The 55,778-nt window shown below is 61.1% G+C and carries 60 protein-coding genes (2 of these 60 running past the window's edge); 20 read left to right on the forward strand and 40 right to left on the reverse strand.

The genetic code is table 11. The annotated features are described in order from the left end of the window. From CFB39_RS37850 to CFB39_RS37925, 16 genes are all read right to left on the reverse strand, one after another. A protein-coding gene (locus CFB39_RS37850) for an ATP-binding protein (RefSeq protein ID WP_089476885.1) crosses the window boundary here: on the reverse strand, positions 1-661 show its 5' portion. It extends 365 nt beyond the left edge of the window; only the first 661 of its 1,026 coding nucleotides appear in the window; it begins with the start codon at positions 659-661; its stop codon lies off the left edge, out of view. Between the two features lie 118 nt (positions 662-779). Then, a complete protein-coding gene (locus CFB39_RS37855; RefSeq protein WP_089476886.1) occupies positions 780-1,031 on the reverse strand; it encodes a DUF3717 domain-containing protein in 252 nt (83 codons plus the stop codon). 256 nt (positions 1,032-1,287) lie between these two features. Continuing rightward, positions 1,288-1,752, reverse strand: a complete 465-nt coding sequence (locus CFB39_RS37860) for a hypothetical protein (RefSeq protein ID WP_060321686.1) — start codon at positions 1,750-1,752, stop codon at positions 1,288-1,290. A gap of 14 nt (positions 1,753-1,766) precedes the next feature. Beyond that, positions 1,767-3,287, reverse strand: a complete 1,521-nt coding sequence (locus CFB39_RS37865; RefSeq protein WP_089476887.1) for a hypothetical protein — start codon at positions 3,285-3,287, stop codon at positions 1,767-1,769. Between the two features lie 79 nt (positions 3,288-3,366). Continuing rightward, entirely contained in the window at positions 3,367-3,777 is a 411-nt protein-coding gene (locus CFB39_RS37870; RefSeq protein ID WP_089476888.1) for a hypothetical protein, read from the reverse strand. Between the two features lie 216 nt (positions 3,778-3,993). After that, on the reverse strand, positions 3,994-4,467 hold the full coding sequence (locus CFB39_RS37875) for a hypothetical protein (protein WP_089476889.1): 474 nt from the start codon (positions 4,465-4,467) through the stop codon (positions 3,994-3,996). Positions 4,468-4,475: 8 nt separating this feature from the next. Then, positions 4,476-4,868: a hypothetical protein gene (locus CFB39_RS37880; RefSeq protein WP_089476890.1), complete on the reverse strand. Its 393-nt coding sequence runs from the start codon at positions 4,866-4,868 to the stop codon at positions 4,476-4,478. A gap of 86 nt (positions 4,869-4,954) precedes the next feature. Then, positions 4,955-5,416, reverse strand: coding sequence for a hypothetical protein (locus CFB39_RS37885; protein WP_089476891.1), 462 nt, complete (start codon positions 5,414-5,416; stop codon positions 4,955-4,957). A 269-nt stretch (positions 5,417-5,685) separates the two neighbouring features. Further along, positions 5,686-6,513, reverse strand: a complete 828-nt coding sequence (locus tag CFB39_RS37890; RefSeq protein WP_089476892.1) for a PRTRC system ThiF family protein — start codon at positions 6,511-6,513, stop codon at positions 5,686-5,688. After that, positions 6,513-7,148, reverse strand: coding sequence for a PRTRC system protein A (locus CFB39_RS37895; RefSeq protein ID WP_089476893.1), 636 nt, complete (start codon positions 7,146-7,148; stop codon positions 6,513-6,515). Before CFB39_RS37895 ends, CFB39_RS37890 begins: the two co-directional genes overlap by 1 nt. Beyond that, positions 7,145-7,870 (reverse strand): PRTRC system protein B, encoded by a 726-nt coding sequence (locus tag CFB39_RS37900; RefSeq protein ID WP_089476894.1) that lies wholly within the window; start codon positions 7,868-7,870, stop codon positions 7,145-7,147. The genes CFB39_RS37895 and CFB39_RS37900 overlap by 4 nt, the downstream gene beginning before the upstream one ends. Positions 7,871-7,886: 16 nt before the next feature. After that, on the reverse strand, positions 7,887-9,026 hold the full coding sequence (locus CFB39_RS37905) for a PRTRC system protein F (RefSeq protein ID WP_089476895.1): 1,140 nt from the start codon (positions 9,024-9,026) through the stop codon (positions 7,887-7,889). Positions 9,027-9,125: 99 nt separating this feature from the next. Further along, positions 9,126-9,344 carry a PRTRC system protein C gene (locus CFB39_RS37910; RefSeq protein ID WP_089476896.1) on the reverse strand — a complete coding sequence of 73 codons (219 nt, stop codon included), beginning with the start codon at positions 9,342-9,344 and terminating at the stop codon, positions 9,126-9,128. A gap of 8 nt (positions 9,345-9,352) precedes the next feature. Then, positions 9,353-9,787, reverse strand: coding sequence for a PRTRC system protein E (locus CFB39_RS37915; RefSeq protein ID WP_089476897.1), 435 nt, complete (start codon positions 9,785-9,787; stop codon positions 9,353-9,355). Between the two features lie 76 nt (positions 9,788-9,863). After that, positions 9,864-11,543 carry a PRTRC system ParB family protein gene (locus tag CFB39_RS37920; RefSeq protein WP_089476898.1) on the reverse strand — a complete coding sequence of 560 codons (1,680 nt, stop codon included), beginning with the start codon at positions 11,541-11,543 and terminating at the stop codon, positions 9,864-9,866. 275 nt (positions 11,544-11,818) lie between these two features. Then, positions 11,819-12,820: an N-6 DNA methylase gene (locus CFB39_RS37925; RefSeq protein WP_089476899.1), complete on the reverse strand. Its 1,002-nt coding sequence runs from the start codon at positions 12,818-12,820 to the stop codon at positions 11,819-11,821. 495 nt (positions 12,821-13,315) lie between these two features. Here CFB39_RS37925 and CFB39_RS37930 point away from each other — a divergent pair, with 495 nt between their 5' ends. The 9 genes from CFB39_RS37930 to CFB39_RS37970 all read left to right on the forward strand — a co-directional run bounded on the left by CFB39_RS37930 (position 13,316) and on the right by CFB39_RS37970 (position 19,435). Continuing rightward, positions 13,316-13,756, forward strand: a complete 441-nt coding sequence (locus CFB39_RS37930) for a hypothetical protein (protein ID WP_256991562.1) — start codon at positions 13,316-13,318, stop codon at positions 13,754-13,756. A 24-nt stretch (positions 13,757-13,780) separates the two neighbouring features. Next, entirely contained in the window at positions 13,781-14,101 is a 321-nt protein-coding gene (locus CFB39_RS37935; protein WP_089476900.1) for a hypothetical protein, read from the forward strand. A 7-nt stretch (positions 14,102-14,108) separates the two neighbouring features. Next, positions 14,109-14,618 carry a hypothetical protein gene (locus tag CFB39_RS37940; protein ID WP_089476901.1) on the forward strand — a complete coding sequence of 170 codons (510 nt, stop codon included), beginning with the start codon at positions 14,109-14,111 and terminating at the stop codon, positions 14,616-14,618. Beyond that, entirely contained in the window at positions 14,618-15,865 is a 1,248-nt protein-coding gene (locus CFB39_RS37945; RefSeq protein ID WP_089476902.1) for a DUF1173 family protein, read from the forward strand. Before CFB39_RS37940 ends, CFB39_RS37945 begins: the two co-directional genes overlap by 1 nt. 53 nt (positions 15,866-15,918) lie before the next feature. Then, on the forward strand, positions 15,919-16,338 hold the full coding sequence (locus tag CFB39_RS37950) for a hypothetical protein (RefSeq protein WP_089476903.1): 420 nt from the start codon (positions 15,919-15,921) through the stop codon (positions 16,336-16,338). A gap of 110 nt (positions 16,339-16,448) precedes the next feature. Next, complete coding sequence (locus tag CFB39_RS37955) at positions 16,449-17,120, forward strand: Lar family restriction alleviation protein (protein WP_089476904.1); 672 nt, start codon at positions 16,449-16,451, stop codon at positions 17,118-17,120. A 547-nt stretch (positions 17,121-17,667) separates the two neighbouring features. Beyond that, positions 17,668-18,615 carry a hypothetical protein gene (locus CFB39_RS41090; protein WP_256991563.1) on the forward strand — a complete coding sequence of 316 codons (948 nt, stop codon included), beginning with the start codon at positions 17,668-17,670 and terminating at the stop codon, positions 18,613-18,615. Between the two features lie 24 nt (positions 18,616-18,639). Next, the gene (locus tag CFB39_RS41095) at positions 18,640-19,005 is read left to right on the forward strand and encodes a hypothetical protein (protein ID WP_244114779.1); all 366 of its coding nucleotides are present in this window, start codon (positions 18,640-18,642) and stop codon (positions 19,003-19,005) included. After that, entirely contained in the window at positions 18,989-19,435 is a 447-nt protein-coding gene (locus tag CFB39_RS37970; RefSeq protein WP_089476905.1) for a hypothetical protein, read from the forward strand. The genes CFB39_RS41095 and CFB39_RS37970 overlap by 17 nt, the downstream gene beginning before the upstream one ends. A gap of 452 nt (positions 19,436-19,887) precedes the next feature. On the opposite strand, the gene CFB39_RS37980 is transcribed toward CFB39_RS37970, so the two are convergent. After that, the gene (locus CFB39_RS37980) at positions 19,888-21,030 is read right to left on the reverse strand and encodes an integrase domain-containing protein (RefSeq protein WP_089476907.1); all 1,143 of its coding nucleotides are present in this window, start codon (positions 21,028-21,030) and stop codon (positions 19,888-19,890) included. Between the two features lie 1,476 nt (positions 21,031-22,506). Between CFB39_RS37980 and CFB39_RS37990 the strand changes: the two genes are divergently transcribed. The 4 genes from CFB39_RS37990 to CFB39_RS38000 all read left to right on the forward strand — a co-directional run bounded on the left by CFB39_RS37990 (position 22,507) and on the right by CFB39_RS38000 (position 24,383). Then, the gene (locus CFB39_RS37990) at positions 22,507-23,511 is read left to right on the forward strand and encodes a PRTRC system protein D (RefSeq protein ID WP_089476908.1); all 1,005 of its coding nucleotides are present in this window, start codon (positions 22,507-22,509) and stop codon (positions 23,509-23,511) included. A gap of 9 nt (positions 23,512-23,520) precedes the next feature. Continuing rightward, positions 23,521-23,859 carry a hypothetical protein gene (locus CFB39_RS37995; RefSeq protein ID WP_060321731.1) on the forward strand — a complete coding sequence of 113 codons (339 nt, stop codon included), beginning with the start codon at positions 23,521-23,523 and terminating at the stop codon, positions 23,857-23,859. Between the two features lie 117 nt (positions 23,860-23,976). Continuing rightward, the gene (locus tag CFB39_RS40490) at positions 23,977-24,132 is read left to right on the forward strand and encodes a hypothetical protein (RefSeq protein ID WP_179257806.1); all 156 of its coding nucleotides are present in this window, start codon (positions 23,977-23,979) and stop codon (positions 24,130-24,132) included. Further along, positions 24,129-24,383, forward strand: a complete 255-nt coding sequence (locus CFB39_RS38000; RefSeq protein WP_060349351.1) for a hypothetical protein — start codon at positions 24,129-24,131, stop codon at positions 24,381-24,383. Before CFB39_RS40490 ends, CFB39_RS38000 begins: the two co-directional genes overlap by 4 nt. 45 nt (positions 24,384-24,428) lie before the next feature. Here CFB39_RS38000 and CFB39_RS38005 read toward each other — a convergent pair whose 3' ends face one another. The 6 genes from CFB39_RS38005 to CFB39_RS38035 form a co-directional block, all read right to left on the reverse strand. After that, positions 24,429-24,656, reverse strand: coding sequence for a hypothetical protein (locus CFB39_RS38005; protein ID WP_244111630.1), 228 nt, complete (start codon positions 24,654-24,656; stop codon positions 24,429-24,431). Between the two features lie 94 nt (positions 24,657-24,750). After that, entirely contained in the window at positions 24,751-25,893 is a 1,143-nt protein-coding gene (locus CFB39_RS38010; protein ID WP_089476910.1) for a toprim domain-containing protein, read from the reverse strand. Positions 25,894-26,328: 435 nt separating this feature from the next. Beyond that, on the reverse strand, positions 26,329-26,883 hold the full coding sequence (locus CFB39_RS38020) for a single-stranded DNA-binding protein (RefSeq protein ID WP_089476911.1): 555 nt from the start codon (positions 26,881-26,883) through the stop codon (positions 26,329-26,331). 11 nt (positions 26,884-26,894) lie between these two features. After that, positions 26,895-27,734: a hypothetical protein gene (locus CFB39_RS38025; RefSeq protein ID WP_089476912.1), complete on the reverse strand. Its 840-nt coding sequence runs from the start codon at positions 27,732-27,734 to the stop codon at positions 26,895-26,897. Beyond that, entirely contained in the window at positions 27,725-28,171 is a 447-nt protein-coding gene (locus CFB39_RS38030) for a hypothetical protein (RefSeq protein ID WP_060349431.1), read from the reverse strand. Before CFB39_RS38030 ends, CFB39_RS38025 begins: the two co-directional genes overlap by 10 nt. A gap of 113 nt (positions 28,172-28,284) precedes the next feature. Beyond that, positions 28,285-28,644, reverse strand: a complete 360-nt coding sequence (locus CFB39_RS38035) for a hypothetical protein (RefSeq protein WP_089476913.1) — start codon at positions 28,642-28,644, stop codon at positions 28,285-28,287. Between the two features lie 424 nt (positions 28,645-29,068). On the opposite strand from CFB39_RS38035, the gene CFB39_RS38040 reads away from it, so the two are divergent. The 6 genes from CFB39_RS38040 to CFB39_RS38065 all read left to right on the forward strand — a co-directional run bounded on the left by CFB39_RS38040 (position 29,069) and on the right by CFB39_RS38065 (position 34,287). Beyond that, on the forward strand, positions 29,069-29,770 hold the full coding sequence (locus tag CFB39_RS38040) for a nuclease-related domain-containing protein (protein ID WP_089476914.1): 702 nt from the start codon (positions 29,069-29,071) through the stop codon (positions 29,768-29,770). Between the two features lie 230 nt (positions 29,771-30,000). Next, positions 30,001-31,236, forward strand: coding sequence for a hypothetical protein (locus CFB39_RS38045; RefSeq protein WP_060321755.1), 1,236 nt, complete (start codon positions 30,001-30,003; stop codon positions 31,234-31,236). Between the two features lie 53 nt (positions 31,237-31,289). Next, positions 31,290-32,489, forward strand: a complete 1,200-nt coding sequence (locus tag CFB39_RS38050; protein WP_060321758.1) for a FlhC family transcriptional regulator — start codon at positions 31,290-31,292, stop codon at positions 32,487-32,489. Next, the gene (locus CFB39_RS38055; RefSeq protein WP_089476915.1) at positions 32,479-32,673 is read left to right on the forward strand and encodes a hypothetical protein; all 195 of its coding nucleotides are present in this window, start codon (positions 32,479-32,481) and stop codon (positions 32,671-32,673) included. Before CFB39_RS38050 ends, CFB39_RS38055 begins: the two co-directional genes overlap by 11 nt. A 7-nt stretch (positions 32,674-32,680) precedes the next feature. Continuing rightward, on the forward strand, positions 32,681-33,046 hold the full coding sequence (locus tag CFB39_RS38060) for a hypothetical protein (RefSeq protein ID WP_089476916.1): 366 nt from the start codon (positions 32,681-32,683) through the stop codon (positions 33,044-33,046). Positions 33,047-33,267: 221 nt separating this feature from the next. Next, positions 33,268-34,287 (forward strand): CAP domain-containing protein, encoded by a 1,020-nt coding sequence (locus CFB39_RS38065; protein ID WP_089476917.1) that lies wholly within the window; start codon positions 33,268-33,270, stop codon positions 34,285-34,287. Positions 34,288-35,138: 851 nt separating this feature from the next. Here CFB39_RS38065 and CFB39_RS38075 read toward each other — a convergent pair. Genes CFB39_RS38075 through CFB39_RS38140 form a run of 14 tightly spaced genes read right to left on the reverse strand, consistent with a single transcriptional unit; the run spans position 35,139 to position 49,808 of the window. After that, complete coding sequence (locus CFB39_RS38075; RefSeq protein ID WP_089476919.1) at positions 35,139-36,341, reverse strand: hypothetical protein; 1,203 nt, start codon at positions 36,339-36,341, stop codon at positions 35,139-35,141. Positions 36,342-36,350: 9 nt separating this feature from the next. Then, positions 36,351-36,941, reverse strand: coding sequence for a type 4 pilus major pilin (locus tag CFB39_RS38080; RefSeq protein ID WP_060321776.1), 591 nt, complete (start codon positions 36,939-36,941; stop codon positions 36,351-36,353). A gap of 19 nt (positions 36,942-36,960) precedes the next feature. Then, the gene (locus CFB39_RS38085; RefSeq protein WP_060321779.1) at positions 36,961-38,085 is read right to left on the reverse strand and encodes a hypothetical protein; all 1,125 of its coding nucleotides are present in this window, start codon (positions 38,083-38,085) and stop codon (positions 36,961-36,963) included. After that, positions 38,082-40,394: an ATPase, T2SS/T4P/T4SS family gene (locus tag CFB39_RS38090; protein ID WP_089476920.1), complete on the reverse strand. Its 2,313-nt coding sequence runs from the start codon at positions 40,392-40,394 to the stop codon at positions 38,082-38,084. Before CFB39_RS38090 ends, CFB39_RS38085 begins: the two co-directional genes overlap by 4 nt. After that, the gene (locus tag CFB39_RS38095; RefSeq protein ID WP_089476921.1) at positions 40,391-40,969 is read right to left on the reverse strand and encodes a hypothetical protein; all 579 of its coding nucleotides are present in this window, start codon (positions 40,967-40,969) and stop codon (positions 40,391-40,393) included. The genes CFB39_RS38090 and CFB39_RS38095 overlap by 4 nt, the downstream gene beginning before the upstream one ends. Beyond that, positions 40,956-42,284 carry a type 4b pilus protein PilO2 gene (locus CFB39_RS38100; RefSeq protein WP_089476939.1) on the reverse strand — a complete coding sequence of 443 codons (1,329 nt, stop codon included), beginning with the start codon at positions 42,282-42,284 and terminating at the stop codon, positions 40,956-40,958. The genes CFB39_RS38095 and CFB39_RS38100 overlap by 14 nt, the downstream gene beginning before the upstream one ends. A gap of 5 nt (positions 42,285-42,289) precedes the next feature. Continuing rightward, entirely contained in the window at positions 42,290-43,894 is a 1,605-nt protein-coding gene (locus tag CFB39_RS38105) for a type II secretory pathway protein (protein WP_089476922.1), read from the reverse strand. 5 nt (positions 43,895-43,899) lie between these two features. Continuing rightward, on the reverse strand, positions 43,900-44,448 hold the full coding sequence (locus CFB39_RS38110) for a toxin co-regulated pilus biosynthesis Q family protein (protein WP_089476923.1): 549 nt from the start codon (positions 44,446-44,448) through the stop codon (positions 43,900-43,902). Positions 44,449-44,450: 2 nt separating this feature from the next. Continuing rightward, positions 44,451-44,876: a lytic transglycosylase domain-containing protein gene (locus tag CFB39_RS38115; RefSeq protein ID WP_060321798.1), complete on the reverse strand. Its 426-nt coding sequence runs from the start codon at positions 44,874-44,876 to the stop codon at positions 44,451-44,453. Further along, a complete protein-coding gene (locus tag CFB39_RS38120) occupies positions 44,873-46,138 on the reverse strand; it encodes a hypothetical protein (protein ID WP_089476924.1) in 1,266 nt (421 codons plus the stop codon). Before CFB39_RS38120 ends, CFB39_RS38115 begins: the two co-directional genes overlap by 4 nt. Beyond that, the gene (locus CFB39_RS38125) at positions 46,135-46,941 is read right to left on the reverse strand and encodes a transglycosylase SLT domain-containing protein (RefSeq protein ID WP_060349367.1); all 807 of its coding nucleotides are present in this window, start codon (positions 46,939-46,941) and stop codon (positions 46,135-46,137) included. Before CFB39_RS38125 ends, CFB39_RS38120 begins: the two co-directional genes overlap by 4 nt. Continuing rightward, entirely contained in the window at positions 46,938-48,212 is a 1,275-nt protein-coding gene (locus tag CFB39_RS38130) for a TrbI/VirB10 family protein (RefSeq protein WP_027791985.1), read from the reverse strand. The genes CFB39_RS38125 and CFB39_RS38130 overlap by 4 nt, the downstream gene beginning before the upstream one ends. A gap of 7 nt (positions 48,213-48,219) precedes the next feature. Further along, the gene (locus CFB39_RS38135) at positions 48,220-49,095 is read right to left on the reverse strand and encodes a TrbG/VirB9 family P-type conjugative transfer protein (protein WP_089476925.1); all 876 of its coding nucleotides are present in this window, start codon (positions 49,093-49,095) and stop codon (positions 48,220-48,222) included. Continuing rightward, a complete protein-coding gene (locus tag CFB39_RS38140; RefSeq protein ID WP_060321812.1) occupies positions 49,092-49,808 on the reverse strand; it encodes a type IV secretion system protein in 717 nt (238 codons plus the stop codon). The genes CFB39_RS38135 and CFB39_RS38140 overlap by 4 nt, the downstream gene beginning before the upstream one ends. A 2,060-nt stretch (positions 49,809-51,868) precedes the next feature. On the opposite strand from CFB39_RS38140, the gene CFB39_RS38150 reads away from it, so the two are divergent. Continuing rightward, positions 51,869-52,750 carry a replication initiation protein gene (locus CFB39_RS38150; protein WP_060320189.1) on the forward strand — a complete coding sequence of 294 codons (882 nt, stop codon included), beginning with the start codon at positions 51,869-51,871 and terminating at the stop codon, positions 52,748-52,750. A 116-nt stretch (positions 52,751-52,866) separates the two neighbouring features. On the opposite strand, the gene CFB39_RS38155 is transcribed toward CFB39_RS38150, so the two are convergent. From CFB39_RS38155 to CFB39_RS38165, 3 genes are all read right to left on the reverse strand, one after another. Further along, positions 52,867-53,898: a ParB/RepB/Spo0J family partition protein gene (locus CFB39_RS38155; protein ID WP_060320187.1), complete on the reverse strand. Its 1,032-nt coding sequence runs from the start codon at positions 53,896-53,898 to the stop codon at positions 52,867-52,869. Beyond that, positions 53,895-54,554, reverse strand: a complete 660-nt coding sequence (locus CFB39_RS38160) for an AAA family ATPase (protein ID WP_027791981.1) — start codon at positions 54,552-54,554, stop codon at positions 53,895-53,897. Before CFB39_RS38160 ends, CFB39_RS38155 begins: the two co-directional genes overlap by 4 nt. Positions 54,555-55,732: 1,178 nt before the next feature. After that, on the reverse strand, positions 55,733-55,778 hold the 3' portion of the coding sequence (locus CFB39_RS38165; protein WP_089476927.1) for a phage integrase family protein. It continues 2,090 nt past the right edge of the window; 46 of the gene's 2,136 nt are visible here — the last part of the coding sequence; its start codon lies off the right edge, out of view; the stop codon is at positions 55,733-55,735.

Below are 55,778 nucleotides of genomic sequence, written 5' to 3' on the forward strand. Positions count from 1 at the left end.
CGGCTGGAACGGCTGGCATCGTCTTCGCGAGAAAGCCCCATTTCCGGGGACTTGCCGACGCGACGATATCGCGGCTGCTGCGGGCCTCCCAGAGCAAGTCCGGTCGGAAGCGCAGAAACGCGATCAGCTCGGGCGGAACGTTCTGCCGTACCGCCCAGGCCGTCCAGTCTTCGACCGTGGCTTCGAGCTCGACGACCGCTGCAAAACGCGAGATCAGCGGATCGAGGATCCCGGTGACACCCGCGTTGTCGCTGCGCCGATTCGTGGCTGCGATGAACGTGACGCAGTCGGGCAACTGGTGCTCACCGATGCGGCGTGCGAGCAGCAGTTGCATCTTGGCCGCCTGCACCGCCGGCGACGCCTGCCCGAGGTCGTCGAGAAACCAGACCAGCGGCCGCGTCGCCGAAAGCGCGCGTTCGAGGTCGCCGAAAGGCAAGAATCGAGCATGCCTGCCGTCGGCCGACGGAAACGGCAAACCCTTCGAGTCGGTCGGATCTTCGACAACCGGGTGGCTGATGAGAAGGTCGTGCTCCGCCTCCGCGGTGGCAGCTTCGACGATGTCGGATTTGCCAATCCCAGGCCGACCAGTAATCAGCACCGGAAGGCGCTTCGGGATGTAGGTGGCGAGCAGCTGGGTGAGGCGTGCGGGAGAGAGTTTCATGGGGGCCTTGAATGAAAGAGCCCCACGGGAATCGCGCCCGGCAGGGACGTGACCCTGCGGGGCGATTGAAGATGCCGCGACGCGGCGATACCATGCGTCCTGAGACGCGAGTTGATGCCTACGAATGTGCGCCGATGAGCGCTGCGGCCTGCGTCGACGTCAGCGATGATCGCGGGACGCACGTGGCGCGGTTCACGATCATGACACCGTAGACGTCAGCGAGAACCCGGGCATCGGCACAGAGAACGATGAGCTCGTCGGGCCCGGTCGGCGCCGGCGAGCAGTTGCGCCACACTTTGATTGCCGCCTCGATCTCGACGATCGACACGGCATCAGGAGGCGATGGATTGGAAGTTTCAGATTGGTTCACGGGTGACCTCAGAAGTGTCGCCCCGTGAAAGACGCCCGGCGGGACGTGATTCCCTGGGGCTGGAAGTGGCCGCATTGCGGCGGATTCGATGCGTCGGTGACGCGGTGAGTAAAGCCAGTGTAGGAGCCGCGATCCTGCGAGCAGGCCGGAAAGATCGAGAAATTCACGGGGCTTAGAGACCCTCACGTTCCGAATGGACGAAAAAAAACCGGCGCACGAGGCGCCGGTTGTTCAATGGCGAGTGGCGAACCACCTCTTACGTCCCAAGCAGGTCGCCCTGAACGTTCACCATCGGAAGGACTGCATCACGGATCTCAGCGTCGCGCTCACGCATCCGTCGGGTTCGCTCCTCGCCGACACCGTTGTGCTTTTCGACCACATAGATGAAGTACAGTGGCGTTGCCGGTCCGCGCCACGCACTCCATTCGGCCATGATTCGCGCTCGGATCTCCGGCTCGCACGCGAAGTAGGACGCACGACCGGCCCGCCAATGTCTCGCGTCGAGATCGCGCATCACCTGCTCACTCTGGCGCGCCCTATCGATTCTCAGCGCCTTCTCCGCGTCGACGTCGGTCTCGGGTGCCGGCGCGAGCTGATCTGCGAACAGCGGGCAGTCACGCTCGAGCTTCCGAGCAACACGTTTGTGCCGATTGAGAAACGCCTGTTCCTTTCGGCGGGTCCAGACATAGTCTCCGTACCGCACGGTTCGATCGAATCGCATGTTTCGCTCCTCGATCAAGCCGCGAGCAACGTGAGCCGCGACCGCGCATAGTCCAGCGTGCCGTTTTTCGCGTGGAGTGTCCGCTCTTCAGTCGAGCCCGGCTTCGCCAACGCGTATCGCGTCGCCGCACCATGGCGAAACCTCCGGATCTCCGAGTAGCCGTCGGCGATCGCCTGGTCAACGTGCTCGACGCCCGTGATCAGCACGTTGTCGTGTGTGCGGTACCGGGCGAGGCCTGCCTGTTTCTTCGCGTCCTTGGCGGTCTCTTCGGCGCGACGGTGCGCGCGGGCGGCGTCCTGCGTTGCCTCCCACTCGGCTTGTGCCGCCTCGTCATAGCCGCAGAACGCGAAGATCGCACGCCGCCGGCGCGTCGAGTTCAGGCCGCGCAATGAAACACCGAATTGCTCGCGCAATACACGCTTGCTCTGGTCGTTCCAGCCGGCCGCGTGGTCCAGAACTGACAGCAAAGCGCCAACGTTACGCGCCTCAACATCGGCGGCGAACCGGTTGGCCCCTTCGAACGTCATGCGGCCTCGCTCCAGCTTCGCCATCTCGACCTGCAGGTTGTACTGCCGCAGCGAGATCCGCCCTTTCTGTCGGTCGGCTCCAAGCCTGTCCAGCGACTTTTTCAGGACGGCGTCCCCGATCAGATCACGCAGGCGCTCGGCTACGGGCGACAACGCGGAGCCGACGTCCACCGGACGCTGGTACTGTTCGGGTAGATCCGGCTTGTCGACGAGGCCAGCGGCGAACAGCCGGTCGTCAACCTCCACGTAGGAGATACCGGCCGGCGCGGACTGCAGCGCGGCGACGATACCGACACCGAGCTCGGCGTCGATCTGCCTTTTCTCGTGACGGTAGATCGCCACCGCGGACTGCATGACGTCGTACGGGAGCGTGTTGCGCAGAACTGGCACGTCCAGGAGAACGGGGAACCACCGCAGGTCGTACTCGAAACGCTTAGCGTCGCCACGATAGTCCGCCAGCACCGAATCAGGAATCGGGTGATCCAGAAACAGCGCATAGGCGACATGAACCTCGTGCCGGCCGTTTACCCCGCCTGAGAGCGAGAGACGCGGCCCTTGCGACGTGAAGCCGAACAGCGCGTTTGCAACGTGGTCACAGACATCCGGCAGGTGGAAGCGCCGACCGGCGCCACGCGCGGCCTCGACTTCAGCCTGGAGCTGCTCGCCGGACAGCATCCATGCCGGCTTCGTCGCCAGCTCGAACACGAACTGGAAGACCTCCCAGCGCTTGCGCGTGACTTGCCAAGGTTGCAGTTGCCGTCCGTCCCGACTAAACCAGCGGTTGCGGATTTCTTCGAAAAGCGAGGTGATGATCGCTTCGGCCGTGCCAGGCTGTCGTACGGTCAAGATTCCGTTGTAGCGGAGGATCGGCATTTCGACGCCACCGCGCGTGAGCGAAATCTCGGTCGTTTCGTAGGCGGATAACGTTGCGTCGTGAAAAAACACGTGGAATACGTGTGCGAGGGTGTCGACGTGGATCGAGGCGTCCGGAGTTTTGATCGTGTACATCAGTGGTTGTCCGTGCAAAAAGGGGCAACCACCCCATCCGGGCAGTTGCCCCGGATTGGGAAAAATTGAAGGCGACTCGTTAGTCGATGTTGAGCAGGTTCGATACCACCGCGGCAACCGCCCAGCCATGGGAACGCGTCAGCGTCTTGATGCGAATGAGCGGTTGAGTTCGCCAGTGGTCGACGCCCAACGCTGCATCGAGCCAAACTGTGTCGAGACTGACGATCCACCCTTCCGACTGACCCCGCTCGATCGACAAGCAGCATCGCCGCTTATTCTCGCCAGCAGCCGGCCATTTGGACCATGGCTTTCGACCAAACACCGCCTCGTTTGCATACATAGACCGATTGGCGACGAACACCCATTCCGGCTCGAGCTCGGTAGCACGAAGTGAGTCCTCGATGTATCGAGCAACCTCCTCGACCGTCTTACCTTCGAGTTCAAACGCGTCCTGCGACCGCGATACCGGCCGCTCCAATACTTCAGACATGGAAACCCTGGAAATAAAAAGGGCCGCACCGAAAGGTGCAGCCCTTGATTGGCAGGCGGCCGCCCAGATGGGCGACCGTCAGTTCGATCTAATGCGTGTGGTGCCGCAGAGAACGACGTTGGTCGCGCTCCGCCTTACGACCGCGTTCGCATGCGACGATGCCGTAGCCGCAAAACACCAGCGTCAGAAGCAGTGCAACAGGACCGAAGTACATATTCATTCTCCGTTCATGGAATCCATGCCTACGATGTAGGTTATCACACCGATCACGACCAGAGCAGCGACGTTCATCGCCGCCCAGATCGAGAACTCCGAGATGGCGTGCACGTAGCCGACCACACCGACGATCGACGAGACCGTCAGCGTATGGCAGAAGCGTCCGAACTGCTGCCGCTGGTCCTTCGACCAGGATGCACGGACCAGTCGCGCGCCCAGTCTAGAGCGCGGCTTTGCCACAAGCTCGGTCACCGACACTACATCGAAGCTATCGGCCGTCGCCTGAATCAGCATTGCCTCAAACCCGTCCCACGTAGCCGTGACCGCCGGAGGCGGCTCCATTTCCTTGACCGCGACCAGCAACTCACGCATCGGGACGGAAATGAAAATGATCTGTTCATCCGGATCGTAGGAACCGCGATCGACCACCGTCAAGCCTGAAGGAAATTCGACGCGAACATCAACGAATTCCATCACGCCTCCTATCGCCGGTCACTATCGAGCCCGTCCACGAGCCTCAGACCGCCAAGCAACGCCTGGTAGCCCTCGTCCGTGTCGAGCTGCGTGAGCGGCACGACGTTGTCACCGCCGCCCGACAAGTCGCGGTGACCGCGCCGGGTGCGGAACGACACCGCGACATGCTGGCGCGACGTCGAATCCGCAACCTCGAGCATCATCCGGCTGGTGCGCAGCGTCACGCGGCACCCGCGGCCGCCCTTCGCCGGCTCGGCCACCACCTCGTGCTCACCCGCCCGCAACCGCAGGTCGCGCGCAACACGATGCAGCATCCGCGTCGCGTGGTGGGTCAGCGCAGCGTCGGACGCAACGCCACCAGCGCGCCGGTCCGCGTACAGAACTTTCGGTACCTTGAACATCTTGCCCTCGGAATAAAAAAAGCGAGGCCCCAAATGGGAACCTCGCTATGCAGGAAGAAGCCGGCGGCTGCCGGCGAATGAACGGCTCAGCGCGTGATGCGCATGCCGGAAGAGCTGCTGACGAGCATCACGCGATCGCCAGGGGCGAAGCGCTGCTCATCGGACTGAACAACCACCAACGTGCGGCCGGACACCGTGCGCACGACGACCTCGAGGCCGGCGTGACGCGCGAGCGATTCCGACAGACGCTGCGACACGAAGGCCGCACCGGCACCAGCGAGCGCGCCAGCGATGTACCGGCCGTTGCCGCCACCGATCGTGCGGGAGCCGAGAAATGCGCTGACACCCGCGCTCAACAGCGAAGCCAGACCGGAACGGTCCGACTCGTTGCTGATCGTGACGCCGCGCACGCTGACGACCGTGGCCGCCTCGATTTCTCCCGCGCGCTGAACGTCGTAGCGCTGGTAGACATCGGGCGAACCGAAGTCATACGAAGCGCACGCGGTCAACGAAGCGAGGAGCAGAACAGAGATGAGAAGCTTGAACATGACGATTGCCTCAAAAAAAGAGGGCAATCGCCCGTCAGGGAAATTGCCCTGACAGGGGAGCCGACGGATGGTCGGTTAGAGAATTACGCACGGGCGGAGCCGGTGCAGCTGGGTCGATGCGCAGAAGCGCGAGAAACAGATTCAGTGTAGGGCCGCGCGCCGCCGCCGCGCGCCGAAATCATCGAGAAAACCAACCCGCTTTCCTCTGGGCGAAAAAAAAGCGCCTGCCCGATTGCTCGGGAGGCGCTGGTTGGTATTGTATTGGCAAGTTACCACGGGATATGCGGATCCATCGGGTCCACGCCCTTGCGAGGCCTCGACTTCTTCGGTTTCGGCGCGTCATACCCGAAGCGCGCCCACGCCACCGGATCGATGGGTACCGGGTTCGTTCTTCCCGTTGCCAGGTTCACGAACACTGCCGAGTACGACAGCGACCCCGTCCGATAGAGCGTCCAGAGCAAATTGAACGCCTGGACCGAAATCGCCTGGTTGATGACCAGCGACTGCTTACGCAGCGCGTCGGCCATCGAGCAAGAAGGTGTGTCGTCGTCCTTGTCGTTCTTGGCATTCAGCAGATCCGGGAACAGATCGCCCACGTGGGGCAATCTGTCGTGCCGGGCCCGGCCGAGCTCACCAAGAATGACCTGGCCGCGATCCGTCTCATTGCCGCAGTCGAGGTAGTAACGACAACTCCCGCGCTTCGCCGCTTGGACAATCGCATGACGCGCCCGCCGCGTATCCACGCAACCCACCACGAGGTCGGCAACGAGCCGCACCCGCGAATCAACCCGACGCGGCTCTGCCTTCCACCGCGTGCCCATCAGGTTGTTGAGCCGATTCACCATGAGAAGCGCTTTGTGCTGGCCGACGTCGTTCGGATAGAACCCCTGTCTACCGACGTTCGTCTCGCTTACCGTGTCGTCGTCGAACACCGTGCATTCGATCCCGCCCGGATGGCCCAGCTCGATCATCGCGTGATGAAGCCGCGCGAGGCTTGGCAGAAAAGCGCTTCCCGTTCCGCCGGCACCGACAACCACTACTTTCCACGGCGCCCGCACCATGTCCTCGGGAATGCGATGCTGAATAGGCTCACTCATCACGCAACCTCCCGGGCCATTGCTTCCGCCCAAGGTTCCGGTACGTCCGGTAGGTTCTCGAAGATCCCTTTCACGCAGAGCCGAAGCACGCGGGATGGCTGCCGATCGCAGTTGCCCAGCACGAACGCGAACTTCACGTCATGACGGTCGTCCTTGTTGTCGGTGATCGAGAAGTACGCCGGCCACTGTCCATGCGAATGACAGTCGACGACCAGCGATTCCCCATCGGCGAGATTAGGCCGCTCATACTCGAGGTGTGACGGCCCGTGAGACAACGCATGCAACGGAATCAACCGGAACCCGCACGTATTCTGGTTCCAGACGATCCAGGCGCCGATCTCGTTCGGAAACGCCTCTCGCGTCATCGTATGAAACTCTGCGATAAGCGCCGGCGGCACGGGCCCGCAATGCAGCTCCGTCGCCTCCGAGACTTCACCGTATGGAACCGGGGTGAACTCGTGGTACATCGCGATGCGCCGCACCGTTCGGATCCAAGGGCGCACGACTTCAAGGAACACCCCGTTCCCACCGATCAGCAAACGCTCCCCCAGCCGCGTCATCGGCTCGACAGGTTCTCGCGACGGCACCATGACGGTCGGAAACGACTGCTGCAGCACGGTATCGATCGGATTCATACACCACCTCCGTTTTCACCACGCACAAGCTTCCCGGCCGTATGCGACGTTGGCACCAGCACCTTCAGCGGAAACGCCTCGCCGAACTTGCCATCCAGCATGTCTCGCCAGAACGCAAATACACCGCGCTTGTACTTCACCCGGTCGGACCCTTGGTTCGGATGGGTGAAGGCCGAATCAAAAAATGCCGATTCCAACCCGCCAATCGACTTGACCTCAACGCGAGTCGGGACCTGCGCAGTGCCGATACAGATCCGCCCGCCGTCCCACGTGTTGAAGTACGGCGGCTCGAATAGCGGCGTGTCGGCCGATGGCCGATCGGCAGTTTTCACGGAGAAGACGCGAAAGCCGCTGACCGATGCTTGGAACACCAGCCCTGGATGCGGAACGACCGCCGAACGAACACCCAACTCACTGCAGTCGAAGAACACACGGCGCATCGCCGGCGGACTCCACCACGTGACACCGGTACTGGACGAGCCGAGGACGTTCGACGGCAGAAACTCCGACTTCGGTGCGGCGTTCCGGTCGAGCTGGAACAACGCATTGAGCAACGCGTTGTGATTCACTGGTCGACCTGCCCCAATCAGCGGCCGACCGCCGCGATCATGGGTGATTTCATGGACGGTCGCATACTGATTGCCGGATCGCCCCGAATAAAAGAGGATTGCGGAATCGAGCATGACACCTCGCTGGGCCTCTGCGGTAGCAAGTTCAGACATTTGAAGACTCCTTGAGTTAAAAGGTGCACAACGCCTGAAGCAGGCGATCAACGTGATTGAGCATTCGGAAACCGAGTGCAATATCGCGGTACTGCTGCGCGATAGCCTCGCTGCTGGTGGAAAAGGGGATGAAGGTGTTGAAGTAGGTCTCTTCGCTACCTTGATGAGCGTAGTTAAAGTGATCGTCGAGAAGCCCGCCAATTAGAGCGTTCTCATCAAGGACGACCGTGGCCATCGAATAGATCGGCTGTCCGTCGACACCCTCTCCAAGGAGGTATCGTTTGCCCGCAGTACGCAGAAGACGCGTCAGCGTGGCGAGCTCCGCACAGACAGTCGCCATTTCGCCGTCCGTCGACGCATGCAGCTCTAACAACTCGCGCTCAAGCAGATAACGCGATTTCGACCGCCGGCCCATCACCTTCGGCGGTATCCGGACGGCGTCGGGGTAGATCTGCGGACGCACGACACTGGGAAGACGCCGAGCGATCGACTCTTCGTCGTCCTCGTACATCTCGCGGAGCCACTCGATCGCGGCCTCGTCGGTCGCCGATTCGTTGTACTCCCAGTAATGGCGAGAAAACTCACAGAGGAACCACCCAGGCGTACGGATCAGCCCCGTTCGGCACGAAACCCGATCGAGAATGGATAGCACCGACGGGATCAACAAGGGGTGAACCCGCTCGGCCGCCGGGCGGAACTTTGCGAGCGAATACACCTCCTCGTCTGCCATCTCCAACGCGAGATACAGTGGCGACACCAAGTCCGACTCGTCCCCGTTGCAGCGGCATTGGACCATCTCCGCTACCGACGCTCGGTCCAGGAGCACCGGAGTGTAGGAAATGTTCCTCGTCTCCATCCCGATACGTCCCAACCACGCCTTGAACGCTTGCTTGAACGCATCCATGGCGCCGGATGGCTTCTCGACATCGGCCGCGCGAAGCGGGCCATCGACGAAGTGCCTCTTCACCATCTCCGCCAGATCGATCTCAGTGCGCCACCGGTACATCCCAGCGACGGGCACACGATCCGATAGCGCCGGCAGCGTCAGAAAATCATGGGCAGATCCACGTCGGGCAACTGAACCGCGCGTCGATTCCCACTGCGGGCCGTCGACGTCAACGAGACGTGAATCAAGTCCCGGAGGACCGTACAGCATTTGGAAACCTCGTCGTCATGAAAAAAAACCGCCCATCCGGGCGGTTCTTGTTGGTTGAAGCCGTTGTCCGGATCGGACAAGGCCTTGAGCAGATCGTCCTCACGCATGGGAGCCTTTGGCACCCGCCGCGCGGACGAATTTGTAGTGCGCCACCTGGCCCTTGATCTCGGGGCCGTCGACCGCAGCGGTCGTCAACTCCGGATACTGAGCGGTGTACAGGTCACGAACCTGGTCCGCCGAGAAAGCCGGCCCGGGATCCATGAGCGCCATACCGTTGTAGGTGAACTCGCGTACCAGTGCAGAAATGCTGATCGACATGATTCACCTCACAGAATCAGCAAAGACAGATCCGTGCCGGTCGGCTTCTCGGCGGCAGCGGGCTCGACATTCGGCGATGCGGCAGCCGCACCGTCTTCGTCGTCAGCGTCGTCTGCGCCCGCGTCTGCGGCCGTCGGCGTCGATGCTTTCGACAATGCCTTCTGCGCCTTCGTCGCCTGAGACTGCTGCTGGGACTCGAGAATGGCATTGGTGACCGCCACCTGTTCACCGAGTGACCGGTGCGCAGCGGTAAAGCTACCGATCGCCGCCGCGAAGCCTTCGTCGAGCTCTGCGGCCGTCGCGTTCAGGATCAAGGGCTGTCGCAGCATCGAGTCCTTGCCACCTGCCGGCGTCAAAAACACGACGATGTTGTCGCCATCCATCGTCAGCGACAAGACGAGCTTTTCCGCGGAACGAAGTAACGGTTCGAGTGCTTGAAACATATGAATCTCCAAAAAATACACGCCGCTCGAGGCGGCGCAGAATGTCGATGCGACTCGGCCAGGGGCCGCCCGCTGCTTAGAACTTGAGAACCTTCAGGAGCTTGCCCTCGTAGATGAAGCCTTCAACGGCGAGCAACGCCGTGATGACATCCGCCTTCGACTTCGAGAACACCTTCTTGAAGTTGTCGCCCATCGCCGCGCGCAGCCCGAGCTCGTCCGCGATCACCATCATCTCGGCCTTGGTGACGAGATCCAGAAACTCCTTGTCGAGCTTCCAGTACTGCGTCAGATCGAGGTTGTGGTGCTTGCAGAGTTGCTTGAGATACGAGACGTCGAGACCTTCGATCGCCGCGACAAACATGCCGGTGACCAGCATCGCAGCTTGCTCATCCGACGTCGCGCAGGCGAGAAGCAGAGCCTTCGGGAGATCGGCCGCAGGAGCCTTCTCGTCCGTCACCTTTTCGTAGACGGATCGGAAAACGTCTTCCTTGATCTGACGCGCATAGCCCGCGATGACGATTGCGATCAGGTACTGTCGAGCGAGCGCCGCGTTCTTGCCGACGTCGCGACGCAGAGCCTTCCGCCACAGCGCCTCACGGTATTGCTTCACCCGGTCAGATTCCGCGACGACGGATACCGCCGCCGGAGCAGACGTATCGGAACCCGATCCGCTCTTGCCAGCTGCTTTGGTCGAAACCGCCGAACCCTTGGCGTCAGAGGTCGCGGCTTTCGCCGCTGCCTTCTCAGCCGTGATCCGGTCTGCAACCTTGCGCATATTGCACACAGTGTCGAAGCACTGGCCGCGGAAGGTCTTGCCGAGAGAATCCGGCAACCCGCTGACCGCGACGCCGTAGTTCTGGCAGCCGTGGCACGCCTTCGCCTGCTCGGCGCCAACGCCGTTCGCCCCGTCGACTGCAAGTTGAACCCGTGTGTGATTGTCGCCAGCACGCACGATGCGCACGGTCGGGAACTCGTCACGCAAACCCGCGGCCGTGACCTCGAGCTGCTTGTCCGTCTTCCCGTTGTAGCACTGCCGATTCGTGCAATTCCCGGTCGCGATCGACTCGCCGAACATCTCAGATTGCATCGCCGAGTTATGTGGGCACGCCGCGCAATCGGTTTTGTCGAAGATAGCGGCGGATAGAGAGCATGCCGCGCTCTCGACGAGTTTTCGCACTTCGGTGACGGACTTCTTCTCGGTGATGATCACCGGAAGTACGCGATCCTGATTTTCTTTTGACAGCGCGGCAAGCAGCTCCGCATGACCGAGAAGAATCTGGCGCGTGTTCAAGGCGATGAGGACGTCGTTACTGCAGTTCAGCAGAGCGAGACGGCTGTTGAGCGTGGGAAGGCTCCAGCCGATCCGCCTGGCAGCCTCTTCGCGATCCCCCTGACAGCGGCCGAGAAGGCGCGCCGCCTCGACTGCCTCGTCACCGGGGGACATGTCGTCACGCTGGATATTCTCGGTAAAGGCGATTTCTTCCGCCTCGACCGCGTCAACGTCTTTGACGTTCACCGGCATGTCGTAGTCATCGCCGCGCGTTTCGAGCGCGGCCTTGTACCGACGGCCGCCGGCGATGAGTTCAAAGAATCCGTCGTCGAGCGGACGGACGATAACCGGCGTATCAACACCACGAGCCGAGATCGACGCCTTCATTTCGGCCATCTTGGCGTCATCGAAGTAAGTGCGAGGGTTCCGGCCCAGCTTGATACGGCCGAGCTTGATCGTAGGTTGCTGAAGGGGTGCTTCTTGCATGTCAGGTTCTCCGGAGAGGGAACCTGCCCCCGATCGGGAGTGGTTCCCGATGGGTTTGGAAAGGAATGCCGGCGCTGCCGGCTGAGTCGATGCGTCGAAGACGCGGTAGATGAGGAAAAGATACCGCGTGAATTTTCGGGGGCTCAGCGGAAAGCCCGAAAGAACGAGCTAGCTTTCACCGGTTGCCGATCGCGGCACCCGCAGTGATTGAATAAAAAAAGGCCCGATCAAACGATCGGGCCTTGGTGTAAGAGGATGTCGCGCTACCGCGCGATTTAGAAGAGGGCCAGCTGATCGACGACCTCAAAGATACCGGCTCTCGACTGCTCGACAGCTTCGTCGAAGAGATCGCAGAGGGTATCGGCGGGACGCACTGCCGCGACCGCCGGCGCTTCGACGGAGGTTGCCACGGCGACCTCACTGCCGAGCACCAGGTTATCGGCCGGTTCCTGCTTTGCGTCGGCGTCCGGAGCCACTGCGCTGCGATCCAGCGCCAATACTTCACGCAGCGCGTCCGCTTGCCTGCGCTGCCGGAGCTTTGCCCGCCAACCGCCGAGAATGTGCGCCGGGGTATACCACATCCCCCACACTTCCATGGTGAGCGCATTCCCATGCACGACCACCGCCGGGATGTGCATCATTGACAGCTGCAGGTATGTCATATGAGCGCAGCGTGCATCGATGTCGATACAGGTCGCATGCATGGTCTGCTGGTAGTTCTGGCCGATCGACAGCAATGCATCTGCCGTTGCGATCACCATCCCACCAGCACCACATGCAGGCTCTTGCATCCGCATGAACCCCTCCTGCTCTATGGTCTCGCTCCGGCTACCGATCAAGATGCCGGCCATCAACCGAGAGATGCTGTAGGGAGTGAAGAACTGACCGGCACGGTCGTTCCCGATCTCCAACATCATGTACGTCTCGCCGAGCACGTCCGTCAGGTTTCCTGGGCACGGCAACGCTCCCGGGGGAAGGTTGTCGTCGACCCCAAGCCGATGCTCGAACGAGAGTGTCAGCTCCGCGAACATCCGGGCAAACAGTTGCAGCTCTTCGGGTTTGTATTTTCCGACGATCTCCAGGTAGCGCTTTTCCCGTGGTTCAAACTGCGGCTTGTCCACGCTGTTGCTCAACGCGATAGCGGATATCTCGACGAAATCCGCAAACACCGTGTTGATCTGATGGGCATAGCCAAACTGCTTGAGTAGCTTCACGAGTTCCGCCTGATGGGGATCGGCCGTGTGTGCAAACTTTCTTTCCGCGCTCTTTCGGCTCATGCAGCGGCCTCCAGCGTACGGACGGCTGAAACAGACATGGTGCTCTCCAGATTGATGACGGGAGAGCACGCCCGACGGGAATGATCCCGTAGGGGTGAAGTGAATGGGCCGCACACGGCCGTGAGTCGATGCGTCGTAGACGCGGTAGGTCGGTCGGATGATAAAGCGCCGTGCCAAAGCTGCTGGCACGAAATGCGGCCAAGTTCGGGCACGCTTTCGCCCCGGTGGCCAAGCAGCCGAGATACCCACAATTACGCTGCACAAGCTTGTGGATAAGTCGCGGCCGCCCAAGCCTAGCGGCGCTCGTAGCTCGATGCTCACTTTTTAAGCAGAACCTGGGCCGCGCAACCGGTTGAGCGGGGTAAGGCGAAAAGCTCCAGCAAACAGATGCGCTTTCGCAGTATTCGTAGCGTTCAGAGGACTGCATGGTTGTAGTGGGCGCATCCGTCGCCCCCGTCAAACCAACCGGGCACCCGCACAATGACCAGTCGATCCATGCGCGCTCCTCTGGACCGCGCTCGCCATCTCGCCAGCCACACCTTGTTCGTGGGGAAATGGGCCTTCTACATTTTTTTCGTGTTTCCGAGCGTGATTCTTTGCGGCGCTCTCGCGCTGTACAGCAACTTCTCGTTTCAGACGATCCCACGAGAAATCCTGGAGTTCGCCGCACAGACAGCGAACAACCCACCCGCGCAGCCCGGCTCGCTTTCGATCCAGGTATGCAAGGACAAAATTCCCGACCATGCGCTTCCGGCGTCTCCGATCTGCCAGTCGAAAGGGTTCGAGCAGCGGCCGATCGCGGCACTAGCTCGGGATCTTGGCGAACGCCTCTGGTGGGCCTATGCAATTGTCGTGAGTGTTCCGGCAGCACTCGCGATAGGGCTCGGGCTCTTCGGCAGCGATCGCGCCGCGCTTCGCCGGCGACTCGCTAGCTGAAACCGGACGCTTCAGCTTTCGATCGTGTTCTCTTCGACCTTAGCGGCGCTGGCCGCAATCGCCACCGGACTGGTCACCCAGCTCGGCCGCGGCAGGGCCTGGTCATGCCTCGCGATCCTGGCAATAGCCGGGCTGCTTATTGCGGCCGCCAGTACCGTCCGACTCGTCATGGCCACCGTTCGACACTACGAGCGCAGCCGCGCCGCGCGAATCATGCAGATGTGTCACCCGCACTGCCACGTGAAACGGCTCACCAACGGACAGTGGCTGCTGATCGACAAGGACACCGGAACGGTATACATCCCGCCGCGGCTCAAGCATCCCCCCATCAACGAATGGATATAGACCACGCATGACAACCATGAACGGCATTCCGTCAACGAGTGTCATAACACTCGGCCGCCTCGCAAGGCAACTCGAACGCGACTCACCGGCATATGCAGTTCGGATCGCCGGCATGATCACCACTGGCTTCAGCGTCCTGTCGCTGATCACGCTGTCCGGGCTCGGTCGGAACACCACAATTGCGGCAGCACTCATTCCGGCCGGGATCGTCACATTTTCCCTTGCGTCCCGTGCCGCATCCCGGATAGCGATCTACCGCAACACCCTCACCGATCGAATGCTCGGAGCGATTGCCGATAGCGATCTAATTCCAGAGTGGGCCAAGGAGGAGGTCGCGGTCGAGTATCTGGTCCGAGGCCATGTATCCATCGAGACCCTGACCAAGATCGATCTGCGCATCGTCGAGCAGCGCCGTACCGAACGACCCGTCGTGAATTCGTCACCGGGCGCGGATCGACTGGTGGCCAGGTACGGCAATGCCATCGGCAGCACCGCATCATCTGAACGGAGTGCCTGATGACGACCTACAAATCGCCGACCAAGGTCTCGTTCTCGGGCATCGCTGTCCCGGTCGATGACGTTCAGGAAAACCCCGCCGCCTTCGTCCGTCAGCTTGAGCGCGCGAAAATCAACCCTGGCTACGCGCAGTGCTTATGCCGCGGCGCGGCCTCGCCGCTGCGCCTCCAGATCCGCCGATACGGGAGCCTGTTCCATCTTGCCGGGTGGCCGGACGAGGGACCGTTGCACGACCGCCTGACTTGTTCGTTCCACAAGGATCCGAGTGACGGGGGCAACGAATCCGGAAAGACCCTGCCGGGCATCGTGGCCACCGCGGCGGGCTTGCGCGCGAAGCTCGACGTCGCCCTCACACAGCGCACGGTCGGTGCGGTATCAAAGGGCCCACGGCAAGCCGGCGCACCCCCTACCTCGCGCCGCTCGGCGCCGCTCCTCGGCTTCCTGCAGACGCTCTGGCAAGTTGCCGGGCTCAATCGCTGGTCCGGTGTTGACCGCGCGCGTAATTGGGGCGTCTGCAATGCGCGTGTTCTCGCCGAGATCAGCGACGCGGTGATCAACGGCGCGCCCGCCGAGAAGGTTCTGCACGTCATGCGCAGGTTCCATGAAGCTGATCGCACCGCCATCAACGCCGAGTTCGACGCATTTCTCGCACGCGTTGTCCAGCGCGACGGAACGAACCATCGCGGCCTGGTCATCGGCGAGATCTCAGAAATTGGCGTGACCCCTTACGGGCGCTCGATCATATTGCGACAGAGCGCAAAGCGGTACTACTGCAGTACCGAGCTGATCGCGCTCGCCGAGAAGCGATACGGCCACGCGATGCGCGCCCTCGGCGACCGCGATGCCAGGGTTGTCGCGATGCTTGTCATTGAGCGCACGCCGAAGGGTCATCACGTTGTAGTCGATCTCGCAGCAATGCTTTGCTCGTCCGCCTACATCACGTGCGATTCCATCCACGAAGTCGCGATGGCAAATCGGCTCGTGGCCGAAGGCCGCGCCTTCGACAAGCCGATCCGGCTGGACGAGGGCGCCGACATGCTGCCGGACTTCGTCCTAACGGACACTGCGGAGCCAACCCACATCGAGGTCTATGGGATGAATGGCATGGCCGAGTACGAGTCTCGCAAGCGGGAAAAGCAGCGCCTTCGGATCGCACGTGGCATCCCGGCCGTGGAGTGGGATATCGACAGGTTTCAACTGGCAGATGTCCGTTTCCCTCCCATTGCGCGACGAACCACCAAACCTTGACATCGCCGCGCCGCCGGCATGATGAAGGCATCTTCTCAACCTGGATGCCTCCTATGCACGGCAAGTCGCTCTTCCTCCATCGTGCGGTCTCCCGCACCGATCAATGGGGTCCGCAGTTTCCCGCCCTCTCCATGGCATGCCACCAGCGCGACTCATTCTCCGGCGGCCGGCAGCTCGCCGTCGCAGTGACCGACGCTCGCGGCCTGCGGTGTGCAGTCTTCACGAGCTTCGGCGCCGTCCTTGAGTTCCGTGCGTCGTGGGACGAACTGGAACGGGCCGGCACCTGGTGGCATTACGCGCGGGCATGGCATTTCTGGTTCGTCGATGACCTGCAATCCGCGCGACGAGTATTTCCTACCGAGCCCGGTCAAATCGCCGTCGCATCCTCCGAATCAAGTGACATATCCAGCACGTCCACCAACTCACTCCTGTCCCTTATTCGCATTGCGGAACAACGAGCATCACTCAATTAACTTACGCGAGCGATAAATATCCGGAAGGAGTATTCGCGCTTTTCTCGGTTTTGCCGGCCTGCAAAAACAGCAATAATGCCGACGACGAGAAACTTACAACCTTCCGACAAATGATCGAACAGCTCTATCCATGTGAGCACTGTGGCGGCCGGCCGACCGTCGGCCGATCGCAACGACTCGTTGAATGCGACGAGAATCGTCGATTCGATTTCAGCCGCTTCGGCCGGTTCGGCGGCCCGCCGAACATTGGTGACGTACTTCCTCGCCCGCCCGAGGCTCCGCTGACCGAACCGTTAGTCTGCATCTATTGCACAGGTTGCGGCATGTCGACGCAGTGGGAAGCGATCGGCGACGACGAAGCGGCCGCGAAAGACCGATGCGCCGAAACTTGGAACCGGCGAGTGAATCGACCGAAGTCAACAGATGAAGACCTGCGAAGGCTGATCGAGAGAGAGCTCGGCGCCTGCGATACGCAGTTGGTGCTCGACATGTTGTCCCGCGTGGAAGGAGACTGGAACGAGATCGGCCCGATCTTCAAGATGTTGGCGCAACGCATTGTCGACGCGACCGTCGTCACCTTCGACACGTGGCCGATTGCACCGGTGCTCGAAGACGCGGCTCGATATCGAAAACTTGTTCAACTGGCGAAGTGGATCGAGGTCGACGGCCAGGACTATGTCCAGTTCCCAAAAATCCACTCGCCGAACGAGCATCGCGATTTCCTGTTCGAAGACAGGATCGCAATCGCGGTCGACTCGATGCCTGATCGCGACCGGTGGTAGAAAACACAGCAGCACTGTTGAATCCGGCGAGAAAGCGAGCCGGATATTGTTACGTCCTCAACAAACTATAACGACAGAGATTGAATAAAAAAAGCCGGCTTGCGCCGGCTTAACAATGGTTCTAGCGATTTCCGAGGGCCTGTGCCAGAACCTGAGAGACAAGCCTATGTTACCGGGCCCGTCTTTCCTCCAGCAGGCGTTACACCGGCGATTTCTCGCCTCATTTTCCGACGCCCCCGCATAACGCCAGCCTCGACAAGCCGGCGCTCCTCGTTTCCCGACCCGCAATTGTGATCCGCGGCGTTTGGCGCTCGGATATCAGTCGCTTTGAATACCCCGTACGCATAGCCCGAGCGCGAAGATGATAGCGGCAGCAATCTGCGTTCGCCGGCGGCGCCCTGACTTCGCTCGACGCGGTAGGCGGGTGTTTCAGTCGCGATGCGCCTCACTTGACTTCGCCTGCCGGGCGCTACGCTAAGTCTGCTGCCGTCGACACTTTCAGATGACGCGTCGAGCACGCGAGCCCCTATCCAGCGGAGTACACCTCATGAGCGATTTGAACGAAAAGAACCCCGCGTCGGTTGTAGACCGAAGCGCGGACCGGCGCGACGAAACACGCCGGCGGCCCGTACAACAGCATGCCAATCTCGAAGGGCTGCGCCAGGCGCTGCTTGCTCCCCGCACGATCGTGCGCGACGAGAACGGATGGCTTACGCATCCAGCCTTCCCGGCGTGCGATGAGGATGTTCGTGCGGATCGGTTCCTCGCCGCATTTGGCATCGAATCAGCTTTCGTCTCGATGGAAAGCGATGTCGATATCGACGCATACGACCGACATCATGGATCCGGCGACTTCAACTGCAGCTGGTGGATCCCGACTACGCCGGCCGGCGAGGGTTGGCAGCTTCTTGAGATCTATGACACAGAGACAGGCCCTTACGCCCTGTTCGCCCGTGAGAAACAGCACGAGACGATGCGGGCACGCCCCGACGGCAACACCCGCAAGGCTGGGGCTCGACTGATCCCGATTGACGCGGCCCAGGCCCTACCGCTGACAGACGGCGACGCATCGGAGCGGGCCGGTGGTGACGTCCCGGCCGCCGTTTTAGCGGCGCTCGATCGAATGAGCACGCCGCTCGACGAGTCGGTGCTCGACGGTGCGACGGCGGCTGCGGACGCGCATTCGATGAAGGTGATTCGCGAATACGTCCTCGGTGGTCACGCTGGAGTGCCATCCGGGACGACGGCGTCCGACAGCGATCCGATTCGTGACCCGCGCGTCACCAAGATGGCGACGTTCATGTTCCGCATGATCTCCGCATTGCGCCGCACGACCGAATGGAAGGGGCTCGCCGCCGAGGCTCTCGGGTACCTCACCGAAATCGGCGTGAACAAGACGTACCGCATAGCCACTCGACCCGACAACGGGGCAGTCGCACAGCCGCAATCCGCTGACACCGATGCGGTCCGCGATTTCCGGCACGGCAACGCCTGAAGAAACCGTCGAGAAAAGAACGTAATGGGCTATATCAATCCTCTGTTGCAACTCCCCGCGGCTCGCGACCTTCTCGCCCTTCCTGCCGAGTCACGTCGTGCGGTCGCATCGGTACTTCGCGCGCTGCGTACGCAAGCAAACGCGGAGGCGGAAATCGCCTGGTCCCGTCGAAAGGGTCCGATGGCCGCCTATTGGCGTGCGGTGGCGACGTACGCCCGACACCTCGCGCACGCCATCGACAACGGGCGACCGGAGCCCGAGTCAGCCGCGACGACGTCGGCGAATCCGGTCGAACGGGTCGTTACTGTCCGGCGCGCGAATGCGCGTGACGGTTCCACTGTCGCTAGCATCCAGGCGCCCGAGCGAGGCATCGATGCCGATCAAACCTGAACCGCACAATCATTGTCCGGCCACGTGGCCCGCGACGCGCGCGCGCATCCTCGCAAGGGCAGGCAACCGGTGCGAGCAGTGCCACGTTGCGAACGGCGATGACGTCGTACGCGGCATCGACAAGGACGCCGGCACATTCCAACGCCTCGAAGGCGACGGCGAGGTATTCGCGGCCGATGATGGCCGCCTGCTCGGATACTGCAAGGCGTCGGAATACTGCGGCTGCAAGTGGACGAGGATCGTCCTCACGATTGTCCGCCTCGACCATGTGCACGAGCACGCCAGCGACGACAACCTCAAGGCGCTCTGTCAGCGCTGCGGCCTTGCCCATCGCGCTGAGCATCGGCGCACCAAAGCCGCAGCAACGCGCCGGGCACGTAATGCGATTGGCGACCTTTTCGACGTCGCCGTGATGGGAGAAAGCGAATGACTGCCGCCGATAGGAATCACCTGGTTGATGTCCCGACTGACCTGAACACTGCAAAGCGACTCCAGCAACAACCGCCGGCGAACAGGCCCGCGCCGGTCAGGGAGATTTTCGTCGTTCAGGCGTCCACGATGTACGAAGGTAGCGACCCGGTACGGGCGTTCGCAACCAGAGAATCCGCTGACGCATTCGCACAAATGTGCCGCGACCACGAAGAAGTGCGCACGCCCCCTCCTGGGATAGACGCGCCTGAACACGAATGGGACCGATGGACGGAGTCGGACCGTGCGTGGGAACAAACGCATCCGGCTGCTCCGCTCTCCCGCCGGGAGAGCTACGACGTCCTGACGCTCCTCTTCGACCCATCCTGAGCCGCACCGGATGCTGCATGTTGCGGCTACTATCGACGCCGCCAACAGCCTCCGCGTCGACTCGATAAGAACCCGCTGCGACCGTCACTGACTTGGCGACGGCGATGCAAGCAATCGATACAGCGCCTGCCTCGAAATCCCCAGTGCCGCCGCAGCGTGGCTCTTGTTGCCGGCAGCCGCCTCGAGCGCGGCCTTCGTTTCGGCAACGCTCGGTAAAGGTTTCTTCAGCTCCGACTGCCGGGCGAACGTCGAAAGGTATGCGTTCGCCTTCGACGGACGGCTGTGGCCGGCGGCCTCGACGACCCGGCGCTTCGCGTCCTCATGCGCTGCAGGATCTGGACGTGCCGGCGAGCCCTTGATCGGCGCCGGCACCTCGGCCACCTGCTCATAGAGCGCCTGCAGATACTCGTGACGCAGTCCGTGGCTCGTCACGCCGATGCCGCTTTTGGTTACGCCATGCTTGGCGAGCACGTAGTAGTACCAGTCACGCCACTGCTTCAGCGTTCGGCCGGCAGGAATCGTGGATCCCGTAACGCCGTTGATCAAGCGCGCCGCTTCCTCCAGGATCACGATCTTCCGTTCGATCGGCACCTCACGCGGCCGCCCGCCCTTCGTTCCGCGCGTCACCGCGAGCATGCGCGGATCGCGCACCGCTTCTGCCGGGCGCAGCATGAAGCTCTCTTCGACACGAAGTCCAAACGCCGCTTGCATTTTGAGCTGCACCGCGGTGTACGGACACGTCTTCGCGATCTCTTCGATCTTCGCCACCGCGTCCACCCCGTTCGCAGCCCATGACTTGTCTTCCGTAGCCACGTAGCTGCGTTCAAGGCCGGCGTCACGGCGATCAACGTAATCGCCGAGCGTGCCGACCAGATTCGCCTTGCCCAACCACTGGGCGAGCGCTCGCAGATACGTGAGCTTGTTCTCGATCGTGCCGCCCGACTGCTGATCCTTGACCCACCGGTCAACGAGATACTCTACGTGCTTGGTCTTCAGCGACCATGGCGTCTGCAGCGCGAACCCACCCTCGCGCAGTTCGACGAACGCCTTGCAGATCGCCGTCGCCCGGTATTCCTGCGTCTTGATCGACAGCGCGCGTTTGCTGATCCGAGTCGTGCTGTGAATCTCGGCGACATGCTGATCGAACAGCACCAGCAACGCGTCGCGAAACTCTGGCGACAGGCGATAGCGTCCCACAACAGCCCGAACGTTGAGGATCGCAGCCATCCATTTACTCCTTGCGGTCGATACCGCTCACACCCGGCGGAACTCACCCGCCCCTTCCTATCATCAATCGATCGTCCGGAGCGCGCCGCACGCATCCGCAGCGGCAGCCCGCCAATCGCGCTCCGCGAACTCGTCCACCACGATCCCAAGAACCGACACAGACGCCATTCGCGAATCCATCGTACGATGCGCGGCCGCTCGGTCAAGAACCGCTTTGCGCTGCGCAGCCGGCGCGCGGTCGATCCCGCTAACGCGATCGATCCGTGATCTGCCGGCGGCCATCGCTTCGCGCAAATGTTCCCCACATCAGCCGACACGAGCCGTGTCTGGATTGTTCGCGGCAGCCCCATAGACGTTCACCTTTTCCATCCGTTGCGCGCCCCTACCTGACGCGCCACGGCTACTTCTCTCGCCCTCGCTCGCGCGAATGGCTCCGCCGGTATCCGCCGGCGCGGTCTTGCTGCTTCCTGTCCTTTAGCGATTCCATCCGATCAGCCCGCTGCATGGGAAGAGCATGCAATCCGACTGTCCATCCTGCTTCCATGACCGACGTAGTCCGCGCTCCGCGCAAACCGTCGCCGACCATTTCGCGCCCGCTCTCCGGACGCGCTGCGCAGAGTGACTCCGCCCAGATCAGCTTCGTGGCTACCCTGCCAGCCTGACGCTTGCGCGTCTCGGCGCGGACGATCCTCGTGGTCGCCGGCGTCGGGCTATGTGCCGGGCAATTCTTGTTGCGCATTTGGGTTACGGCTGCGCCTACCGTTCGTTCTTCCAATCAGGGAATCGCGATGCCGGTCTCCCCGGATCGCAAGACTTCCCCCGCCCCCAAGCACGTTCATGTCGGCCGCGGTGTATCGGGCTTCCTGAACGCACCCAGCTCGTTCGCTGAAAGGGCGTGAGTAGACGCAATTGAGGTTGCGTGGACTGTCCGGTGTCCGGTGTCCGGTGTCCACATGTCCTCATTGCGTCCCATTGCGGCAAACCGCCGCCGATCGTATGGATATCGCACTGTCCAGGGGTCCTCAAGGTGGACCACTGTGTACTTGATTTGCTTCAGAAAAAGACCGCGTCAATGTGCGGCCCGGACATTTCACTGCGTTGGAGGCCCAAAGCGGGCCGGAAAGAGGGGCGTGAGCGCTTGGCGCTCGGTTTCGATGCGTCGATGACGCGGTAGGTGATGCCCAGAATAGGCGGTTTTGTCACGCTCAGCCGCGCGAAAGCTGGCGGGAAGTGCGCCGCTTTCCAAAACTTGACTTTGCGTACCGCTCGATAGACTGAATCACGCAATCTCGGACTTTATCCGGGAGATTCAAGGGCTCGCCATTGCAATCTCCCACTTTATGTCCGACTTCGGTAACGGCCCGTTCTCAATGTCCGACTTTATCTAGGACTTTGGTGCAGTCGCTGTGCCGAAGTTCGACTCCGGGTTCGACGTTGCACTTGCCTTCCATGAACCAGTGACCAAAGGAGTCGCCCTTGAAAACTGCAGTCTTTGCTATCGACGTCGGCTACGGCAATACGAAATACGCACACCGTGCCGCGAACAACGCCGTGGCCTCCGGAATGTTTCCGTCGCTCGCGCCGCTTGCGGCGAGCCGTTCGATCGCCGGCTACGGAGACAGCGTGCTGACCACCCGCAAGGTATCCACCATCGTGATCGACCAGGTCGAGTACGAGGTCGGCCCGGACGTTTCCCTGACTGCCGCATACGGCAATACCGGACGCGCGCTGGCGGACGATTACATTCTCACGAACAACTATGCCGCGTTGCTCCTCGGCGCGATCCACTTTTCCGGCGTAACCCATGTCGAACGCCTGGTGCTCGGCCTGCCGGTTCACAACCTGAAAAAGTACGCAGATGCGTTGATGGAACGGTTCACCGGCACGCTGGATTTCGGTGCGGGCCGCGTGAAGATCGACAAGGTGATGGTGATCCCGCAGCCGCTCGGCTCGCTCGTCCTCGCCTCCAGCAACCGGAAAGGCGGGTTTGGCCGCGACGTTGAACATCTCGTCGTCGACGTCGGTTACTTCACGACCGACTGGGTGTACGCGAGCGGCTTCGCGATGGACGACAAGCGCAGCGGCGGTATGCCGGGCGGCGCATCGCAGATCTATCAGCGCATCGCCCAGCTGATCGCGCGCGACCAAGGCGACGCGGTCGAGGACATCGAGCGAATCGACAAAGCACTGCGCGAGCAAACGCCGTTCTTCTTCTATGGGAACGACATCGACCTCGCGCCCTATCTCGAGAAAGCGCAGCCGTTGATTTCGGGCGTGGTGAAGGAAATGCAAAACAACGTCGGCCGTCTGGCAAACGTTCGTTCGATCATCCTGTCCGGCGGAGGCGCGGCACTCTACGCGTCCGTCATCCGACAGGCGTTCCCGCGGGTCGTCATCGAGGTGATCGACGCTCCGTGCCTCGCGAACGTTCGGGGGTTCCTGCTGGTCGGGGAATCGAGCGTCGCTCGCGAACGACGGTAAGGAGTGGACATGAGCGACAAGATCGAGATGACCATCACGATCAACGAGCTCGTGTCGCCGCTGCTGTTCGAGCGGTTGAGCACGTGTCCGTCGGCCCGTCGCCGGGCCGCTGTCCTCAAAGCGTTGGCCGAATCAGCGCTTCGGCAGGAATTAACCGGGAAGGCGCTCGTCGTAACGCCGGCAGTGGCCACGCCGCTCGCCTCTCCCGCATCACCCCAAGCTATGCAAGCGCGCGCAACTGGCGCCGATGATAGCGACGCGTTTCAGGTACTCAGCGTTGGCGATGGGAGCCTTGACGGCGCGAGCTTCGACGACTCGCTTCACGATCAGCTCGGGGCATGGGCGTGACAGCCCGTCGGTTCGTTTTTCGCGGCTTGCTTTCTGTACAGACCTGAGAGAATTGCTGTACGAGGTAGGTGTTCAAAACGTGTGCCACGTCTTGCACCGATAAATAAGGAGAAGAAGATGCTGGAACTGATCGAGTGGATTCGCAACGGCGAACTGATTCACAAGCTCGCATCCGCCTACTTTTGGCTGGCGATCGCGGCGGCCGCGATTGCTGCCGAATACTGCGTCGAGGCATGGCACGCCCATATGGCCGATGCCAAGGACGAGCAATGAACTCCGTCGCCGGCACCGCGTCCACGGTCATCCGTGGATTCCGGGCCCTTCCGTTTGTCCTGCGCCGCCTCGTTCTGGTCTTGGTGTATTCGCTGATCTTCGTGGCCGGCGCCTTCATGCACAACCACGGCGCGGGCGACATCGCCGGTCTGTTTCTTCTTGTTGGCGCGATCGGCACATTTTGGGCCGCCGGGGCGTGGAGAGTATTCAGGCTCATCCTCCTTCTCGTCCTGGTTATCGTGGGCGACTAAGCAAAAAAAAAGCGACTTCCCGAGGGAAGCCGCTTGTCTTCAGGCTTAGTGCGGTCGGCTCTTCTCTTTTTCTTCGAGCCACGCCATGCAGAAATCGACCGCCGGCTGAAACGCTTCATCCCGCAGGATGAAGCGATCGTCGCCTTCGAGCAGCCGGTCGATCACGTCGAAGCGCGGACCTTCGAAAAGGTCCGCTGCCCCCTCAGACGCTACCTTGCGTGGCACCTCGACCACTTCAAACTCATCCAGCACCAGTCGAAACGAGCCCATCATTCACCTCGTGATGTGGCCCGGCGCAATACGACCCGGAGGGGACGTATCCCCACCGGGTAAGAAAAAAATGTGCCGGCAAATGCCGGCGTCCAAGTCACATCGCTACACACATTCCGCTACTGCCGGTTCGCGTCAGGTTCCGCCTCCTCGATTCTTCGCGCGCCAATTGCCTGGCCCGTACGAGGTCACGCTTTTGTGCCCGCCGCTGGTGCTGCAGCTTCCACACGTCACAGAAATCTACGCCCTCGACCACCGATTTAACGATCGAAACGCGTTTGCCTTGCGCACGAATGCGATCGGCAAGAAGCTGCGCATGATGTTCGCCCGGCCTGAAACCGCGCCGTTGGTCAACCTTGTCGCGATCGGCGTAGATGATCACGTGGTCGTAGTCGTTCCAGTTGATATCGGCATGCTCCAGGCCACCGCAATTCAGCAGGCAGCGGACCTCGATGCGATTCTCGTACCGCGCGACGACCGCAAAACCAGTCTCGGCGCCCTCCACAAGAGCTAGCGTGCGAGAGCGCGTCGTGTTGAGCCGCACCGACGAACCGAAACTGCCGGCCGGAGCGCTCATCTCCAGCTTCGCTCGAGGCTTCCCGTTCTTCGTGAGAAATGGAACCTTCTCGCCGTCGGCCGTGAGGTAGGTGCGATGGACACGCCGCGGCTTCCCGGCTTGCGATCGCGCGCGCTGAAGCATCACGGGAAACTTCCCCCGCTTCTTGCCGAAGGCGTCGACGTACTCCAAGCCTGGGTGGCAGCGCACGTCGCGTCCGATCCACTCGAGCCGCAGCCCGGGAATGCGCTTCGATAGGTATGTCCAGGCGGGCGAATCAACCGACACCGGATCGGCGCCGTCCCACGCGGCCTGCATTTCACGACACTTCTGCTCGTCGCTCTTTTCAGGCCGGACCGGGACCGGCTTTGCCTTGCGGACCACCGCGACCGGAATACCACCGTTGTAGTTGCCGCTTCCGAGCTCGTAGTAGATCTCTCGATAAGGTTTACCGGTCACCTCGTGAATCAGCTGGACGCCGGTACCGCCCTTCAAGCAGCGCGCACAATGCCAACCACCGCGGGGGTCTTTCTCGGCTGGATAGAGCCGGAACGTCTCTTCCCCATCGCAAAGCGGGCACGCCCACCAACGCCCTTTTCCGTTCAAGAATCGACTGTCGATGTAATGCGGAAAAACATTGGGCCAGTCTATGGCCGCGAGATTCAGCTTCTTCAGCTCTCCCATGATTCGTCCTCCGTTCGCACAACGGCGAAAACGCGTGCATTCGCCACCGGTCGGATAGCCAGCACAGATGGATCAACAAACCTTCCTACCGCCGCGGACTCCAACGGCACGTCGAATCGACGCGTCATGGAGAGCCCAGAGCGGGACGAAAGGCAAAAACACTTCACGTTCACGGATATCTCCAGTTGGACTGCGGGTTTTTCGATGCCTGAGACAGGCGCAGAAACGCTTGCTCAACGAAGCCGCGCGCGGGCGCGTCGGCTTGGTTCAGCAACGTCAGCGGAACAGGGAAATGCGGGAGGGAAGGAAGACGGCGTGCGATGTGCCCGAAGGCACGTCGCACGCTATAGGTGAGAAAAAACGGGAGCGAGAATCGGGATGGTGAGCCCTTACGGGAACCCCTTCGAATCAGACCGAATTAAATAGTGTCGGAGTCTAAAAAGGGATGTCGTCATCCATCTCATCGAAGCCACCACCACCGCCATACGCCTGCGTCTGAGCCGGCGGGCGCGCCGAGGGTTGCGGACGGGCCGCAGCGTTTGCTGGCGGCTGACCGGACGGCTGTCGTGAGGCCGGGGCGCTTGTTTGACGACGCGTGCCCTGCTCGAACTCGTTGTCGCCACCGTGGCCACCGCCGTCACCGCGACCGCCGCCGTTGCGGCCGCCGAGCATCTGCATCTGGTCCGCAACGATCTCGGTCGAGTAACGATCCTGCCCGTCCTGGCCCTGCCATTTGCGGGTGCGGATGCGGCCTTCGACGTAGATCGAGCTGCCCTTTTTCAGGTACTCGCTCACGATCTCGGCCAATCGGCCGAAGAACGAGACGCGATGCCACTCGGTCATTTCCTTGTAGTCACCGCTCGCCTTGTCCTTATAGCGATCGGTCGTCGCCACGCGAACGTTCGCGACTGCGTCGCCACTGGGCAGGTACCGCACTTCCGGATCGGCGCCAAGATTGCCGACGATGATCACTTTGTTAACAGATGCCATCTAGAACTCCTTCACTTGGTAATCGACCACAGCCACTTGTCCCACATGACTTGCTGACCGTTTTTCATAATGGGTGAGCCGTCTTCCTTACGGAACGCCGGCACCTTGATCTTTCGGAGGCGCTTCACAGTGACGATTTCACCGACGCGGCAACCGCACTCGCTGATCGCGTCTTTCAGGCCTTCGCCCTGCAGAGTCTGTTCACCCTGTCTCGTCTCGAGGCGAAGGGCAAAAGACCGATAGCTTCGAGATTTGCCAGGTCGACGGTCGGGGAAAGTTTCTTCGCCCCAGCCGGTGATCCGTCCTTCCACCGCACCGGAGCGGTTCGATTCGGCGTCGACACCTCGACGCGGAGAACGGAACCCAACAGATTCACGCGCGGACGTTTGGCGATCGACTTCGCGTTCCACATCCGCCGGCGTTTCCGCCACTTCCGACGAGCGTCCCGACCAAGGTTCTGTATCCGCGGTTGGTGATGCAACGCCCATCGCGCCAGTGGCCGGTACGCTTGCCCGGCGAATCGCTGTCGCGATCGCGTCCTTCAGCGGGACCGAGTGCTGATGCAACATCGCCCAGTGCGGCGCGAGCGCGGGCAGGATCTTCGTGCCAAACAACGTGCCGCCAGGTGCGTCATCGAAATGCGGTACGAACTCGACGACACAGTCGCCTTCGTCGACGAACAGATGGACGATTCCGGCGATTGTGACGAGCGTCTCGTTGTCCGCGCCCGTGCCGACAGCTTTTGCGCTGCCGCACGACGACGAGGGCGGCTCAACCGTCGACGCCGATGCCCGAGGACTGCCCGGGAAGGCTTGAGCGAACACGCGCGTGAAGAACATGACTACGCCCATTGCGCCTCCAGCGACAATTGACCGCTGCACCAGCGGTTGAGTCGATTGAAGTCGTAATTGAGCAGCGGTACGTCGCGGATCGCGTCTTGCATCGCGCGCGGCCGTACACGACCGAGTGCGCAGACGACCGAGTACGGAATCGCTCCAGTCCAGAGCTCCATGATCCAGCCGAGCGTCGCGTAGTAATCGACCTTGTCCACCGGCCGATTGCACAGCCGTTGATGGAGCATTTCTGCGCAGTCGATCAACGCCTCCGGGACGTTGTCGCTATGCCGGCTGTCGAGGGCGAAAAAGACTACGGCCTCGGCGAGCTTCTCCCGAACGTGCGGCTCCCAGAGGTCGGGGTCCGGCAATGGATCGGGTTTAGGCGGGGTGATGAGAATCGGCGAATCGCCGCCGAACATGTCGAGCTGCCAACCAGCTACTTGCGGTTTCATGAGCGTGCTCCGGATATCAACCGGGCACCTCATTCCCCTTACCGGGAACGTGGTTCCCGGTGGGAGATGGGGGCGACCGTGCGAATTTCCTCGCACGGTCGGACTGGGGCAACTTACTTCGTGCCCGTCTGCAGAGATTCGGCGGCCGGTTTGGACACCGCCTTCATGGGGATGACAACGGCCGACTTCGCGTACTGACGCTGCGGAGTGATCGGGGTCTGCACATCGGAATGCGCGGGTGCTGCGTGCGCGTGGTTCGTATGCCGAGGACTTTCGTCACGATCGTGGCGGTCAGCTGCATCGCGGTCCGACTCCCGACGCGCAGTCTTCGCACGGCTCTTGAAGTAGGCGAATCCTGCGATCGCCAGAAAGACGAACACGAGAATCGAGTGCGCCGCGAGATAGACCGCGAAACACAAAGCGAGGAACTTGCCGGGCGATTTGAACGCGCCACTGATCAGGGATTGCAACATCTTTCTCTCCAGAGAAAATTGAACAAGGGGATGTCCGGACAAGGCCCGGTGGTTTCGATGCTCGAAACGAGCATGGAAATCGACGCGAAGCGCTTTCGTCCGCGACCGCGAGGGTCAGCGCACGAAATCGCTCAAGGCCGATTACAGGGAAGGCGCGGGCGAGCCGCGAAATGGCAGAGCCTTTCGGCTCAGAGAGGTCGATGCGTCGAAAACGCGTGATAGAGCTAGGGTAAGCCGCTGCGGTACGAGGACCAGATCGAATGCTCGCCAAACGCGTACAGCTTTGACCACGCCGCCTCGACGCAACTGGTTGAGGGGCTAAACCGAGAATGCTCCAGAAAAACGTATAGCTTTCTCCGGAACTTGACTTCGAAAATGCCGAGGCAAACTGGACGCGTCACTTCCACAAACGAGGCGCATCCCAATGTTCTGGACTCTCATCCTTGTCGCTGGTGCCTGGGCACTGGCCAAGCACTACACGAAGGCTCACCCCCGTCGCCAATCGACGCTCCCGATTACGCGCAGCCAGGCGTCGGGCGATGCTGGAGAGGCACGCGTGCTTGCCGAGCTGCGTCGCGTACTTTCCCAGCTCTGCGGCGACAACTTCTACGTCCACCCCACCGCCCTGCTGTTGCTGCACGCGCCGGGCACCGAGTTCCCGACTGCCGAAATCGACCATCTCGTCGTCACGCCGTTTGGCATCTTCGTGATCGAGACCAAGAACTGGGCCGCTGCTATCGCGCCTGGCAGCAGCGCCGATACCGTCGTGTGCCACCTGCCGAGCGGCAAGCGGGAGGAACGCCGATCGCCGATCAGTCAGAACCGGGCCAAGGTTGCCTTCCTGCGCGGCACACTTCCAGCAATTTGGAACGTCCAGGGCCTCGGCGTCTTCGCAAACGATGACTGCACGCTCTCGCCCGACCTTCCGCTCGCCCTCGTCACCCTTCGCGACCTGGGCTACTGGTTGCGTACTCAACGAGATCGCCACACTAACTCCACAAACCCCGACATCAACGTCCCGGCAGCGTGGGGGGTCGTCAAACGACTGAGCGTGGACGATCCGACCGGATCGGCACTATCGACTCATCGCCATAAAGTTGCTGGAAATTCATCCGTAAACATATGACCACCGGTTTACATTTTCTAACATTTTGTAACTTTTAGTTTCAGATTGCCGACGCGCGCCATTTCCGCGAAAGACACATTGTTTCGTGCAGCTTTCGCCCAGTGGCACTGAAAAGCGCCGCGTAAGCTGGTGCAGACCGCCAGGTCTCATTTTCGTCGGACGGGCGTCCCCCGATCCGGCAATTCGCCGAACCCGTGCCAGGGAAGGCCCATCCTCTACTGGAGAGCGCTTTGTCCAAAAAGCCGTCGAAGAAACCCGAAGACGACGAGAACTTCAACCCTACCGTTCCCGACAATGCGACGTCGGCGGACGCCGATCTCGAACTGAAAGCCACGTTCGCGCATGTGCCGGACCAGCTGGAACTTACCACCGCCGCCCGCGAGACGTTCACCGGTCTGCCGGACAGTCTGATTAGAACAATCATTCAGGAAAGTGAGGAAGTCGCCCACTCGACGCGCAAGATCCTGCAGGAGCACATGCGGATCGGCGGCAATTTTGCTCACATCCACGCATCCGTCATCGGCCATTTCGTCAGCACCCAGGGCGACAACCAGAAGGTCAGGAACCGGGCCGCCGAGCTGGTTTACTCCTTCCTCACCAAGGTCTTCCAGAAGTCGAAGTCGTCGGTCAGCCTGTACATCCGTGTCTACAACAAGTTTTCGAGCAACATCGGCGCGGTCGAAATGTTGACGTACAGCGATATGTCGCTGCTGGTGCACAACCACATCGGCGACGACATCATCGAGAAGGTAATCGAAGCGAAGCGTGATGACCCGACGCTCACGAAGAGCGAAGTCAAAAAGCTCATCGCGACGCTGGAAGACCAGATCGCCGGAAAGGACAACAGCATCGAGGAGGCAACTTCGCAGCTGCATGCCTCGCTCGGCCGGCTGGACGACGCTCAGAAAGAGATCGATCGCCTGTCGTCCGAACTCACCAACGTGCGGCAGGAGCAAGCCCGGGAGAAAGAAAAAGCGCAGGAGACTCAGGTTTCGCTCGCCTCGACCGGCAAGCAGGTCAGCACACTGCAGCACACGATCGCGACCAAAGAACGTGAAGTCGAGCAGCTCACTGCCGAAATCGTCAAGCTCAAAGCAAACCCGGTGAAGACAGAGGTCCCGGTGCCAACGCTGCCGGAAGCCTACACGACCCTGCAAGATGCGATGAACGCCAAGCTGGCCGAGTTCGAGGCCGCGAGCGCAAAGCTGGAGCAGGCGCAAGCGCAACTTTCCGAGCTCGAGGCGCGTGCCCAAGAGCACCGCGCGTCGATCGAAGCGAGCGAGGTGCTCGAAAAGAGGATCCGTGGGCTGATCGATACCTTCAGTTCCTTCGTTCAGGACTATCACAGCGCGCAGCTGCTCGCGACCGCAGACGGAAACCCGACCCGCTTCAAACCGCTGTTCCAGGCCTTCAGTGACCTGATCGGCAAATTCCACGGTGAGGTCACGGCGGCCGCACGCGTCTGATTTTTCCCGGGCCACGCATTATTGTTGTGCAGTAGAAGAGAGACTCAAAAAAAATGGACAAGAAAAACTCGCGCGAGACCTACCGTTCGATCGAGCGACTGTACGTACCCAGCTGGTTGGCCGAGCGCATCCAGGTGACAAACTTCGACCTCGTCGATCAGATGAAGTGGCTGCTCGAAATGAATGGCGATTTCAACGGCATCCTCGCCGTCGAACGCAAAGAAATCGATCACGTCAAACACAACGAGAGCTCGCTGCGCAATCTCCTGCGTACGCCGTTCTTGATGGTCGCCCCGACCCTCGAGTCGGTAGAGGACTGGCGCTGCTTCGTCGACGACACCCCCACAACCGTCGCGGTCGACCAGCTGATTCGCAAGCTTCCGCCGCTGGACGCCCTCGCGAAGTTCTCGGTCGAACAGCACAACCGGGTCTTCCTTGATCTGGTCACGAGCGTCATTCACCTCAGCGTACTGGCCGCTCCGCTTCTCGGCGTCAAGACCGAAGTGGTCGCCTACCTCGCGTCCGTGCCGACCTACAAGCTGCGGATTGCGCTCGGTCGAATGAACGGACTGCCGCTGTTTCGCTGGCGCTTCAACACGCCGACCTTCTGGTATCAGTTCACCGCCAGCGATCTGACCGACGAGATGGTGGCACACCAGATCATGGCGACCTCGCCGATCAGGATGAACAGCGCGCCCGGCAAGGCCGGCTGGAGCGAACTGCGCTTGCCCCGCGAGAAGAACGAGACGTACGCACATGCGCTGATGGCGTATGGTTGCCGCGCGTCGACAGCCGCCAGCCTGTTTCGCCTGAATCAAAACGCGATGCGCCAACGGTATGTCGAGATGCACGGCACCAGCTCACCATGCGGCAACACGCCGAACTCGCTCAACTGGTTTGTCGAGACACCGACCAATCGCCTGCACGGAACGATCTTCACGTGGCTGTACCGCGCGGCGCTCGCTTCAGGTGCCAACGCACCGCAAGCGCTGATCGCAACCAACGACGTCTACCAGCAGATCTTCGGTGGCCAACACGCGATCTCCGTCGACCGAGGCTGCAACCTGACGCGGGCGATGGCGGCCGACAACCGGCTCACGATCGCACCGTGCCGAACCTGCCGCACGGAATACATCGTCAGCAACAACGATACCAAGATCGAAATGCACCATAGCTTCGACTGCCCGGCCTGCACGGGACAGCTTGGCGCGAAGCGGCGTAGCACCAAGGCGAGGACGCGCAATGGCGAATAACGATTGCGCGGCTCTTCACGCCCTCCCCGACCTGCCGGCGAGCCTGATCGTAATCAACGGCGATCGCCGACCGCAGTTTGCGTGGTACGACGTCGAAACCGAACAGTACTACTCCGAGGCGGACGGCCGAGTCATCGTCGACGTCCGAGCCGCGCTGCCGTGGGCAGCGGTCTACGTTCATTAACGGACACATGGACGACCTCGCCTATCTCGTCGCCGAAAGTAACGCTGCCTGGCTCGAAGGCCGCGGGGACGGCCGATTCGAGCGATACGAACGGTTTTATCAAGCGCAGCGCGAGACGAGGGCCGAGTCGTTCGAGCTCGAGCAGATCAATGAGGCCTATCCCGATTGGGTTGGAAGTCAGCCGCCGCCGGTGCTTGGAATGCTGGCCAGGCCGTGGTTCGGTAAGGTGCTGGTCGCCCTCACCTGCATGTACGTCGGTACGGCAGCAGTCCCCGTTGTGTCAACGGCAATTCCGTACAAGTCGACCGCATTGCTGGGCGTGGCCTTCATCGGACTGCGGATATTCCACTGGAAGCGGCGCAAGCTCAGATGACCGACCACCATTGATTCCCGCCAGATGGCGGGATTTTTTTGCCAATTCACCATTAAGTCTGACGAAATCTAACCGTAATTTAGAATTGGCGTTTTTTGGCTCGCCCAGGCCATTTCTAAAAATGGGCCGTCGGCCGCGCGAACTTGACTTCGCCGCCGCATCGGTAGGATGGATTCAAGGGCTCGCAAGGTGCGCACCCGATAACAATACGAGGACCAACAATGAAGAAGATCACGACCATCGGCCTTTCCGCACTCGCGGCGGCTTCGCTGCTCGCGCTCGCGGCCTGCGGTGGCGGTGGCGATGGTGGCAGCACGAACGCGGGTTCGACTGGCAACAACCCCAATCCGTCCAACCCCGGCACGCCGGCAACGACGGTTCCGGGTACGGTCGACAGCCCTCAATACGCGGCCGGCAGCGCGCAGCTTGCGGCGCTGAACCTCCTGAACCAGTACCGCACCCAGTGTGGCTTCCCGGCGCTAAAGCAGAACACCGTGCTTGACCAAGCCTCTCAGGCTCATGCTCAGTATATGGGCCTGAATAACGGTGTCACCGACTCGGAGGTGAGCGGTAATCAAGGGTTCACCGGTGCCACCTATGCTGACCGCGCGACTCACTTTGGCTTTCCGTCCAGCGCGGTCGGTGCAGGCGTCTCGGGCGGCTTCGCGGTCACTTCCAACGGATTCTCGCAAGGTATTGCAGGCACGGGCTTCGTGAATTCGCTGGTCGCGGGTGTATATCACCTGAGCGCCGTAATGTATCCGACGGAATTGGCTGGATTCGGCGAGTATGAAACCCAATCCGCGGTTCAGGGAACAAACGTCACGACCGCGTGGCAGTCTATCTCCCTCCGAAACACGTCGACTGTTCAGCTCGCCTCGTCGCCGCTGACGTTTCCGTGCCAGGGCGTAACTGGTGTTCCGTATGCCTCGCGCGGCGAGACGCCGACACCTCCCAACGTGAGCGGCATGTGGGGGACCCCGATTACTGTAGTTGGCAACATCACTGACACCGTTTCTCTTTCGACCGCCACCCTCACCAGTGCATCGGGCCAAATTGCACTTCAAGTTCTGAACGCTTCGAGCGATCCGAACAAGCTCGTTCAGCAGAACACGGCGGTTGCTTACTCGACGGCGCCGTTGTCACCGAGCACCCAGTACTCTGCAACGCTCACTGGCACCGTCAACGGCCAACCGTTTAGCCGGAACTTCACTTTCACCACCGGAAGCTCCGCCGGCTAACTCCGGCAAAAATAAAAAAGAGGACCGCTGGTCCTCTTTTTTTTTCGCTTAGCCTAGTGGTTGCATTGACCACTGCCCGCGCCAGTTGTATTCACCCAGAAGAAATCAACTCCGCCCGTGGACGGGTTCACGTAGCAGAACGATTCCCACCGATTCTGTTGGCTGCATGCGTTCTGCTTGTTGTACCAAGGCCCGCTCAATAGACCATAGAAAACAACGTCACCGCGGTAACCCACGCCGTACGGGTAGTTTGGATTCTTCCCTGGGATCGTGCTCCAGTCCCTCCAGAGCCCGTCAGCTCGGAACGGCGCATTCCTCGTGATCGATTGATCAACGGACTTGAAGAACTCATTGTCGAAGTCGGTCATTGTGTGACTGTTCGCTGCGGCTGTACAAACGACGTTTGGATCGATGACCGGAGCCGGTGGCAGCGGTGCCGCACACGTCGGCGCCCCCCATGATTGTCCGTTCCACGTTGGTGGCGAAAGCATGTCAAATCCTGCAGGGCAGGATGGAGGGGATTGAAAACTGCACTGCGGCTCCGACCATCTCGAACCTTGCCATACCGACGCAGCCACGGTCGTCCAACCCGCGCCGGATTGGCACTGGGGTTGTGGAATTGCCCCATTACGCAACGGCGCGGCGCACGTCGAATCCTGATAGCCCGGTGTACACGGGATCGGCGCGCAAGCCTGCCGCATGCCGATATAAGCACCGGCCTTGTCGTAGAACGGATACGACCGAAGACTGAACCCAGACTGGCACGAACCGTCTGCAAACGCGCTGCTCGCCCCAATTGACAGCAACACGGCCAAGTACCACTTCTTCCAACTTTTCACTTGCCTCTCCCCTCAGTACGAGCAATACGTTTCAACGACTGCGGTGCCGCCGATCCCATTGCCGTTCCCGTCTGTAATAAACACTGTCCACGGGCCGCTGCCCGAGGCTGAAACGTTCACAGTCGCCGTCGGATTCACGTAGAAGCTCACCGGGCTGAAAACGATCTGTGGCGTCCCGCCTGTCGCGCAATTCGGAGCCGGGACCCCCCAACCGTTCTGGACCATGAAGTACCCGTGCCTGAGCGCTGGCCCACCGATCGGCAACCAGGCGTGGTCCTGACAAGACAACACCTGTCCGCGGCCATCGCTGTTTTGTGCCATCGCGCCATTTGTCGGACACCATGCGCGCGGCGTTGCAACGGCGCCCGGTGTGATCGTCTGCGTCACCTGCAGCTGGCCATTCACGGTGCTATCGCCCGTTGAAATCGGCGCTGGCGCCGTCCCGTCCGCGTTCTGCACGGCGAGCGTCCCGGGGCTTCGCACCGCGTTGCTGATCGCAACGTTCGACGCAGCAAGTGTCGGCGCTGCGATCGTCCCGGTTGCGTCGATGTTGCCCACGTTGTGCAAATCGACCCCGTTGACGTCCTGGCTCCCCGTCCACTTCAACGAGCCATCGCGCCGGATAAACACCGAGTTCCCGTCCGAAGAAGGACCGTTTGTTGCCATCACGATGCCAGCCGGCGCTCCTGGCACTGGATTGGTGGCAGTCCACGCCCCGTTGAGGCCACGCACCACGGCCGAGTTTTGGGACGTCGAGAAGCCGAAGCCATTCCCCGCTGCCTGCGCAACGATGCCGGCGCCCGCAGCATCCGGTTGACCGAGTCTGGTCACGGGCTTCGACGAATAGAAAACGTAGCTCACCTGGCACGATGTCGTGCCAGTCCCACAATCGTCCGGGCCGACGCTCATCTGGATCATGTAGCTGCCGCCCCAGAACGGCCCGGCCGCATAGTTCGCCTTCAGATACGAACCGGCGCGCAGCTCGGCGAACGTCGGAGGCGTGACGGGCGTGGTCTTGCCCCCGACCATCTGTCCCACCAACGTGCCGTACTTGTCCGTCACCCACTTCGACAAAGCGGCGTTGATCACCGCCTGGTTCGCCCCTTCGACGCTCAGCACGTCATGCCGACGCTTCTCGACGTCGCGCTGGATTCCTTGCAGCGTCATCAGCGCAGCGGCAACCAGCACGATCACGACTTCAATGATGCTGAGCATCGCAGGCCCTCAATTGTCTTTCGTCGCGTATAAGACGATGCTCGCGGTGGCACCAGCGGATGCGCATGCCGTGGCCGCAGAGCTCGAGTTGTATGTGATACCCGGCCCGGAAATCGTCGTGTTGTTCACCTTGATCTGCGTATAGGCCGACGCAATCGAATCTGTCGACAGCGCGCAGACCGTTGCCGGTACCGGGTACGTCAGTGCGACCGCATCATTCGACGCCGTTACCGTCGCGGCAGCGGCGGTGACAGCACCACCGAAAATCCCGGTCAGCGCACCAGACGTCTTGTTCAACCGACGGCCGGCCGAATCGAACGCGCGGTTCTGCGTGAGCGACAGCATCGTCACGTTCGAAAAATCAGTCTCGCCGGCCGTTGCGTCTTGAATCCCGCTTCGAAAAATTTGCGCCTCGCTCTTGAACTGCATCGCGTGAATTCGATCCATCACGAATCCACGCCCCATGTATACGGCCAGCGCGATCAGTGCGGCAGCGGCCATCACGCCGGCCGCTTCGACCAGCGAAAGCTCACCCTTTTGCCAGCGGCGGCCCTTGCCAATGTACGGACGCTTCACCAGCTGCTTGTTGGACGTTTTCAATTGTTGGCTCCTAGAATCTCTAGTTGATGGTGGTAGGGCCCCCGCCAAACGCGACGGCCCCCGTTGCAAGGTACGAACCCAGGCCAAAGACAAGGAACACCAGCACCGCTACGGCAAGCAGCACGTAGTGGGTGATCTTCGCGTTCCGTCGGACCGCGTCGACAACGCGATCCAGCGAGCTATGCCCAAGGCTCTTCACCGACTCGACGAACTGATCTCGCCCGGCCGCGTCTGTCAGGATGTCGATCGTCATCTCCGAAAAAATGCCGGTATCCATCGCCTGCATCGGCTTGTCCGGATTAGCAGTCAGCCGCGTGCTCATTTGCCGGAGGTGCCAGCGCATCCACGGATCGGCCGATCTGATGAGCTTGTCCAGCGCGGCGCGCAGCGTTAAGCCCGAGTCGAACAGACCGGCGAGGGAGACAATCAACAACGCCGCGCGCAGATCGCGCCGATTGCGCCACATCAGCGGCATCGCGTCGACCTTGTTTCTGAACTTCCCCGTCCAACGCTTCAGCGTTTGGAAGTAGCCGAGAATCAATCCCGCGACGACGGAACTCGTCAGCCACCAGTAGTCGGCGCAGAAGGTATCGAAGGCGTAGATGAACTGCCCGAACGAGGACCAGTTTTCGAGCGGCTGCACGTCCAGCGTCGCCGGCAGAATTTCTGATCCGAAGAGCACGCAAAACGCATAGAGGTAGACCAACAGGAACGCCGGGTACGCCATCTGCATCGACGTCGTTGTCGACAAGACACCCTTTGCGTGTGCCGCCATCTCGGCAAGCTCCAGACCGCGGATCGCTGCATCGTCGCGAGGCGATTCGCTCGCGAGCTCAAGCAGTACAAATTCATCGTTCGGGATGAACGGCTTCATCGCCATCGCGAAATCGTCGCCGGCACGCATGCGTTGAGCGATCTTCTGGAACGCCAACCACGACAAGCTTTTCCGCTTTCGATGACGCTGCTCGAGCGTGTCCAATCGCTCAAGCAGCGTCTCGCTGTTGCGCAGGCCCTTCTTCGCAACATCGAGGCGCGTCTCGCGATAGAACATCTCCCGCATCGCCTTGAACCGCCAGGTTGAAATGCGCAGGCGCTCCTTCGGCGGAAGCATCCTGAAGAGGGTGTAGACGAGCGACTTGATCACGATGGAATCCCCCCATCAGCGTCGGGCGCCACTCGGTACGCATCGAATGCGCACATCGATTCCTCGATGAATCGAGGATCGATGAGCCCGCACGAAGCCTTGTACAGTGCGTGCTCATAGACAGTCTTCCCCGTCATGTCCGCATCCGCAAAACCGGTCTTTCGACTGGTGCGCCACACCTGCTCGGCACCTCGCCAATCTCGCGCGGAGACGCGCGCGAGAAACTCCGGCGTCGGCCGGTACAGCTCCATTGCCAGCGTCTGCCCCTTGATGCCGGCCGCGACTTTGCCATCTCGGGTGAGCAACCCCGGGCGACGACAATGCTCGCAGCCATCCTCGTCCCGGCACGCCATGTTCGACGTGTCGAGCCCAAACTTGCGCTCGAGCGTCGCGATCTGCGCCAGCGACAGCACGTCGCGTGCGGGCCGCTTGCAATGCGGGCAGAGCTTCGGAATCAGTTTCTGGTTTCCCACCGCATTCAGGAAGCTGCCCGATGCCACTTCATCCATCGGCAACTTGAGCCGCCCGCCGACCAGGCGCATCACGGCACCGAGAATGCTGTTGCCGTGCAGAGTCGCTCGGACCGGATGCCCGGTCAGCGCGAGTTCTGCGACCAAGCCCGCCAGCACGGAGTCACGCACTTCGCCGATCGTCAGGTCGTCGGGATCCATCCGCATCAGCGTGCGGATCACTTCGACGACCTTGCGATTCGCGTCATCTTCAGTCTCGTTCGGGCGACGCTGAATAGAAATGTCGGACAGCCAGGGCGCCGGCACCTCGGACGGCTCATTCACGGCGAACTGCTTGATGCGATCGCGGTTCGGGACAAGATATGACATCGCACGTAGCAGTGTCGTCTTCGCGGAGCCCGTCTCCCCTGTCAGGAAGGTCGCCCCGCCCGTCACCTTGCCGAGACTGTCGAGAATCTCGAGCTGACTGGCTTCCAGCCCCATCTCATGAGGCATAAGCACGCGAACGCGCTTGAAATTTCCATCCAGCAATCGCAGCGCGACGTCAAAGCCACCGACGAGGGGCGCGCTTTGCCAGCGGATGTTCACGATGTCAGTGTGCGCGACGAGCGGAATCATCGCGGACTGCGGCGCCGTCATTTGAAACGATTCACCTGAGTTCGTGTTGCGCTGAACGAGATCCTGATACGCCGCTGACAGTGCTTTTCGCACCATCGGCTTGGGCAACCGTCGATACGCGTACATCTCGCCATCGACCCGCAAGCGCAGCTCGACGTTATCGGCGAAGTCCCGATACTCCCAGTGGACGTCACTCGCGTCATACCCATGAGCATCTTCGATCACATCGCGGAACATGCCGATCGCGCGGGACGATTCCGGAACCACGGTCGCCGCTCGTTGCTTCTCCTCGCCGTAAAGCGAGGCAATGACCGTTTCGTCCGCGACCATCTCCTCGTGGACTGCGATATCAGCGCGTGCGAGATCCTTCAGGTACGTCGAATACAACTGACTCTCGTGGAAACGAGGAGTGGCCACCACGATCGAGATGCCGGCCTGCAGTTCGACCGCAATGAATTCGCGCCGGGCCGACTCCGTCACCGTGAGCGCCGCATGCTCATCGCGCTGGCACAGCACCCGCTTGAAGTTGAGCGATTCGGCATGGACGAGACGGGGTCGAGCACTCTCAACAGGAATCTCAGGCGTCTCGGTCACGTCCGTCCCGATGCGTCGGACGGTGGGCGGAACGTCGTAGCCCGATGCCCACTCCGACGCCTCCTCGACGTCCGGCGTGGCATTCGTATGCGCCCGCTCGTTCGGGTCGAACGCACCTGCGTGCTCCTGCAGCATGTCGGCTGCCTGGTCAGCGGGCAGGTCTACTTCGGGCGCCGGCCCCAGCGGGATATGCCTGCCTCCGTCCTCCATTGGCGCCGCCGACCGTGATCCGCCTGCCGCTACCGTGTCATTCTTTGCTTGTTGCGCTGCTTGAGCGGCCACGCCGCCCTCTGGCTTCCCGCGCCATTCTCGATTGCTTCCTTCACCGGTGATCGCTACGTCCTCTGCTTCCTCCTGCGCGCGACGCAGCATCATGCCCATCGTCATCGGCTGACCCTGGTTCGCTTGCCGCGGGTTCAGCGGCTTGCTCGACGATTTGAAGCGCGGTTCCCGAACACCACTCGGTTCGGCCGCAACCACACTATCGCCACCGTCGATCGGCTCCCGACCAACAATCTGCATCGAAGATGAGGAGCTATCGGTAAAGCCCGCCGTGAACGCCTTGAGCCTGCCGAGCAAACCGCGCTTCGCCGGTTCCTGGGGCTCCATTTCCGCGAAGAAGCTCATTGCGAACCTCCGAGCGGAATGCCCGGCAACGGCGCGCCGGCAGGCAACGGGGAACCGAGATCAACCAGCGAACGAACAGCGTTTGCGGCCGGCGACTGGATCGGCGCTGCGCCGCGAATCGGCTCCTTCCACGTGCGCTTGCCTTCGGCCACCGTCACTGCGTAGCCATCAACGCTCTTGACGCTCCAGCCGTTGATCAACGTCGCGCCAACGCGTGCTGGATAGATTGCATCGCGGAACGAATACAGGACGTGACCACCCGCCTCGTCGTTGAATGCGCCGAGGAACGAGACCGGCTCGGCGTGCGGCCGGGGTGGCCGCGGCGGCTTCTCGACCGGTTTGGCAGAACCGTCCACGACGACACCGCTTGCCGCTATCCCGGGCTGCGGTAGCGACATGGCACCGGGTGGCAGCATGCCGCTACCGACGGCGCCTCCGCCGAGCTGACGGGCGATGTTCGCGCGTGCCAACTGATCGATATCGTCGATCGACAGACTGCCGGCGACCGGCCCCGCATGTGCGGACGCGGCGAGACCCACACCCGCCGCAATGAGTGCGTGCTTAATCGAAAACATAGTATTTGCCCTGCGCGGTGAAGTGGATGCCATACGACGAGTCGCCCGTATCCTTGTTGGGGATCGCGCTCGCGCCTTCGTTGAGACGCAGCTCGACCTTCAGCGATTCGAGCGTCATGTTGGGGGGCAGCTTGGAAAGCAGCGGCGATTGCCAGCGGAAACCCTCGATCGTCCAGTCACCCTGTTTGAGTAGCCGCCCCACGTGTGCGCCGTCGCCTGCGCCCGCCGTCGCAATGAGAGGTCGCGGCTCTTGGAGCGTCACGACGTATCCATAGGCGCGAAGCTCGAGCGGCGTGGCCGACATGCGCTGCGGGGGCGTTTGAAGCATCTCGATAAAGGCCTGCGTCGCCGGCCAGCTTTTCGACTCACTCTCCTTCAGCGACGCGACCTTTGGAACCGCCGGGCCGCGCCACTCGAGGGAGCGACCGTCGCGCGCAAACTTCACCGGTCGCATGTCGGCCGTCGCCGCCTGATCGAAGCCTGAGAACGTGCCTCCGTTGCGGCGGAACGTGAGGGTGCAGAACCCCGAGGACGGACAGTTTGCTTCCTGGAACAGCCACCCCTTGATCACGGTCTGCTTGCCGCCCACGGCAGCTAGCAGCGCGGGCGCCAATTCGGACGCTCTCGGCTGCATGCGAACGAAAGCATCATGAACTGCAGCGGCGTACTGTTCCGCAAATGTCGGCGCACGCGGCGGTGCCGGTGGCGGGGACAGCGCGTCCATGACCCTCGGAACACCGAAAATCGCGCCCGCCACAATGACGGCCACGGGGATAGACGTCGGCACCGAAACCGGGAGCTTCGCGATGCGTCCGACCTTGCGGTTCCCCAGCAGCTCGCTCGCCTGAAATGGCTCGTCGACGTCACCGATCCGATCGCCCGTGCCGAACGTGTCGAGCCTCAGATTCCCTTTCAGGCACTCCTGCTCGATTTCAATACGTCGCGCCAGCGCTGCCTCGGGCGACAAGACCTCATCGCTGCGAACTGCGCCGCGGACCACGAACACCGTGTAGACGCGCGGACCGTCCTGCAGCAGAACAAGCGCCGCGGCCCGATCCTTGAGTCGAACGTGCAGTGCGACACGCGCGGCGCCCGAGTAGAGGCGCGCGCCCTTCACTTCCGGCGCGTCTGGTCTCGCAAAGCCACCGATCAACTCGGCACCGACCTTGTACTCGACGAAGTGCGTGGCGTCGAAAGCATCGGCGTAGCGGCGACGTTCAGCCTTCCCCCCCTTAACCGGGTAGGCCCGCCACTCGACGCCGAAAACAAGTCGAGAGCGCTTGTCGGTCGGCAAAGGTTCTGTGATGTGCATCATGGCCATCACATCGACGGAACGACCGTCGCCTTCAGCATGATCACCTGGAACGTCTTTGCCTTGTTCCAGCTCCCGGTGAGGCCGGCAATGCCGGTATTCGTCGTGCTGTCAGCCTGATCCGTGATCGCGCCATACAGCACGATCGTCTGGCCGTCCGACAGTGCGATAGTCTGGTCGTCCTTCGTACCAACCGTATGCGCGAGCTGGATCTGTTGCTGCGTTTGGCCAGAACCAGCCCCTGCGCTCGTGAACGGACCGTTGAGCTTCGAGCTGTCCGCCCAGTACGCGAGCACGATCTGGTTATGATCGTTGACCGCCGGCAGCACGTTCACGAAGTCGCCGGTCGTGATGGTGCCCGGCGTCAACCCCGGCACACCGCCGGACGTCGCCGTCAGCGAGCCCGACGACGGCGTCGTTGATCGCAGGTAGTCATCGCTCTTGAACGATGCAATCGAGACCGGCAACCCGTTGAGGGTCATCTTGGTCATCGTGTTGTCCTGCACCGTCCGGCCGTACTGGTTCAGCGCGTTCACAACCGCGTTCGTGCCGGAGAACGGCGCGTCCGGGCGCAGGACCGACACACCGACCGCGCCACCGCCCGTCGCGAGCGACGTCGGTGACGTGAAGCTGATCGCGTAACGCGCGAGGCCGGCGTGCATCGCGTTGAACACGACGTCGGCATTCATGCCTGCCTGACTGCCCTTGTTCAGCGCAATCTGGAGCGTGCGGACCGTAATCGCCACCTGGCGCGTCGAGATCGCGTTTTCGTGCTTGAGAAGCTTGCCGATGTTGTCCGCGGCTTCCTTGGTGTCGTACACCATCACCAACCGGCTTTGCGGGTTCACACTTACGCGGCCCATCGGCGACTTCAGCTTGTCGATTTCCGCAGTGATTGCCGCAATTTGATCGAAATCCCCTTCGCGGCCGGTCGACGTCTGGGCGGAGAACGAGCCGGTGTTGCCGCCCGAACTGCCACCCCCGCCGCCGCCCGACTGATTGCCCGTCGACGTGTCCATCCCCTTGCTCATGGTCGACTTGATCGACACCTTGCCCGGGATCGCTGCGATCTGGTACATGCGGGTGACGAACCGACTCACGTTGATCGTGCTGCCGTCGAACGACCAGTCGAGCCCCAGGTCCGTCGTCATGTTCCTCATGTACATGCCGGTCTTGCCGGAGAACGCCTGGCGGTAGATCGGCTCTTCGGTTCGCGCGGCGTTGTTCTGCCCCTTCGACTCCGTTTGGCCCGGCACCAGGGAATCGCGCGGTACGAACACGTCCGGGCTCAGGTGCACCGGATAGCCCGTCGCCGTCGAAATGAGCGTGGCGATCTGCCGGATGCCGAGGTTCGCGGGCAGCGTGACAGTCTTGTCGCGGAACACGGCGGGCAGCGTCGCCTCGTACGCGAGCGGCACGAGTCTATCGCCCAGGAATGCGGTGGGTACGTCCTCGACGAGCGCCATCGGCGTTGGGCCCTTACCGAGCGCGTCGGAAATCGTTCGGTGCGCAGCGTCGTAGCTGTCGTTGACGTCCTGCTGCGTCACGGCGCAACCTGCGGCCATCAGTGCGGCCGCGACCGCGACCGCGGATTTCATAAGGTGAACACGCATGGTTCTCAATCCTGGCAATTGCCCGCGCGTGCGATCACGCGGATGACGTTGTTCGTGTGACGGCAGGCGCGCGTCGGCGTGCGCATGTGGTTCGTTGCCTTCATCACCTGCTGCAGCACGGACGTGAAATCGCCAGTGAAGGACGCGTTGAATTCGAGCGGCAGGTCATCCTCGATCTTCCACGCCAGTTGCCAGCCCTGCTGCTGCAGCCAGCGGTCGAGGGCGTCGCGCAGATTCACGTCCGCCGGCGTCACAGAGAAGGTCAGCGTGCCGCTCGCGGCAGTTGCACCCGCGCCCGGCAACTCGACAGCCGCGACGTCTGTCGACAGCGCGGGCGCGCTGGTGCTCGCCGGCGCCTGCAGCGACTGCTCCCGCTTTATGCTGTCGGCCGCGGCCGGTGCCGCTTTCGGCCCCGATGCGAGTACCTGCCAGCCATCCGCGTCGATCGAGCTCGTCGCTGCTTGGGGTGTCGCAGTCGCCGCGGCGCTCAGGGCGGCCAGCGCTACCGCTACGATCGCGCGTGCTCGCGCCTGCTTCGAATGTGTCTTCTGCATGTTTACCGACCCTGTTGCATAAAGCGGCGATAGATCGCACTGGCGTAGACGAGCTGCTTGGACGGCGTGACCGCGTTGTAGGCCCCCACCGCCTTCCAGTTCGGCCCAAAGCGACGCACGTTCGACGCGAGGATCCACGCCCCGACATACGCGCTCACGCAGCCGTTGAAGAGGTGCTCGCGACGGATGCCGTAGCGGGACAACGTCGGCAGCCACGACGTGTTGATCTGCATGAGGCCGATGTCTTCGCTGCCGTTGGTGTTCCGGTTGACTGCGTTGGGCCGCATGCCCGACTCGTGTTGCGCGATAACGCGCAGCAGCCGCGGATTAACGCGGTGAAACGCGGCCGCGTCATCAAGGCAATCTGCGTGGGCGGGCGACGCGGCGATCACCATCACGGCAGCGACGATCGCTACGATGTGCTTCATGGCGTCGCCCCCCCGCTCGCCTGCAGCGTCGCGTCAGGCGCTTCGCGATACGTGACTTCCTTGCGGCGCTTGACGCGAATCGTGATGCCGTCGGCCGTCACGGTGAACAGGTCGGACGTGCCTTCGAACATGAAGTAGCGGCCCTTCTGCTCGCCGATGCCCAGGTTCCGCGCGTCCGTCACGCCGACCCGCACGACCGATTCCGCGAACTTGAAGTACGTGCGTCCCTCGCGGTCGAACACGGCTTCGAGCTTTGCCGCGTTCGGTTGATCGAAGTCGTAGACCGTCTTCGCGTCGCGCCTCACCTCGACGCGGTTCGTCGCGTCGGCCACGATGAAACGTTCCGCGCGGTCGATCGTCATCACGCTCTTGACCTCATCCCAGCTGGTGCGCAACGCCTTCCCGTCCGGCGTCTTGAACGTGACGGTCTTCGCCGGTTTCGCCGTGAAGCGGATCTGCATATGCGTGTCGTCGCCATCACGGATCGCCTGCGCGCCAAAGCGCTCGGCGAGCCGCGACACTGGCGGCGGTTCGGCCGTGACACGCGCGACGACGCGATTCATGCCGGCTTCGTCGGCATCGCCGCCGGACGACGCATAGTTCAACGCCGCCGACTTCGGCGCATCGCGATGCAGCCGCACATGCCGCCCACCGAAATCGACGTCCGCGTACAGCCCGGTTTGCGTCATCAAACGATCGAGCGCCTGCATCCAGTTCTCGCCATCGCGCGTCGCGAACGACTCCGAGGTCGTCAGGTCGACGTCCTTCTGCGCCGAGCCCGTCCAGCCCTGCGGAACGAGCGACTTGACGACGTTGCCGACCGGCATCGACGCATGAAGCGCGCGAACCGGCGCGAGCGCGGAGCGCGTGCCGATCAACACCAAGCGGTTGGTGAAGCCGTCGAATCCGGCCGGTTGATCGTCCTTCATCGCAGCCAGTGCGCCGGTGCCGCCGATGAAGGTGTTCGCCTTCTTCCATCGGGCCGTGGCCGAATGGGCACCGACCTTGTACGTGATCGACGCCGGCGTGCCTTCGACGACGACGTACGGGCCTTCGGTATGCCCACCTTCGGCGACAATGACCTGCCCCGCGCGCGGCTGGATATAGGTCTTCGAGCCATCGTTGAAGATCAGCGCCGGCCGCTCGGAGATGCCACCGAGGATGTCGTAGTCGAAGTCGAACGGGTCGGTGTTCGCCGCCGATGCGGCTGCACACACGATCGCCGACGCGGCGCACGCGAGTAACTTGGTCGTGTGCTTCACAGGCCTGCCTCGATCAGGGAAAGGTGTCGAACGAACCGCGTGAGGTACGAGCGACCGGGATTGGGATTTGCGCTGTGGTAATAGGCGACCGCCTTCGCCACCGAGTCGGTCCGCGCGAAGTTCTCAGTGAGGATCGCCTCGGCAACAGCGACATTGGTCGCTGGCGCAAGCGCGTCCCACGCCGACGCGAAGCGCTTGCCGTGATATCGCCAATTCACCTGCATGAGGCCGACGTCGAAATCCAGCCGCCCGCTAGCGAGCAGCGTCTCGATCGCCTTGTATGCCTCCTCGCGCGACTTGAAGAAGAAGCCCTGCCCTGCAACGTTCAGGGTCCACGGCCACGCGCGGCCGCGGTAGTTCGATTCGTTCAGCGCGATGCCGGCGAGGATCTTCGGATCGACGTTGGTGTGCAGCAGTTCGAACGGCACGACCGCGCGGGAGCAGGCCCATCCTCCTCGCCGTTCGGCGAGCGCCGCCTGCGCGCCGTCATCCAGTACGAGCGGTTGGAGCCAACCGCGGTCGATAAACAGGTCGTCCAGGGCGACGTCGCGACCATCGATCGTGACCGCGATGCCCGCTTCGCTAGAGCTGTGCACGGGCTGGCCGATCAATGGCGATGCCCATTCGACGAACGCATCGAGGCCGCAGTAATAGACCGGCTTGCCTGGCAGCATCGCGACGCGTCTAGTCACGCCATCCTGGATGACGATGCTCACCGGGCTGATCACCTGCGCGATCACCGCCGAATGTGCGTAGGCGCTGGCCATTGCCACGACAGCCGCGAACGCTATGCGCTTGATCATCGCGGCTCCCGGTACGGTTCGAGCACCATGTCGCGATTGATCTTCATCATGAAGTGCCGTTTGCCCGGCTTCGACGAGATAGTCGGCGGGATGTTCTTGTAACGATCGAGCACCGACTGTGCGGTTTGCGCCGCGATCTGACCGCCTGTGCTGCCCACAGTGGTGACGCCAAGCGGGCCAGACGTCGTGCTCTGATCGCTATTGCTGAAGGCGCGAACCAGAATGGCAGTCAGGAACGACGTCGAGTAAATCTTGAAGAAGTGGTTGTTCACGTCACCACTGAAGCCGGCAGTGCCATCGCCGTCGGCACCTTGTGCGCCGTACAACGGGACGTGCTTGCCGTTCGGCAGCCGCATCTCCGCGCCGGCGACGAGAATCGACTCCTGCCCAGGCTGAATGTCCGAGCTATAGGGCGCAACGATCGTGGTGCCCCACGGAATCACGAGGCAACGCCCGTCACCGTTGTTCGCGTACACATCGCTTTCGACGATCAGCGACGCGGTGCCAGGGCGATCCGAGTTGAGCGCTTCGTTCGAGAGAACCGGAATCTTCGCCGGCGGCGACAGCGTGCAGCCGTGCGACTGGCCGACAAATCCAGTTCGCGCGAAATCCTTGTCGCCCTCGCTCAGCTGCGCGACGTCGTGCATGAATGCGTTGTCGCGTTGTTGCGTCGTCATCGGTCCTGCCGCCTGCCCTCCGCGTGATGCGAGTGCAGCCTGCGCCGTCGCTTCTTTCATGGCAGCGTCTTGAGCGGCCGCCTGCTGGAGCAGCATCTGTTGCGGCGAGATCATGCCGTTCGGTAGTTGCGGCTGCTGCGGCTGGGCGTCCTTGACCTTGACGCCCGGACGGAAGATCGGCGACACGTAGATGGTGTCCTGGTCGTTCTCCGCCTTGAGTTCGCTGGTGCCAGCACTTGGCAGGACAGCGTCGGCCGAGAGGGTCGGTTTCTTCGCACTCGCGGCGGCTGCCGCGCTTGCAGCCGCCGCTGCTTCAGCAGCGCGTCGACGTGCTTCGGCCTGCTGCTGCTCGATGATCTTGTCGACGTCAGCTTTGTCGCGGTCGCCCTTGTCGACCGCCTCGGCCGCACGTTCACGCTTGGCCTTCAGCGCGTCGGCCTCCGCCTTGTTTGCCTCAACCGTCTGCGTGTAGAAGCCCAACGAGCCAATGCCAAGAGCAGCAATCGCGCCGATCGCAATCATGATGTTGCGCGGCACCTTACCCTTGAACAAGGCTTTCTCTTCCGGGCTGCTCGGATCGATCTGCTTTGCCATACCGACCTCAGAAACCGAAGAGACCGCGACGGCCGCGGGTGATCGTCACTTCTTCGCCTGGTCGCGTGAGCTTCACTTCGTCAGCCAGTCGCTGGATGACGATATACGGCCCACGGCGGATGAAGTTCGGGCTGACGATATCGCCACCATCGTTGATGGTCGGCACGGCATACGGGGTACGCGGCGGCATCCGAATCCAGATGAACGTGCCATCGTCGAAGACGGTCTCCGGTTTGAGCGAGCTCGTGCCGGAGACGGTGTATTCGAAGTTCAGCTTGTCGGGCGGCACACCGATCGGCCCAGAATCCGATTGATCAGCATGGTCGGCATCGCGATCGTCGCCGGCGGCATTCCCGCGCGTGCGCACTTTCGCCATCAGCGAATTCGGGTAGTTGAAGCGGACGTTCTGATAGAACAGGCCTCCGAGCGGCGACGATACGAGGGTCAGCTCGTACTCGCGCTTGTTCGTGCTCAGATGCAGGGTGTTGACGAGACCGGGCTTCGTCGGCTTCACGTACACGTGGTTTGCGCCGTCCGTATCGATGACCCACTGGACCGAATCGCCCATCGCCGGCTCACTGATCAGGCTCTCGCCGCGCTCCAGCTCGATCGTCGTGAGCTTCAGCGGCGCCGTCATCACGCGGTAGATTTGATCACGGCTGTACGGAAAGACAGCCATGCGCGCGTCACCGGGCATCGTGATGGGATCAGCGCCGGAGTTGTACGGATTCACCGGGCTCATCGCGTCGCCGATGATGCTGCCGACATCGAAACCGGGAATCGGCGAAACAGGACTCGCGGCAGTCTTTGCGGCGAACGCATTGGCCGACGCCGCGATCAACGCGAGCGTGCCCCAGGTCAAGAGGGAACGTGGTCGTTTCATGCGCCTGTTTTTTGCAAAGTGAAGAACGGGTAGTAGAGGCCGTACGGATTCGTGCCGAGTACGTCTTCCGCGGTCGGCGGAATGATCTGGTAGCGCATCGTCAGCGCGAACCGGACATCGACAGGCTTGTCGGTGGGCGATTGCCGGGTCGAGGTCGTGAATTCGACGACGACGGTCGAATCTTCGAGCAGCGAGACGTTGGTGACCTTCGGCTCACGGACCAGCTTCGGATTGGTCGTGATCTGGTCGAACGGCTTGTCGTCGCTGATCCACGACGCGAATTGGTTCTTCGCGTTGCCGACCATCTTGGCTTTGACGGCGTTGATATTCTTGGCGAGGCGGGAGGTGCGAATATCGTCGGTGAGAACCGGCTCGATCGTGAACCAGTGCTCGACGTCCTGTTTGATCGCCGTGCGCTTCGCCTGGTCGTCGGGGTTGTATGCGGCCAGTTGCTTGACCAACGGATTGCCGCCGGCATCCGACGAGACACCATAGGCCTTCACAACCGACGGCGGCGGTTGCCGCGTGTACACCGCACCACCGGCGATGATCGCGAGAACAAAGCAGAAGGTCTTCCAGTGATTCGCTTCGATTCGCAGACGCGTCCCCTGATCGAAGATGATCTTTTCGGGATCGTCGTTCGAGTAGTGGCCGGGCGCCGGCGACAGGGCGACCTGCTTCTTGCTACGGGGAAAGAGTCGGGGGAGTCGCATCACGGAGTTCCAATTGGGACGGATCAATTGGAACAGCCGGGGCGACAACGGCACGTGGGAAAAGAGCCGTGATTTCAGGGACCTTTTCGCGACACCAGGAAACGCTGGCAATCGGAGCCACAGCGCGTAACTGGTTGAGGGGCGTAGGGCAAAAAGCCCTATGAAAATCACGAGCTTTTGGGTCTTGCGTTTATGAACACGCCGATAGAATTAGTTCGCCGTTGTTGCACGCGTTGCACGCAGCACTCTGGTGGTGACGAGACGGCAGGCATTCGCAAATCATTGTTTTTGCACGATTCTCGACCCAGTCCTCGTTCGAGGAATCCAGATGCGCCCCTCAACCGGTTGAGGGACATTTCTCAGAAACAACAACAATGACGATCAACGATCGTTGACTCCTATGACCTGTTCCAATTCGTGTAATAGTTCGGCCGCTGAGAAAGCAGGCATCCCCCGCGATCGCCTGGCCGCGATCGCGCGACATGAGGATCTCCGCAGGGCTGGCTCTCCACCCGTTGTGCTGGGCACGTTCTATCGGGTGCAGTTGGATCGGCGGCTCTGGCCGAGTCAAGCAACGCTGGCTGTGGACTTCAACGTGTCGAAGGCAATTGTCACACGGTCTATCCAAGCCTCTTTGCTTCCACCCGAAGTGGTCGCCTCGTTCGGCGGGCCATGTCAAGTCTCGTACCGGACAGCAGAAATCGCTACGAAACTGATCCGGGAAGTCGGTAAGGATCTTGTCACGCGAAGGGCTCTATCCGTGCCGCCCAACATTGCTCCATCGAAAGTGATATCGATACTGTCTACGGGCGTAGTCCAAGCCCGAGACGGTGTTGAACTTCGATTGTCGCTTGGGCCAAACGGCAGGCATCTCAGAATCGATGTGCCTCAAATCGACCTCGTGGTTCCCCATCTTCCCCTACTGCAGGATCTGCTGAACGCTCTCCTTCCGTCGGTCCTTCCTCGCAGACGCTGACGGTACTTGCCGATCGGGTGACAAATTCCGACCTCGAGGAAGTTGCCACACGATCGGTGACATTATCCGGCCTAGTCCTTTCGGCAGACTGCCAGGTCGAAATAAGTCATCGCAATGCAATGGTGACGTTTTCCGACCCGAGGTCTATCGAGAGGTGACATATTCCGACCCACCGCTACAGTCACCTAAAGGTGACGAATTCCGACCCGCTGACTTACCGCGAACAGTGACATTTTCCGACCTTCTGAGTCCAAACCTCAAAAGTGACGTTTCCCGACCCGGCACGTTGTTCGAAAAGGTGACACGATCCGACCTGAGGTCGAAACTGATGGTGACAAATTCCGACCCGCTAGTTGTTTTGAGAAGTGACATATTTCGACCTACGGTCGAAGCTCTAATCCTATTTCCTCCGCTAGCGTTCGCGCGAAGAGTGACGTTTTCCGACCCAAGGTCCCGTGCTTTCTATGACTTTTTCCGACCTGCCGTGATGGCTTCTTCGACGATGAACCGTCCGGGGTCATCAGACTGCCCCTCATAATCTGCCGCAAAGGTGACGTTTTCCGACCTGGCAGTCTGACCCGTCGTTGGGAAAGGGACCACCTCGGCAAAAGGTGAGTGAGTACTTAGTACGTTTTGGCTGGTCGGGTCGGAAAGCGTCACTTTTTGCGCTGGCAAACCCTTCTCTGTGGCGAAGCGGCTGTGGATTCAAGGCGCTGCAAAGGCTTTGAGGTCGGAAAATGTCACTTTTCAGCGGTGCGGCATGCGCTGCAAGTCGGTGTGGGGGGATTTTGTTGTATAGGAACAACTTTCAAACGGGGCTCTTTGTAAGACAGTTTGTAGAACCGTTTGTAAAACCTTTTGTAAACGCTGTGCCCCTTCCCGCACAGGCTTGTCAGTTATGGCTTCGCGGGACGTCACAGTCGAGAAACTGTGACGTCTCCCGGGCTGACGGTGACGCAATCCGACCCTAAGTAGACGCAAAGCGGGCTGGCAGTGACAAATTTCGACCGTTATCCACAACGGTGACTTGCACCCTGCGCATGTCACCTTATAATTGTGACACTCTCCGCTGAAGGTCACCTTTGTGAACAAAAAGGCAAAAAACCAGTCCGAGCCTGCCCAGGTCGAGATCGTTGAGCTTGAACCTTTCCAGATCGCGCCCTTGGACGAACCTCCTCTGGACGGTGATGGCCGAGTGCGGGGGACTGTTGCCATGAGCCGAGCACTGGTCAATGCTCAGCAAGGTCTGACCCTTAACGAGAAGCGAGTCATGATGGCGGCACTGCGATGCATAGACAGCAAGAAGTCACCGTACTTGCATGGTAAGGGTAACGGCTATGTGAGTGTTCGTGTTCGAGCCGACGAGTTTGCCGCCCTTGCAGCACTTGCTCCGCGGTCGGGCGAAAAGCAAGCAACCGCTGCGTATGAGGGACTGAAGGAAGGCTGTGCGAGTCTTCAAAAGCGTCAACTGACGTATATGGATGGCCCGAGGAAGGTGGTACTGAATTGGGTGTGGAAGGCGGTTTACCACGAACGAGAAGGATGGGCAGAAGTTTCCTTCTCGCCGGATTTAACCCCCCATATCTTCATGTTGCAGCGGCGTTTCGTCTCGTATCAACTTGAGTTTGCCCGAGGGTTACAGTCACTTTACTCATGGCGACTCCTCGAACTGTTGATGCGAGAGCGGGATCGGGGCAGGCTCCTGATCACTTTGGAAGATTTCCGGCACGTGCTTGAAATCCCGGCGACGTACCGCTTTGCCGACATCAAGCGCCGCGTGATTGAAACCGCAGTGAACGAGCTGAACGCAAAGGCGGACCTTGTAATTTCCTGGACACCGGTGAAGCTCGGGCGCGCTGTGAATTCGCTCGATTTTAAGTTCATCCAGAATCCGCAAAGCCGCCTAGCGCTGGATGGCGAGTTGCCCTTCGAAGAACCAAGTGCAGCGGCAACTGCCGGAAGTTGAAGCGCGACGGTCTCGCAGTAGTTCCGTCGCGCTACATTGCTTGTAATACGGCACGGGATGAATGCCACTCTAGCTGTGTTGCCTACCCGGCGGACACACCTGGGTATCGCACATCCCTACTTCAGTTGGTGGCCGTCTTCGGCAAGGAGCTTTTTGAAGGCCGCAACGTATGCCTCGGCTTTTTCGGCCGAACCCAGAGCGAGGTCCAGACGGACCTTCCCGTCGCCCCATTCCTTGATCGCACCGATCTCGGCCCCTTCAACTGTTGACACCTTGTACTGTCGCGAAAGGGACTTCCTTGGGGCCCGGCCATTCTCGAGACTTTCGCGTATAGCCTTCACCTTCTGAAACGGCAATTCCTCGTCACGAATGCGCTCGGCAAATGCCAAGGTGCGCTTCTCGTCCGATGCCTTGAGGAACAGGGTGAGCTCGTAGCTAGTTGATAGGCCGAATTGTTTGGGATGCGAACCGATCACGTCCAGGACTGACTGCGGCAGATCCAGAAGCGCGAGAATTTTGCTGACCTTGGATTTGCCTTCCTCCACCAAGACCGCCAGCTCGTCATTCGATTTTGCATGACCCTGATCGAGGAGCTTCTTGTACCCGAGTGCGACGTCCAAAATTGTTTCCTGCTCGCGCTCGTTGTTTGCTGCTCGAGCAAGGCGGTAGAAATCTATCGGGTCCAGGCCTTCGAGAAGCTTCACATCCAACGTCTCGGAGCGATTCCGGAGCGCACCAAGCTTTCGGAACTGGCCGTCGATCAAGATTGCGCGATCCGGAAAGTCGGGGTGGCGTCCGGCAAGCACGGGGACGAGTTGGCCATCTCGGGCCATTGAGGCTGCGCGCGCGGCGATGAGCTCTTCTTTGTAGATAGTGCGACTGTTGAGCGGGTTATCGTCGATATGGCTTATTGGCATTGTTATATACCGCGCCTGCACCTTCCCTGCTTGCTCCAGACTTGCCAAATACGCTTCTGCAGCCGATCTTGTCGGGGCAGCGACATTCTCGTTGGGCTGATCCAATAGGCTGCTTCGGCCGCTCAATGCTTCATCAACGCGGTCGAACCTCGAAGGTGTCGCCGTCTCTCGCATTGTCTGGTCGCGCTTTACACCGGCATTAAGCGCCGCAGAGAAGTCTTTCTTGCTCATGCACGCACCTCCAGAACTTCAAGAATTTCGTCGACAAGATCATTTAGTTCTTTGTGGGCGGCCTTGGCCGAGCGGAGTTGGAGGACAGTAGCGCCAGATACCTCTGCTTCCTTGTACGCGGTGCGGAAGCCGAGCTTCGTTTTCAGCATGGGAAGCTCATCGTCCCCGGCTGCAGCCTCAAAGATCTGCTTCACGATCGTGACGTTCTGGTTCATGTTTGCGAATGAACGAAGCTTGAGATCGGGGTTACGGATCTGGGCCTCCATACCTAATTTTTTTGCCTCTTGAACCGCCCATAGGTTGCCGCCCGACGCTGCGATGGGAATCAGTCCCAGATCGGAAATAAGAAGGGCAACAGAGGGCGCAGCCGATTTAATGGCGGGCGGACAGTCGATGACAATAAAATCATAGTCATTCACGTACTTTGCAATCTCCCGATCCGGCCTGGGACTTAGCGCTAGGTTCGAAATAGCTGCCGGGTACGGTCGATCATCTGGGGCCGCGCCGACTGAGAGTGTCGCGGTGCCCTGCTCGTCCAAGTCGACGAGCATGGTTCGGTAGCCTCGCAGGCCGAAGGCACCCGCGATATTGGTCGAGGTCGTTGTTTTCCCCGACCCTCCTTTCTGGTTGAAGACGGCAATAATTTTCGCGGCCATGCGTTCTCCTTATGCACTCGGTGCTCGGACAGGAGCAGTTTCTACGTAGAAACTGCTCGCCAAGCGGGCTGCCAGGGATATTAGGATGCCATCCGAAAAACATCAAGAAAAACGACACGATTATGAGAAATTCTAGGCTCCGGCGCGACAGATCAACCGAAACTTGTAGAGTGGCGTACTTCCCAAGAGTGGTTTCTACGTAGAAACTTGGGGTATCGCCCGCAGCACCTTTGGCGGCTTAACAGTGCGGCGGACGGGTCGCGAATCGATCGCAAACGGGGTAATTGGCATTCTCTTGTCCGACCTCTTTGAATCGTGCGCAGTTTTTGACCTCACGTCCTAGCGGCGCAGCGGGCAGTTTCTACGTAGAAACTGCGGTCGCGTACGGCGGGCTCGAAGGCAACTTTTTGCGGTCGGTACCCTCGGAGCGGCGCATCGGAGCGTTCTTTTTGGATGCTCGGAAGACGTTCAGTTTCTGTATGGAAACTGAGTCGTCCAAGTAATTGCAGACGTCGGGATAAATCTCCAACGCGCGCGTCCTGGGCGTGACGCCCGATGGCCGCAGATCTAGTTTCTACGTAGAAACTGCGGTCGATGCTGCCGGTGATGCCCCTCGGAGACATCTAATCTGATGCTCACGGGGGCAGTTTCTACATGGAAACTGACCGGGCCAAGCAGTTACAGACATTGGTCAACCGGCTCGTATGCTGAGCGTGATAGCGAATGCTGGCAGATCCAGTTTTTACGTTGAAACTGCGACCAGCTTGCACGACGGAAGCAATCACGAACCGTTTCACCGGCGAAGAGGATGGAGCGCCGACTGATATCTCGTCGTTTTCGGATTGTGGGATCCAAAGCTTCGATTTCCTTATATACTGACTTTACGCTATCCGCCCGCAAATGGCCGCAGCGTACACTCCGTCGCAATGTCCAGGATTATCTGCGGGATCATTGGCCTGTAAGGACGGAAGTCGTAGATCATCTGGTAGTTCGATAACTCCCACGGAGTTAACTCCGACTTAATCTTGGAGAAGTCGAAGGTGGGTCGTCATCGCCACCGTTGATGATGTTTCGTCGAGCGCGTTCCGACTGGCGGTCAAAACAGCAATATTGGCGTCGCAGATACTTCCGATTCTAGGGCGATTCGCCATCAATCGATTTTGATGACCCGAGCCGCGCTAAGCTGTAGCTAATCTAAGGAAGGTTTCGGCCTCACGGTATTGG

The organism is Burkholderia sp. AU6039 (genome assembly GCF_002223365.1).
Lineage (GTDB): Bacteria > Pseudomonadota > Gammaproteobacteria > Burkholderiales > Burkholderiaceae > Burkholderia.

What these genes read in the sequence shown, in the direction of transcription:
- CFB39_RS38090 (WP_089476920.1), bottom strand. Translation starts at nt 40,394, where the DNA reads ATGAGCTTCTTCGCGGAAATGGAGCCCCAGGAACCGGCGAAGCGCGGT.
- CFB39_RS37890 (WP_089476892.1), bottom strand. Translation starts at nt 6,513, where the DNA reads ATGAGTGAGCCTATTCAGCATCGCATTCCCGAGGACATGGTGCGGGCG.
- CFB39_RS38030 (WP_060349431.1), bottom strand. Translation starts at nt 28,171, where the DNA reads ATGAAACCGCAAGTAGCTGGTTGGCAGCTCGACATGTTCGGCGGCGAT.
- CFB39_RS38005 (WP_244111630.1), bottom strand. Translation starts at nt 24,656, where the DNA reads ATGATGGGCTCGTTTCGACTGGTGCTGGATGAGTTTGAAGTGGTCGAG.
- CFB39_RS40490 (WP_179257806.1), top strand. Translation starts at nt 23,977, where the DNA reads ATGCTGGAACTGATCGAGTGGATTCGCAACGGCGAACTGATTCACAAG.
- CFB39_RS37930 (WP_256991562.1), top strand. Translation starts at nt 13,316, where the DNA reads ATGCGCGCTCCTCTGGACCGCGCTCGCCATCTCGCCAGCCACACCTTG.
- CFB39_RS37885 (WP_089476891.1), bottom strand. Translation starts at nt 5,416, where the DNA reads ATGTTCAAGCTTCTCATCTCTGTTCTGCTCCTCGCTTCGTTGACCGCG.
- CFB39_RS37870 (WP_089476888.1), bottom strand. Translation starts at nt 3,777, where the DNA reads ATGTCTGAAGTATTGGAGCGGCCGGTATCGCGGTCGCAGGACGCGTTT.
- CFB39_RS41090 (WP_256991563.1), top strand. Translation starts at nt 17,668, where the DNA reads ATGAGCGATTTGAACGAAAAGAACCCCGCGTCGGTTGTAGACCGAAGC.
- CFB39_RS41095 (WP_244114779.1), top strand. Translation starts at nt 18,640, where the DNA reads ATGGGCTATATCAATCCTCTGTTGCAACTCCCCGCGGCTCGCGACCTT.
- CFB39_RS37950 (WP_089476903.1), top strand. Translation starts at nt 15,919, where the DNA reads ATGCACGGCAAGTCGCTCTTCCTCCATCGTGCGGTCTCCCGCACCGAT.
- CFB39_RS38065 (WP_089476917.1), top strand. Translation starts at nt 33,268, where the DNA reads ATGAAGAAGATCACGACCATCGGCCTTTCCGCACTCGCGGCGGCTTCG.
- CFB39_RS38155 (WP_060320187.1), bottom strand. Translation starts at nt 53,898, where the DNA reads ATGAGCAAGAAAGACTTCTCTGCGGCGCTTAATGCCGGTGTAAAGCGC.
- CFB39_RS38135 (WP_089476925.1), bottom strand. Translation starts at nt 49,095, where the DNA reads ATGAAACGACCACGTTCCCTCTTGACCTGGGGCACGCTCGCGTTGATC.
- CFB39_RS38025 (WP_089476912.1), bottom strand. Translation starts at nt 27,734, where the DNA reads ATGGGCGTAGTCATGTTCTTCACGCGCGTGTTCGCTCAAGCCTTCCCG.
- CFB39_RS38075 (WP_089476919.1), bottom strand. Translation starts at nt 36,341, where the DNA reads ATGCTCAGCATCATTGAAGTCGTGATCGTGCTGGTTGCCGCTGCGCTG.
- CFB39_RS37925 (WP_089476899.1), bottom strand. Translation starts at nt 12,820, where the DNA reads ATGAGCCGAAAGAGCGCGGAAAGAAAGTTTGCACACACGGCCGATCCC.
- CFB39_RS38000 (WP_060349351.1), top strand. Translation starts at nt 24,129, where the DNA reads ATGAACTCCGTCGCCGGCACCGCGTCCACGGTCATCCGTGGATTCCGG.
- CFB39_RS38060 (WP_089476916.1), top strand. Translation starts at nt 32,681, where the DNA reads ATGGACGACCTCGCCTATCTCGTCGCCGAAAGTAACGCTGCCTGGCTC.
- CFB39_RS37875 (WP_089476889.1), bottom strand. Translation starts at nt 4,467, where the DNA reads ATGGAATTCGTTGATGTTCGCGTCGAATTTCCTTCAGGCTTGACGGTG.
- CFB39_RS38020 (WP_089476911.1), bottom strand. Translation starts at nt 26,883, where the DNA reads ATGGCATCTGTTAACAAAGTGATCATCGTCGGCAATCTTGGCGCCGAT.
- CFB39_RS37920 (WP_089476898.1), bottom strand. Translation starts at nt 11,543, where the DNA reads ATGCAAGAAGCACCCCTTCAGCAACCTACGATCAAGCTCGGCCGTATC.
- CFB39_RS38095 (WP_089476921.1), bottom strand. Translation starts at nt 40,969, where the DNA reads ATGTTTTCGATTAAGCACGCACTCATTGCGGCGGGTGTGGGTCTCGCC.
- CFB39_RS38125 (WP_060349367.1), bottom strand. Translation starts at nt 46,941, where the DNA reads ATGATCAAGCGCATAGCGTTCGCGGCTGTCGTGGCAATGGCCAGCGCC.
- CFB39_RS38010 (WP_089476910.1), bottom strand. Translation starts at nt 25,893, where the DNA reads ATGGGAGAGCTGAAGAAGCTGAATCTCGCGGCCATAGACTGGCCCAAT.
- CFB39_RS38105 (WP_089476922.1), bottom strand. Translation starts at nt 43,894, where the DNA reads ATGCGTGTTCACCTTATGAAATCCGCGGTCGCGGTCGCGGCCGCACTG.
- CFB39_RS37915 (WP_089476897.1), bottom strand. Translation starts at nt 9,787, where the DNA reads ATGTTTCAAGCACTCGAACCGTTACTTCGTTCCGCGGAAAAGCTCGTC.
- CFB39_RS37900 (WP_089476894.1), bottom strand. Translation starts at nt 7,870, where the DNA reads ATGTCTGAACTTGCTACCGCAGAGGCCCAGCGAGGTGTCATGCTCGAT.
- CFB39_RS37970 (WP_089476905.1), top strand. Translation starts at nt 18,989, where the DNA reads ATGCCGATCAAACCTGAACCGCACAATCATTGTCCGGCCACGTGGCCC.
- CFB39_RS38110 (WP_089476923.1), bottom strand. Translation starts at nt 44,448, where the DNA reads ATGCAGAAGACACATTCGAAGCAGGCGCGAGCACGCGCGATCGTAGCG.
- CFB39_RS37955 (WP_089476904.1), top strand. Translation starts at nt 16,449, where the DNA reads ATGATCGAACAGCTCTATCCATGTGAGCACTGTGGCGGCCGGCCGACC.
- CFB39_RS37880 (WP_089476890.1), bottom strand. Translation starts at nt 4,868, where the DNA reads ATGTTCAAGGTACCGAAAGTTCTGTACGCGGACCGGCGCGCTGGTGGC.
- CFB39_RS37980 (WP_089476907.1), bottom strand. Translation starts at nt 21,030, where the DNA reads ATGGCTGCGATCCTCAACGTTCGGGCTGTTGTGGGACGCTATCGCCTG.
- CFB39_RS38050 (WP_060321758.1), top strand. Translation starts at nt 31,290, where the DNA reads ATGGACAAGAAAAACTCGCGCGAGACCTACCGTTCGATCGAGCGACTG.
- CFB39_RS37945 (WP_089476902.1), top strand. Translation starts at nt 14,618, where the DNA reads ATGACGACCTACAAATCGCCGACCAAGGTCTCGTTCTCGGGCATCGCT.
- CFB39_RS38055 (WP_089476915.1), top strand. Translation starts at nt 32,479, where the DNA reads ATGGCGAATAACGATTGCGCGGCTCTTCACGCCCTCCCCGACCTGCCG.
- CFB39_RS37940 (WP_089476901.1), top strand. Translation starts at nt 14,109, where the DNA reads ATGACAACCATGAACGGCATTCCGTCAACGAGTGTCATAACACTCGGC.
- CFB39_RS37895 (WP_089476893.1), bottom strand. Translation starts at nt 7,148, where the DNA reads ATGAATCCGATCGATACCGTGCTGCAGCAGTCGTTTCCGACCGTCATG.
- CFB39_RS38100 (WP_089476939.1), bottom strand. Translation starts at nt 42,284, where the DNA reads ATGATGCACATCACAGAACCTTTGCCGACCGACAAGCGCTCTCGACTT.
- CFB39_RS37910 (WP_089476896.1), bottom strand. Translation starts at nt 9,344, where the DNA reads ATGTCGATCAGCATTTCTGCACTGGTACGCGAGTTCACCTACAACGGT.
- CFB39_RS38140 (WP_060321812.1), bottom strand. Translation starts at nt 49,808, where the DNA reads ATGCGACTCCCCCGACTCTTTCCCCGTAGCAAGAAGCAGGTCGCCCTG.
- CFB39_RS37905 (WP_089476895.1), bottom strand. Translation starts at nt 9,026, where the DNA reads ATGCTGTACGGTCCTCCGGGACTTGATTCACGTCTCGTTGACGTCGAC.
- CFB39_RS38160 (WP_027791981.1), bottom strand. Translation starts at nt 54,554, where the DNA reads ATGGCCGCGAAAATTATTGCCGTCTTCAACCAGAAAGGAGGGTCGGGG.
- CFB39_RS37865 (WP_089476887.1), bottom strand. Translation starts at nt 3,287, where the DNA reads ATGTACACGATCAAAACTCCGGACGCCTCGATCCACGTCGACACCCTC.
- CFB39_RS38115 (WP_060321798.1), bottom strand. Translation starts at nt 44,876, where the DNA reads ATGAAGCACATCGTAGCGATCGTCGCTGCCGTGATGGTGATCGCCGCG.
- CFB39_RS38035 (WP_089476913.1), bottom strand. Translation starts at nt 28,644, where the DNA reads ATGTTGCAATCCCTGATCAGTGGCGCGTTCAAATCGCCCGGCAAGTTC.
- CFB39_RS37860 (WP_060321686.1), bottom strand. Translation starts at nt 1,752, where the DNA reads ATGCGATTCGATCGAACCGTGCGGTACGGAGACTATGTCTGGACCCGC.
- CFB39_RS38130 (WP_027791985.1), bottom strand. Translation starts at nt 48,212, where the DNA reads ATGGCAAAGCAGATCGATCCGAGCAGCCCGGAAGAGAAAGCCTTGTTC.
- CFB39_RS38040 (WP_089476914.1), top strand. Translation starts at nt 29,069, where the DNA reads ATGTTCTGGACTCTCATCCTTGTCGCTGGTGCCTGGGCACTGGCCAAG.
- CFB39_RS37995 (WP_060321731.1), top strand. Translation starts at nt 23,521, where the DNA reads ATGAGCGACAAGATCGAGATGACCATCACGATCAACGAGCTCGTGTCG.